Consider the following 56,461-nt stretch of genomic DNA (forward strand, 5'->3'; position numbering starts at 1 on the left):
CCGTAACACCATCCATGTGAGGGACGACCGCCCGCCTTCCAAGCAAGCCGCGCGAAGCGCGCATTCAACAGCGCCGTAGCAAGCGCGGCTTGCTTGGAGGGCAGACCGGGCCCGTTACCCCATCTACAGAGCTCTCGCAATGACGGAAGAGTCAACTGGCGAATACGGTCAATTCGCCTTACGCGGCTCAAGGGCCCTGAAAAGGAAATCGATCATCTGGTCGATCGTCGCGCTGGGCTTGTTGACGGCCTGCGCGATCATCTGCGGATGGAAGAAGCGGATCATGCCGGTGCAGGTGCAGAGCGCCGCCAACGGCAAGTCGGGGGCCTCGAACTCGCCGGACGCCACGCCCTGCGCGATCACCTCGCCGATGATGCCGGTACAGCATTCGATATGGGCGACGCAGACGTCCCAATCCTCCTCCATCGCGATCTCGACCATCTCGTGCAGCTTGGAATCGCCGACATAGCGCTCCGTGTTCATCCGATTGATGGTCTTGAGCAGCTCGCGCAGGCGAGGCTTCGCCGGGCCGGGTTGGGCCGCGATCCGTCGCGCCTCGATCTCCACCTCGCCCATCAGGGTTCGCGCCACACCCTCGTGGATCGCCTTCTTCGAATCGAAGAAGCGATAGACGTTGGCCGGGCTCATCCGCAGTTCCTTGGCGATGTCGGCGACCGTGGTCTTCTGGTAGCCGATCTGCCGGAACAGACGCTCCGCCACCACGAGAATCCTTTCCCGGGTATCGGTCTCGATGTGTTCCGAAATCAGCGTCATGTCAGCTCTCAATGTTCAATTATTCTGCAGCGTCGGCAAGCGGAATTGCGTGCGGCCCGCGAGCATGCTCCTTCGCCTGATGCTGCGGCGCAAGATCAGGCTGCTCGGCCTGGCCGCTCTCTTCCAGGCTCTTCCTGAACCACAGGGCATAAAGGCCCGGCAGGTAGAGCAAGGTCAGGAAGGTTGCAACGAACAAACCACCCATGATGGTGATCGCCATCGGTCCCCAGAAGGCGGAGCGCGACAGCGGAATCATGGCGAGGATCGCCGCCAGCGCCGTCAGCACCACCGGCCGGGCACGCCGGACGGTGGCCTCGACGATGGCCTCCTTGCGCGTCAGCCCCTGAGACACGTCGGCCTCGATCTGATCGACCAGGATCACGGCGTTACGCATGATCATACCGGCCAGCGCGATCAGTCCGAGCAGCGCCACGAAGCCGAACGGCTGGTTGGCAATATTGAGGCCGAGCGAGGCGCCGACGATGCCGAGCGGCGCGGTCAGGAACACCAGGATCAGGCGCGAGAAGCTCTGCAACTGGATCATCAGCAGGGTGAGCATCACCAGCGCCATTAGCGGAAACAGCAGGGCGATCGAGGCGTTGCCCTTTTCGGATTCCTCGAACGCGCCGCCGGGCTCGATCCGGTAGGCCGGCTCGAGATGATCGCGGATTTCCTTCAGCTTCGGCCAGATCTGGTTGGTGACGTCGGGCGCCTGCACGCCGTCGACGACGTCGGTCCGCACCGTGATCGCCATATCACGGTTGCGCCGCCACATGATCGGCTCCTCATGGGAATACTCGATCCTGGCAATCTGCTGCAGCGGCACGGCGACGCCGTTGCGCGAGGTCACGGTGAGATCGCCGACGCGGCCGAGGTCGAGCCGTTCGGACGGCACCGCGCGCGCGACCACGCCGACCTTCTCGATGCCGTCGCGGATGGTGGTGACCGGCGCGCCCGAGATCAGCATCGCAAGCGCCTGCGAGACGTCCTGCGGGGTCAGGCCGAGCGCGCGGGCGCGGTCCTGATCCACCACCAGCTTCAGGTAGGGCGACTGCTCGTTCCAATCGAGCTGCGGCTCAAGGACGTTGGGATTCTGCTTCATGACGTCGCGAACCCTGTAGGCGATGTCGCGCACGGTGTTGGGGTCGGGGCCGATCACGCGGAACTGGACCGGGAAACCGACCGGCGGACCGAAATTGAAGCGGTCGATGCGAACGCGCGCTTCGGACAGGTCGCCCTCGGCGACCGCCTTCTCCAGCCGCGCCTTGATCCTCTCGCGGGCCTCGACGTCCTTGGAGACGATCACGATCTCGGCAAAGGCCTCGTTGGGCAGTTGCGGATTGAGGCCGAGCCAGAAGCGTGGCGAGCCCTGACCGACATAGGCGGTGTAGGTCGCGATATCCTTGTCGTCCTTCAAGAGCGCTTCGGCCTTCTTGACGGACTTTTCCGTGACGTTGAAGGCGGTGCCTTCCGGCAGGCGCAGTTGCAGGAACAGCTCGGGTCGCTCCGACAGCGGAAAGAACTGCTGCTGCACATTGCCGAAGCCCACGATCGACAGCGCGAACACGCCGACCGTCGCCGCCACTACCTTGATACGGTGGTCGACGCACCACTGCACCATGCTGCGCAGGATGCGATAGACCCGCGTCTCATAGATCGCGTGCGGATCGTGATTGTGATGCACAACGATGTTGGGCAGCAGCTTGACGCCGATATAGGGCGTGAAAATCACCGCGACAAACCAGGAGGCGACCAGCGCAATCGCCACGATCCAGAAGATGCCGCCAGCATATTCGCCGACCGCCGAATTGGCAAAGCCGATGGGGAGGAAGCCAGCGGCCGTGACCAGCGTCCCCGTGAGCATCGGAAACGCAGTTGATTCCCAGGCAAAGGACGCCGCGCGGACGCGGTCCCAGCCCTGTTCCATTTTTACCACCATCATCTCCACCGCGATGATGGCGTCGTCGACCAACAGGCCGAGCGCGATGATCAGCGCGCCGAGCGTGATGCGGTGCAGGTCGATCGACATCGCGTTCATGACGATGAACACGATCGCGAGCACCAGCGGCACCGACATGGCGACCACGATTCCCGTGCGCCAGCCGAGCGCGACGAACGACACGAACAGCACGATCGCCAGCGCCTCGATGAAGGAATGAACGAACTCGCCGACCGCGCGCTCGACCACCTTTGGCTGGTCAGCGATTTGCTCGACCTCGATGCCCTGCGGCACAGCCTTCATGAAATCGTTTGTCGCCTTCTCGACTTCCTTGCCGAGCTCGAGGATGTTGGCGCCCTTGGTGGTGACGACGCCGATGCCGATCGCAGGCTTGCCTTCCTGGCGGGCGACGAAGGTCGGGGGATCGACGAAGCCGTGGGTGACGGTCGCGATGTCGCCGAGCCGGAACACGCGGCCGTTGCTTTCGACCGGGGTTTCCGCGACTGCCTTGGCGCCATCAAGTGCGCCGGTGACGCGCAGCGGCACGCGCTGCGAGGAAGTTTCCACCGTGCCAGCGGGCGTGACGTTGTTCTGCTTGGCGAGCGAATCGAATAGCGCCTGCGGCGTGATGCCGAGCGTTGCGAGCTTGGCGTGGGAGAATTCAACGAAAATGCGCTCGTCCTGGGTGCCGTAGAGATTGACCTTGGTGACGCCGGAAACCTTCAACAGGCGCTGACGCATGCCTTCGGCGGCCTTCTTCAATTGCGCGTAGTCGGCGCCGTCGCCGGTCATCATGTAGAGAATGGAATCGACGTCGGAAAATTCGTCGTTGACGTTCGGCCCGAGCAGGCCCGCGGGCAACTGGCCCTGCACATCGGCGAGCTTCTTGCGCAACAGATAAAACAGATAGGGCACGTCCTTCGGCGGCGTCGAATCCTTGAAGGTGACCTGCAGCGCCGTGAACGCCGGCTTGGAATAGGTCTGCACCTTCTCGAAGAACGGCAATTCCTGCAGCTTCTTCTCGATGGGGTCGGCCACCTGGGTCTGCATTTCCTGCGCGGTCGCGCCCGGCCAGATCGCAGAAACGTTCACCACCTTCACGGTGAAGAACGGGTCCTCGGCGCGGCCGAGCCGCTGATAGGAGAAGAAGCCGGCGACGCCCAGCGCGATCATCAGGAACAGGATCAGGGTCGGATGGCTCACCGCCCAGCCCGAAAGATTGAAGCGCTTCATGTCACTCTCCAACTTCGAAATCTATTTGGCGCTAGAACGACAGCGACGAGACCACCCGGACCTTCTGGGCCGGATCGAGCTTCTGCACGCCGAGCGCAACCACCTTGGCGCCCTCGTTGACGCCGCCTGCGATGACGACGGAGTTACTGTCGTAGGATTTCACGATGACCGGCTTCAGCGTTACCGCGCCGGAATCGTCGACGATATAGAGCGAGGGATTGCTGCCCTGGCTGAACAGCGCCGACAGCGGCAGTTTTGCCACGCGCTCGCTGGCCCCATCGGCAAGTGTCAGTGTGGCGGTCATTCCAAGCGAGACCTTGTCGTCGGCTTCCGGCAGCGAAAATTTGGCCAGATAGGTCCGCGTCGCCGGATCGGCGGAAGGCGCGATCTCGCGCAGCTTCGCGGTGTATTTCCTCTCCGAATCCGACCACAGCGTCACGGTCGCGGAGCCCGACTTGGCGCGGCCGACCAGCGTTTCAGGGATCGCGACCACGGCCTCCTTTTCGCCAAAGCGTGCGACGCGGACCGCAGTCTGGCCGGAGGCGACGACCTGGCCGGGATCGATCAGGGTCGCGGTGACGACGCCGCGGCTGTCGGCCAGCAGCGTCGCATAAGACAGAGAATTCTTGGTGAGTTCGACTTGCCGCTCGGCGCGATTAAGGCGTGCGCGCGCTTCATCGGCGGCGGCGCGGCTCTGATCCATCTGCGCATCGGTGGTCCAGCCCTTGGCGCGCAGATCCTTGGCGCGCTGCTCGGCGGCGCCAGCCTGCGCCAGCACGCCGGTGGCGGCGCGGAATTCGGCCTCTGCCTGCTCGGCCTGCAGTTTCAGATCGACCTCGTCGAGGGTGGCGAGCGGCTGGCCGACATCCACCGTCTGGCCGACCTCGACCAGGCGCCGGGCGACCTTGCCGGGGACCCGAAAGCCCATGTCAGTCTCGATCCGGGGCCGAATGGTGCCGACAAAGCTGCGCTCAGGCGTCTCAGCCGAATAATGCACGGTGGCGACCAGAACCGGGCGTCCGGGAGCCGGTGCCTCGGCGGCCTTTTCATTGCAGCCGGCCAGGACGAACACCGCCAATGCCAGCGACGCTCCCGTCAAGAGCTTGTAATAGCTAGCGAAAATTGAGCGGGCGAACATCAGACTCTCCATCGCAGATCTGATGAAGAGTATTGAATGGCGAATGACGAATGTCAATATTCGTCAGTGATCATGAATTCGTGAAGGGAACTGAGGTTAAGGGGTAATTGCCTTCTGGAGAGAGAATTGGCATCCGCCGACGACTGGGCATTCCAGGCACGCGCAGCAATCCGGGGACAGCCTCGGCGCAGAGCGGACCTCCGCAGGTTACGCTCGGCTCATCCGGCCATGCGGCTACCTCCGGTCCGCCGTCGAAGCCCGCCATCGCGGATCAGCCGCGTCGAGCCTTCTTGCGAGCCCTCTTTGGGCTGCTGGTCTTCTTTGCGCTTCTCGCCACCTTGCTCGCAGACATTAACTTCGTACCGCTCGATTTCCCTGCGACCGACCTCTTCGCCGTCTTTTTTGCGGTTGGCGCCTTTCCAGTTCGAGCCGTGACAGTTCGAGCCTTGACAGTTCGAGCCTTGGCAGTGCGAGCCTTGGCAGTGCGAGCTTTGGCGGCTCCGGCTTTCTTGGCCTTGGCTGCCGGCGCGCTGCGCCGCTTCTTCGCTGCGCGCTTCCGCCGTTCAGGCGCGGCTGCAGCCGGCGGCACCATCAGAGGATCGGAAACGAGGCCATCGGCGGCGAGCGGTATGTAGGCCGCCGCGCGTTCGTCGGCCCTCAAGGCCGGCTCGTCCGTCTTCAGCGCCTGGCTCGCGGCATCTGTCGCAGTGCTGGCAATGTCCTTCACCGTATCGGTGAATTTTTCCAGAATCGATTTGTTCTTGCCCATGGCCGCCTCCCAGTCGTTGTCCACCATGGAACTAACAAACCCGGCGGCGTCGGGTTCCCGGACGGAACCTCTTACTCCGCCAACTGAAAAAGCTGGAAACGATGCAGCTCTTCCTCAATAAGGCGCTTGTATTCCTTGCGCGCCGTCCTCGCCGTGCCCTTGCCGACCCAGCTCCATTTCTGCATCAGGAGTCTTTTGTTCTGGCGGTCGGTCTTCAGGTCGATGGCGGCGACGATGTCTTCGCCGACCAGGACCGGGAGCGCGAAATAGCCGAACAGGCGCTTCTCCTTGGGCACATAGGCCTCGAAGCGGTGACCGTAGTCGAAGAACAGTTCGGTGCGCTTGCGCTGGATAACAAGCGGATCGAACGGCGAGAGGATGTGCACCAGGCCCTCGCTCACGCCGGCCGGCGGATTCGCTTCCAGCACTTCCGGCCGGACCCAATGCTCCTGCTTGCCGGCGCCTTCGACCGTCACCGGCACCAGTTCCTTGCGCCGCACCCGCGCCTCGATCAGGCGCCGCACTGCAGGCTTGCTCGGCGCGTCGAGATGGCAGATGGAATCGAGGCTGACGACGCCCTGCGAACGCAGCGCGCGATCAAGCAGATAGGCGGTGATTTCCACTGAGGTTGCTGGCTTCGGCGGCTTGTCCCAGCCGAAATGCCGCGTCATCAACTCATAGGTCTTGAGCATGCCGGTGCGTTCGGAGATCGTCACCTCGCCGGTGTAGAAGGCGAGCTGCAGCGCCCGCTTCGAGGGTTTGCGGCTCTGCCAGAGATGTTCCTTCTCGGTCAGCACGTCGTCCTCGATATCGCGGATAGTCAGCGCGCCGTCGCGCCGCAGCAGCCGCATCACCTTGCGGGTGTCCTCCGGCTTGACGGAAGCAAACCATCGGTGGCCGTCGCGCCGGTGCTCCCTCATCGCCGGAACGAAGAAGCGAAAATCCTTCGCCGGCACATAGGACAGCGCATGCGTCCAGTATTCGAACACGCTCTTGTCGACGCTCTGCGCCTGCCGCAGGTCCGCGCGGGCGTAGGCCGGGATGCGGCTATAGAGAATGTGATGATGGCAGCGCTCGACGACGTGGATGGTGTCGATCTGCACATAGCCGAGATGTTCCACCGCCGCCGCAACCGCCTGCGGTCCGGCGCCGAACGGCTCGCTGGTATCGAGCCGTTGGGCCTGCAGCCAGATTCGCCGGGCCTCGATCTTGGTCAGGGGACGGGGGTCAGTCGCGCGGGGCATCGCACCGCAATGTATCGGGATTCGCGCGCCTTGGGAGTCCTTAAGGTTCCGCGCTAGCAGCTTCGGCGCGAACTCGCCTCACCGCTTCTGCCGCTCTCCCACGCTGCCGGTTGCGATTTCGGCCTCGCAGGAGGCGCGGCCGGGCTGCGGCGCATGGCATTTGTAGACGTGGCCGGTAAGGCGATCGACCAGCCACGCGCTCTCCTCTGTCGGGCTTTCGAACCCGACATAGCGGCTGCCGAGCGAGTTGATCAGCGTCGACAGCAAAATTGCAGCGGCGATCATCGCCGCGCCGATGAGTGTTGGCATTGAATTTCCGGAACCGGAAGGCTCCGATGCGCTGGTGCGATAACCCAGATAATCACGCTGACGTTTGACTGACTGTAACACTGCCCCGCCCGTTTGGTTGCCCCGAACGATTTCTTCTTCAGATTTTTTTGTGAGCAGTTTTGCTAGAGACGCATCTGGCCGTTTTGTTGTCCACAGATCGGCGCTTGCGCGACGGACTCGCTTTTTTTGTGAGTGAGCATATCAGCGGCGGAAGCGATGCTCCGGTCCGTTGCTCTGCGAGGCGTTGGTGCCACGCCGCCTGCAGCGTGCCATCACGGCAGTACCTTGTGCTGCCGAGCGCCAAGCTAGGTACACTTCGGATAGCCGCGCAGCGCGAGCGGCTCCGTCGAACTTGCCGGAGACTTGATGTCGGGCAGCTCAGGCCAGCGTCCGTGGAAAGCCGGCCTTTACCAATGTGATTTGAATCACATTGCCCGCTTTGAACCCGTCCTATGGTCGCAGCATCAAGACGTCATACGCGCCAGTTTGGCAGGCGTTAACAGTAAGGATCCAAGACAATGACCCGCTTTCATGCACTTTCGATCATGACTATCGGCGCCGCGCTGTCGATGACAGCGGGCCTGGCTGTGGCCGGCGACGCCGTCTCGGCCGACAAAATCCTGGACGCCCTGAAGCCGAAGCCGGGCGTGACCCGCGGCCTCTCGTCCGGCCCGCAGCAGCCGGTGGATGCCGCCGCAAAGGCCAAGGAAATCGGCTTCGTCGACTCGCTCCGCAACCGCAAGACCCGGTCGTTGTCGCTCGGCGAGCGCCAGGAAATTGCGGAACTTGCCGCGAGCAAGCCGAAGATCGATCTCGAAATCCAGTTCGACTACAATTCAGCGGACATCAGCAAGAACTCGGTTTCCGCTGTGCAGGAGCTCGGTAAGGCGCTCTCGGATTCGAGCCTGAAAGGTTCGACCTTCGTGGTCGCCGGTCATACCGACGCGATCGGCAGCGAGCCGTATAACCAGGAACTTTCCGAACGCCGCGCCGATACGATCAAGAGGTACCTGACCGAGAAGTACGGCATCGCAGGCTCGAACCTCGTCACCGTCGGTTATGGCGAGACCAAGCCGAAGGATCCGAATGTGCCGACGGACCCGACCAACCGCCGCGTTCAGGTCGTCAACATGGACACCAAGACCGCCTCGAAGTGAGATCTTGAAGTGAGGTCTTGAAAATCGAACCGCCTGCCCCTTCGGCAGGCGGTTTTCTAATGACGATTCGGGAGGAGGTGGTTGAACCCGTCGTAGTCTACGCCTTGTCGAGAATCTCCCTGATCCTTGCCGCCAGCAGGGGCGGTCGACGCGATGGCCGCCTCAAATCCAGTTTTGGAAGATCATCAGGCGGCTGAACGTCGCCATCGAAGTGCCTATGAACGCGGCCGATATCGGCAACATTGCGGCGAAGCCCGCAAAACCGACCGCAACATAGGCCCATAGCAGCCAACCGGGCATGCTGCCGCGTTTCAATGCATAGACCAGCGCAAAGCTCGCAGTGGTCGCCGCCGGCAAGTAGTAATAGATGAAGCCGAGCGTTCGCGGCAGCAATGCCCATGCGAGGTATGGGCCGAAATAGAACGCCAGAACCAGGAAGGCATCGACCCGCCGCGTCACGATCCAATCGCGCAGGCAGATCGCGACCGCAATCAGCGCGGGCCACAGGATCAGCGGATTGCCGAGAAACACCATGGCGGCGATCCGGTCGTCGTCGATCTTGTCGAAGAGGTACCAGACCGGGCGCACCAGGAACGGCCAGGACGGCCATGAGCTCATATAGGTGTGCCCCGCGATCGCGGTCGTGGTGTTATCGCTGAAGATCCGCCGTTGCGCCTCCAGAATCTCCCGGACCGAAAATCCGTAGAGTGGAATGAACGTCGCAAGATAGACGGCCGCAGGGATCAGCACGAAGCAGGCGGCGAATTGCCACCGTCCGAAGCCGGGCCAGAGATCGGGCCGGTACCAATCATCAGGCCGCGCATCGGCGAATTGGGTGCGCCAGCTTTGCATCAGTCGGATCAGGGCGACAATGACGATGCAAACCGCGAGCGCGAACAGCCCGCTCCATTTGCAGCCGATCGACAGGCCGAAGCCGACCCCGGCAAGCGCGAACCACAGATGCGGCCGCTGTCTTCGAAAGCCATGCATGAACGCTGCGATGGCGAACAGACCGAAGGCGAGTACGAAAATATCCAGCATCGCGATCCGCGATTGCACGAACAGCATCTGGTTGAAAAAGGCGAGCAGGCTCGCCGCGATGGCCGGCCCCTGCGCTGCGAACAATGCCAGGCCGCACAGATACACCGCGACGATGGCGAGCGATCCGAACAATACGCCCGGATAGCGCCAGCCCAGCGGCCCGTCACCGAACGAGTGGATCGACAGCGCGATGATCTGCTTGGCGAGGGGCGGATGCATCGGGTTGAGCTTGGGCTCAGGCATCACCGGCTCGAGCATCTGCCGTGCCGCCGGGACGTAATGCACCTCATCGAAATAGAATTTCTCCGGCGTGGTGACGCCGATCAGCATGGCGAAATGCGCGAGAACGAAAAGGACTGCCGCGACGATGCCCGTGCGCATCATCGAATCGGGCAGAACAGAAACTGATCGGGCTGCTGGCTTCACGGACAATCTGGCACTGAATCAGGGACGAGATGATATTGCGGCAAAATTGAGTGTGATGGCTCCAGATTTTTATGTCCATCGCACTGAACGCATCTGGATTTCGCAATCACCAACCGACGGGCGAGTACGCCACGCGAGTGATAATTCTGCCACATCGCACGCGCGCGATCCGGCACGATATCGGGATAAATCGATCGGCTTTGAAATGAATTTCTACTTTCGTTTGCTATCTGCAATCGGCCTGGTAACAGCATTGATCACGTCTTCCGCGCATGCGCAAAAGCGCGTCGGAGAAGCTGCCGTCGTCAAGAATGAAGTGCTCCGCGTTGCCGGACCTTCGACCATACAGATCAAAGTTGGCGACGGAGTGGTTCGCGACGAAACCGTGCGTACCGGGATCGACAGTGCAGCGCGGCTGGTGATGGCCGACAGCACCAACCTCTCGCTCGGACCCAACGCGACGCTCAAGCTCGACCGCACCGTCTTCGACGACGAGCATCATTATCGCGACGTCGCGGTGCGCATGACGTCGGGCGCGTTTCGTTTCGTCACCGGCCATTCGGACAAGGCCGCCTACAGGATCACGACGCCGCTGGCGACCATCGGCGTGCGCGGCACCACGCTCGACATCCTGTCGCAGAGAGGCCAGACCATCGTCAATCTGCAGGACGGCGCGGCCTCGGTCTGCACGGTCACGTTTGAATGCATCCAACTCACCCGTCCCGGCGACACCGCCATCATCACGTTGGGCGGCTCCGGCAAATCGACGATCAAGAAAACCAACAATCCGCCATGGACGTTTGCCGCGACCTGCAGCGTCGCGGCAGGGCTTTGCAGCAAATCGCAACATGCGGATGCGGCACCCGTCATTATCGATGACGGCAGCGAGCCCACGGGCATGCTGTGCGGGCGCTGACGATGGCAAGACAGATTCGCAGCCTCGCTTTATCGGCTGTGCTTGCGGCCGTCGCCTTGCTTTCGCTTTTGCAGTCGTCGTGGGCGCAGTCTCCCTCGCCGACGCCTTCCCCGACACCGCTGGACGATTGTATCGAGTGCTATCCGCCGACGCCAACGCCTAGCCCATCACCTACGCCAACACCCTCGGCTTCCCCTAGCCCGACGCCCAGCCCCACATCGACGCCAAGCACCAATGCACCGCCGGTGGCGGGAGCTGGTTCAAACGCAGCATCGATCAACGATCTGGCCGGACAACGCTTCAACCAGATGATCACCAACCGCGTGCTCGGCAACGTGCTGCTGGGGATCAACGAGCAAGTCAATTGCAGCGATTGCGTCAGCGCATTCGGTTCGGCGGGGTCGTTCTCGGCCGGCATTCACGGCCGCAAGAACCTGACGCCCAATCTGTCGCTGCTCGCCGGCATCGCCTACGCCCAGTTCAATGAAGGCGGCTACCATGTCACCAGCGCGCCGATCGGCGCGTTTGCACTGCGCTACGATTTCGTCGACTGGGGATCGTCGCGGCCGTTCTTCGATATCGGCACCATCCTGTCGCCCTTCCAGAAGGTGCGTTACACGCGCAGCTACCCGACAAGCCTCGGCGCGGTATCGCTCGAAAGCTCGACGACGAGCGGAAATTACGCCGTCTACGGCCGCGCCGGCTGGATGAGCCGGCTGTCGCCGCGCGACGAGGTCGCGGCTTCCGTCGAGGTCTGGCAGCTATGGCAGCGGGTGAAAGGCTACACGGACCCCGCCGCCGCCTTCAATCCGTTCGACACCTCGATCGCCGATGGCACCGACCGCACCAATCTCGTCAAGATCGGCGGACAATGGACGCATCTGTTCGGCTCAAGCGTCGAAGCCAATATCAACGGCGGATGGGTGCAATCGTTCGGGACGCGGTCCGGTATCGTCGCCACCGTCACCGGCGAGGGCACCATCGTGCCGACAATCGGCAATCAAGGCTGGTTCGAGTATGGCGGCCGGCTTGGCTTGCGCATCACCAAGGGCTGGATCGCAGACCTCTTCGTCAACGGCACCGCCGGTCCGCAGCCGGTCGGCAACACGATTCACGGCGGCGTGGGGCTGAGGGTTAGTTATTAGAGACTGAGGTTTAGTCTACCGTACGCCACCGTCGTCATGCCCCGCTTCAGGCGGGGCATCCAGTACTCCGCGGCGCTAGTTCCTTCGCAACAATGGGCAGCACGGCGTACTGGATCGCCCGGTCAAGTGTGATCAAGCCGGGCGATGACAGACTGGGGCAAGCTACGCTGCGCTCTTTCCTTCATACGCGCGCTTCAGCCTTCGATATCGAGCTTGACCATGCCCATCATCGCCTGCATTGCGCGCTGCGCGCCGGCACGATCTGCTGCGCCGGGGGGAATCTTGGACATGGACAAAACTCCGCTTGTCGATCCGTTCGAATGGTCAGCCGGTCGCGCGCTGTGCAGCGGTTGCTGCCGCGACATCCATGTACATCACTTCCCAATGGTGACCGTCCGGATCTTCAAAGCTGCGGCCATACATGAAGCCGTAATCCTGCTTCGGGCCTGGATCGGCGCCGCCGCCCGCGCCTTGCGCCTTGGTGACCATGTCATCCACAGCGTCGCGGCTGTCGGCGGAAAGGCAGAGCAGGACCTGGCTCGTGGCCTTTGCATCAGCGATCTTCTTCGAGGTGAACTGGCGATATTTGTCGTGAGTCAGCAGCATTACGTAGATGGTGTCGGAAAACACCATGCAGGACGCCGTGTCATCGGAGAATTGCGGGTTCTTTTCGCCGCCGACTGCCTGATAGAAGGCGGTCGAACGGGCAAGGTCACTGACGGGCAGGTTGACGAAAATCATTTTGGCCATAACGGGCTCCTTTTTTGCGGCTTCGTGCCAAGGACGAGCGGACGGCGGCTGATCCGACATCCAGATTCAAATTATTTTATGGGCGCGTAGAAGGCTCGCGATCGCAGGGATCCGGAGGAACCCGGCGATGCTACCGGCCCTTGAAGTCAGGCTTGCGCTTTTCGGCGAACGCATTGACGCCTTCCTTGAGGTCTTCGCTGTCCCTGATGACATCGAGCAACCGGCGCACCTCGGCGACCGTTTCCAGGGGGCCCTTCGGCATGGCGTCGCGGGCGAGCTTTTTCAGCGCCCGGACCACCAGGGGCGCATTGGCGGCAATTTTCGCCGCCATCTCCTGGGCGAGTGCGACATGCTGCCCCTTCGGCGCGACCTTGTTCACGAAGCCGATCTGGTAGGCGCGCTCCGCCGACATTTCCTCACCGACCAGCAAAAACTCCATGGCGATCTTGTGCGGCATTCGCGCCATCACCGAGGAAACGCCGCCGGCGGTGGTGCCGATCTTCCCCTCGGGGTAGATGAAGCGCGTCGTCTCCGACGCCACGCACATGTCCGCCATCTGCACCAGCACGAAGGCGCCGCCGACCACCCATCCTGACGTCGCGGCAATCACCGGCTTGTCGAGTTCGACGCCCAATCCCGGCACCGCGTGCCACATGTTGACGGGGAGATCCCTGACGTCGGCACCGACTGAAAAATATTTCTCTTCGGACGACGCAAGCACCGCAACGCGGTCGTCGCTTTCGTGAAAGCGGAGCCAGGCTGCGCGCAGCTCATCGCACAAGGCATTGTTGAGCGCATTGTGCGCCGACGTGCGATCCATCGTAATCGTGGCGATGTGGCCTGCGCTCTCGTAGCGAACAAGCTTCATGGTATTCCCCGCGACATCCGCACGACGGCGGTGTTCGTCGTTACTTACTTCTTCTCGGCGGGATCGCGGTGCACCGGATCGACCCACAGCACCGTTTCCGGCTTTTCCACCGGCTCGATGTCGAGATTGATCGCAACGGCCTCACCGTCGCTGCGCACCAGCACACATTCCAGCACCTCGTCACGGCTGGCGTTGATTTCCTGATGCGGCACGTAGGGCGGCACGAAGATGAAATCGCCGGGACCGGCTTCTGCGGTAAACTGCAGATGTTCGCCCCAGCGCATCCGCGCCTTGCCCTTGACGACATAGATGATGCTTTCGAGATGGCCGTGATGGTGCGCGCCGGTCTTGGCGTCAGGCCGGATCGTCACGGTGCCCGCCCATAATTTCTGGGCGCCGACCCGGGCGAAATTAATCGCGGCCTTACGGTCCATGCCGGCAGTCGACGGCACATTGGGATCGAGCTGGTTGCCGGGAATGACGCGAACGCCGTCATGCTTCCAGCGCTCGGCATCGCCGTGCGAATGGTCGTGATCGTGGGAATGGCTGTGGTCGTGCGTTCCGGTCATTGGGCGCCTTCTCAAAATATCGTTCCTCCGAACGGTATCGAAAACCGGGGCTGCAAACCAGAAGATTAAGGGAGCCGGCGGCGCATAGGCGCCCCGGTTTTCGTCATGGCCGGGCTCGCCGATCCAATCCCGGGCGCTTGCTGTGCATCAGCGCCGTCTGGACATCACATCCGGATTGACGACGTTGGTCGGCGTGCCCGCGGCATAGGCCACGATCTGGTCGAAGATGTCCGTGAACTGAAGTTCGTACTCGTCATGCGAGACGTAGCCGAGATGCGGCGTGCAGACCACGTTGTCCATGGTCAGCAGGGGATCGTTGACGTCGCGGAGCGGTTCCTTTTCATAAACATCGATCGCCGCCATGCCGGGCCTCCCGGCGCGCAGCGCATTGACCAGCGCGTTCGGCTCGATCAGCGGCGCACGGCTGGTGTTGACCAGGAGCGCCGAGGGCTTCATCCGCGCGAGATCTTCCGCCTTGACGATGCCTCGCGTGGCATCGACCAGGCGCATGTGCAGCGAAAGCACGTCGCATCGTTCGAAAAAATCGGCCTTGCTTGCTGCGGTCGCGTAGCCATCGGCACGGGCTTTCGCCAGGGCCGGTTCACGCGCCCATACCAGCACGTTCATGCCGAACGCCCTGCCGTAGCCGGCAACGACGGCGCCGATACGCCCATAGCCATAAATGCCGAGCGTCTTGCCGCGGAGCGTGTGGCCGACGCCGATCTGCCATTTGCCGGCTTTGAGCGCCGCCATCTGCTGCGGAATGGCGCGCATCGCCGCCAGGATCAGGCCCCAGGTGAATTCGGCGGTCGCATAGGACGGCGTATCGGCGTGCTGGCTCGACGACACGACGATGCCGAGCCGGGTGCAGGTATCGATGTCGATATGCGGATAGACGCTGCGCTGGCTGATCAGCTTCAGTTTCGGCAGCCGCTCCAGGAGCGGCTTTCGAATCTGCGTGCGCTCGCGGATCAGCACCAGCGCTTCGGTATCGCGCAGGCGTTCCGCCAGCACGTCGACATCCTGGACATGATCGTTCCAGATGGTGACGTCGTGTCCGGCCAGCTTGCCGAAACAGTCGAGGGTGCGCAGCGTGTCGAAATAATCGTCGAGGATAGAGACCTTCACGATGCGCCTCCTCCGCTTGCGCGCGTTACTTCACCGCCAGCAATTCGACGTCGAACATCAGCGTCGCGTTGGGTGGAATGACGCCGCCGGCGCCACGCGCGCCGTAGCCGAGCGCGGGCGGAATGATCAGCGTGCGCTTGCCGCCGACGTTCATCGATCCAACGCCCTCGTCCCAGCCGGCGATTACCTGACGCTGACCGATCTTGAACTCGAACGGCTCGTTGCGGTCCACGGAGGAATCGAACTTCTTGCCCTTCTGGCCATTCTCGTAGAGCCAACCAGTATAATGCATGACGCAAGTCTGGCCGGCCTTGGGCGATGCGCCAGTGCCGACCTTGCTGTCGATGATCTGCAAGCCTGAAGCTGTGGTCATGGGTTTTCCTGTGGTCTGGGCCGAAGCCATCCTGATGGCAACGGGCGTGGAAACAGCGGCCGCCACGGCGGCAAATGCTGTCCGGATGATCGTGCGTCGGGAGAAGCGCATCAGTTGAACCTCTTCTTGGAGAGACGGAGCTTCTAGACGCTCAGTAGCCGAGCGCGCAACCGTCCTTGCGGGGATCGGAACCGCCGGTCAGCGTGCCCTTTTCCCAATCGATCCAGATCGCCTGGCCGCCGCCGAGCGGGCCGACCACACTGGCGGTCTTGTGCCCGATCTTCTTCAGGCCCTCGACGATCTCGGCCGGTACGCTGTCCTCGAGCTGATAGACGCCCTCGTAATGCAGGCCGCGCGGCATATCGATAGCTTCCTGCACGTCGCAGCCATAGTCGAGGATGTTGGTCAGCACGTGGCTCTGTCCTACCGGCTGATACTGGCCGCCCATCACGCCGAACGGCATCACTGCCCGGCCGTTCCTGGTCGCAAGGCTCGGAATGATCGTGTGCAGCGGCCGCTTGCCCGGCGCGATGCAATTGGGATGGCCGGGCTGGATCCGGAAGCCGCCGGCGCGGTTCTGCAGCAGGATGCCGGTCTTGTTGGAGACGATCGCCGAGCCGAAGGAATGCGCGATCGAATTGATGAACGAACAGACGTTGCGGTCCTTGTCGACCACGGTGATGTAGACGGTGGACGGATTCATCGGCGGCGCAACGTTCGGCAAATCGAGCAGCCGGTCCATCCTGATGTTCTTGATGTGCTCCTCGGCGAATTCCTTGGCGAGGATCCCGGCGACATCGACATGAACCTGCTTCGGATCGCCGATGTACTGCTCACGCATCATATAGGCGATGCGGGCGGCTTCCGCCTCGAGATGGAAGCGCTCGATGCTGAGCGGCGCGAATTTCGTCAGGTCGAAGCGAGAAAGGATGTTCAGCATCACCAGCATGGTGATGCCGGGGCCGTTCGGCGGGCACTGCCAGACGTCGTGGTCCTTGTACATGGTGCCGATCGGCGACGTCGTTTCGGTCGAGTGCGCAGCGAAATCTTCCAGCGTGTGCAGGCCGCCGATGCCGCGCAGGGTCTCCACCATGTCGGCGGCGATCTCGCCGGTATAGAACGCGTCGCGGCCGCCCTTGGCGATGGCGCGTAGCGTCTTGCCCAATTCCGGCTGGTGGATCACGTCGCCGGCCACCGCCGGCTTGCCGTGCGGCAAAAGATAGCGCTCGGTGTTGGTGCCGGCCTTCAGCTTCTCGAACTGGTTCTTCCAGTCAAAGGCGATGCGCGGCGCGACGACATAGCCTTCTTCCGCAGCCTTGATCGCGGGCTGCAGCAGGGTGTCGAGCCCCATCTTGCCGTGGTCGCGCAGAATCGTGTCCCAGGCGTCGATCGCGCCGGGAATGCTCACCGCATGCGCCGAGGTCAGCGGCACCGAGTGGATCTTGCGCTCCAGGTACCACTCGGCCTTGGCCGCCATCGGCGCGCGGCCGGAGCCGTTATAGGCGACGATCTTGCCCTCGCCCCTTGGCTGGATCAGCGCGAAGCAGTCGCCGCCGATGCCGGTCGATTGCGGCTCAATGACGCCGAGCAGCGCGCAGGCCGCCACCGCGGCGTCCGCCGCCGTGCCGCCCGCCCGCATCACGTCGATCGCGGTCAATGCGGCCGCCGGGTGCGAGGTCGCCACCATGGCGTTCTGGGCATGGACCGTGGAGCGGCCGGCGAAATGGAAATTCCTCATCGCGAGTGCTTTCTTTCAGCGTTTCTTGCAGGGTTTCTTGCAGGCTTTCTTGGGCAACCCGCGGGTGATGTCGGGCGGGGTCTACAGACGGTTTCTTTGGCATATTCATCCCCGGCTGGGCAATGGCTGGCATGCCAAGGATGCGTCCGGGGCAGTGCGCGGAATACGCAGGGCTTTGCGGGGTTTCCCCTGCCCTGCCCGCCTGATAAACGATCGCCATGCCGTTCAAGGTCGCCGCCCTCTACCAATTCGCTGCGCTGCCGGATTTCCGGGAGCTGCGTGAACCGTTGCGGGCGGTGTGCACCGATCTCGGGCTGAAAGGCAGCGTGCTGCTGGCCCATGAAGGCATCAACGGCACCGTTGCAGGCAGCCCCGAGGGCATCGATACGTTCGTCGGTGAGTTGCAGCACGGCGCGCTCTTCGATGGCCGGCTCGACGGTCTCGAACTCAAGTTTTCGCGCGCTTCCGAGATGCCGTTCCAGCGGCTGAAGGTCCGCCTGAAGAAGGAAATCGTTACGCTCGGAGATGCCGCCGTCGATCCGACGCGGCAGGTCGGCACCTATGTCGAGCCGTCAGACTGGAACGCGCTGATATCAGCACCCGACACGCTGGTGATCGATACCCGCAACGCCTTCGAGGTGGCGATGGGCACGTTCGAAGGGGCGATTGATCCCGGTCTCAAGAGTTTTGGGCAGTTCAAGGATTTCGCCGCGCAGATACTCGACCCGGCGAAGCACAGGAAGATCGCGATGTTCTGCACCGGCGGTATCCGGTGCGAGAAGGCCAGCGCCTATCTGTTGGCCCGTGGATTTGACGAGGTCTATCACCTCAAGGGCGGCATCCTGCGGTATCTGGAAGGCATCCCGGAGAAAGAAAGCCGCTGGCGCGGCGAATGTTTCGTATTCGACGAGCGCCTGGCGCTGGGACACGGCCTGCGGGAGCACAAGTTGAACGGCGGCTCCGATGATTGATGTCAACGGCTTAAGCGAACGCATCGACACGCTGGAAATGCGGCTGGCCTATCAGGACGTGACCATCGAGACGCTGAACCAGACGATCACGGCGCAATGGACCGAGATCGACAGATTGACGCGTCAGGTCGCTGAATTGAAGCAGCGCGTGCGGGAGGCCGAAAGCAACGTGCCGGGCCCAGCGAACGAGCCGCCGCCGCATTATTGAGGTTTGCGTCAGCGGGAGGCGGCGCGGACCTTGCTCCACAGTGTTTCGTTTGCGTGATCGCCGTCAGCTTTCGACGGCGCCGGCTGTGCGGCGCTTACGGGGTCGGACGCCGGGAACGTGTCAACCAGCCCGGCCTCGAGCTTTTCGTGGATTTCCCGATCGGCGTTCAGCGCCTCACGGGGATCTTCAGCGTGTTTATCATGTGCCGCGGGATTGAATTTCTTAGGCATAGGATGCCTCCGTATCTTGAGGTAACGCCGCGGATTTCGGCCAGTTCCATATCTCGCCTTGGCCAAGTCGGAACCTGCGTGTATCAGAGGCCCGGAAATCAGCAGCTCGTGCAGGAACTTTTCGATTGCCCCAGAAATCCGCCGTGAAACCTTTTATCGAAGTGCTGTCCGGCCGCAGGCAGACGGTGCCGCCGGCATGGATGATGCGCCAGGCCGGCCGCTATCTCCCTGAATATCGCCAGCTGCGCGCCAAGGCGGGGAGTTTTCTCGACCTCTGCTTTACGCCGGAATATGCCGCCGAGGTGACGCTGCAGCCGGTCCGCCGCTTCAATTTCGACGCCGCGATCATCTTTTCCGACATTCTCGTTATCCCCTACGCGCTCGGTCGTTCCGTGCGCTTCGAGGCCGGCGAAGGTCCGCGGCTCGACCCGCTGGACACGCCGGAGCAGGTGACGACGCTGGCACGTGCGGCCGATTTCGCCAAGCTCGAACCGGTCTACGAAGCGCTGCGCCGCGTGCGCCGCGAACTCGCACCCGACATCGCGCTGATCGGCTTCTGTGGCGCGCCATGGACGGTCGCGACCTACATGGTTGCGGGACAGGGCACACCGGATCAGGCGCCGGCGCGGATGATGGCCTATCGCCATCCCGAAGCCTTTGCCAAAATCATCGATGTGCTGGTGGAGAATTCGATTCAGTATCTGCTCGGCCAGCTCAAGGCTGGCGCGGACGCGTTGCAGATCTTCGATACCTGGGCCGGCGTGCTGCCGCCGCGCGAATTCCAGCGCTGGTCGATCGAGCCCGCGCAACGCATCGTCGCCGGCGTGCGCGCGAAAGTGCCTGATGCGAAGATCATCGGCTTTCCGCGCGGCGCGGGCGCGCTGCTGCCGGCCTATGTGGAAGCAACAAACGTCAACGCCGTCAGCATCGACTGGGCGGCCGAGCCGTCATTGATCCGCGAGCGCGTGCAGAACCAAGTCGCGGTGCAGGGTAACCTCGATCCGCTGGCGCTGATCGCGGGCGGCGCCGCGCTCGACCGCGCCGTCGACGACGTGCTGGCGAACTACGCGCAAGGACGGTTGATCTTCAACCTCGGCCACGGCATCCAGCCGGAAACTCCGATCGCCCATGTCGAGCAGATGCTGAAGCGGGTGCGGGCGTATAGAGGTTGAGGTCTGCTTCCTCGGCCCGCTCTTTGCGGGGACGGGGTTGGGGTGAGGGGCTGTCTCCACCAGGTGGTGCGAGTTGATAGACCTGCACCCCCTCACCCGGCGCTTCGCGCCGACCTCTCCCCGCAAGCGGGGTGAGGTTAAGAACCTACCTTGCGTCCTCCAAAATCATATCCGACGCCTTCTCCGCAATCATGATGGTCGGCGCGTTGGTATTGCCGGACATCAGGTCCGGCATGATCGAGGCATCGACCACGCGCAGACCTTCGATGCCGCGGACGCGGAGCCGCTGGTCGACGACGGCGAGCGCATCGCTGCCCATGCGGCAGGTCGAGGTCGGGTGATAGACCGTGCTGCCGGTGCGGCGGCAGAAGTCCAGCAATTCGTCGTCGCTCTGCACTTTCGGCCCGGGATCGACCTCGGCGACCGCGTAAGCCTTCAGTGCAGGGGCTGCGAGGATGTTGCGCAGGATGCGGATGCCGTCGATGAAGGCGCGGCGATCGGTTTCGGTCGCCAGATAGTTGATGCGGATTTCCGGCGGTTGGGAAGGATCGGCGCTCCTGATGCGCAGCGAGCCGCGGCTTTCGGGACGCAACTGGCAGACCGACGCCGTGAAGCCGGAAAGCGCGTGCAGCTTCTCACCCATCTTGTCGGTCGAGAACGGCAGGAAGTGAATCTGGATATCGGGCGACGCCAGCCGCGGGCTGGTCTTGAAGAAGGCGCCCGAGGTGCCGGCCGCGATCGTCAGCGGCCCCTTGCGCAACGCTGCGTACTGGATGCCCGCCATCACCCGGCGTACCGGATTGTTGATGACGTCGTTGAGCGTCACCTTTTGCGCGCAGCGCGTGATCAAGCGTACCTGCATGTGGTCCTGCAGATCATTGCCGACGCCGGGTGCGTCGAGCACGATCTCGATACCATGCTGCTTCAGAAGGTCCGCAGGTCCTACGCCGGAGAGCTGCAGCAATTGCGGCGAATTATACGCGCCGCTGGAGACGAGGATTTCCTTACGCGCCCGCGCGGCGCGCACGCGCCCTTCCTGCTTGTATTCGACTGCCTTCGCACGGCGGCCTTCGAACAGGATGCGCTGCGCCAGCGCGGAAGTCTCGATATGCAGGTTACTGCGGTTTTTCGCCGGGCGCAGATAGGAGAACGCCGTGCTGGCGCGGCGGCCGCGACTTGTCGTGGTCTGGAAAAATCCCGCGCCCTCCTGGGTCGCGCCGTTGAAATCGGGATTGGTCGGAATCCCGGTCTCGGCGGCAGCGACCACAAAGGCTTCCGACAATGGATCGTGATGGCGCCAGTCCGACACCGGCAGCGGACCGCCGGTGCCGTGATATTTGCCGGCGCCGCGCTGCTGGTTCTCGGCCTTCTTGAAATAGGGCAGCACGTCATCATAGCCCCAGCCGGCATTGCCGCGCTGGCGCCAGCGATCGTAGTCCTCGTGCTGCCCGCGCACATAGAGCAACCCGTTGATCGAGCTGGAGCCGCCGAGCACCTTGCCGCGCGGCTGGAACACCTGCCGGCCGTTCAATCCCGGTTCCGGCTCGGTCTGGTACATCCAGTTGACGGACTTTTCCTTGAACAGTTTTCCGTAGCCGAGCGGCACGTGGATCCAGAGATTGGTATCCTTCGGTCCGGCCTCCAATAGCAAGACGGAATGTTTGCCGTCGGCGCTCAGGCGATTGGCGAGCACGCATCCGGCAGAGCCGGCGCCGACGATGACGTAATCGAATTCGGAAGCTTCATTCTTTTTGTTCATTTGTTTCCCCCGCAGGCAACCCGAAAGAGGTAGCGGGGCCGCCACGGGCGGTCAATTGCCTCCTGGTCGCGAGCGGGGAGAAAGCTATTACGCCGGCTGTTTGGCGAGCTTCAAGAAATCCGGCGGCCGGCGTTCGGCGAACGCAACGAAAGCCTCGCGCGCCTCGGCGGTAGTCAGGCGTTCCGCGAAGCGCTCGCTTTCCGCCTTGATCTGGGCGAGGAGCAGCTCCGGATTGCGCATCAGCCGCTTCGTCGTGCTGACGGCGCCCGCCGGTTGTTTCGCCAGCCGCGAGGCGAGCGTCTTCGCCTCGGCATCGAGCTTATCGAGCGGCACCAAGCGATTGGCGAGCCCCCACGCGAGCGCCGATTTGGCATCCACGGCATCGCCGAGCGCGAACATCTCATAGGCGCGTGCGTAACCGATGCGAAGCGGCATCAACAGGCTGGAAGCGGCTTCCGGCACCAGCGCGAGATTAACGAACGGCGTCGACAGCAGCGCATTCTCGGCCAGCACGACCAGATCGCAATGCAGCAGCATCGTGGTGCCGATGCCGACGGCACGTCCCTGCACGGCGGCGACCAGCGGGCGGCTCGATTTTGCAAGCGCCTGCAGGAAACGGCCGACATGCCGCTCACCCTGAAACGCACCTGTCGCCATCGCGGCGAATTCGCCGACGTCGTTACCGGCGGTGAACATATCGCCCTCGCCCCGGATCAGCAGGACGCGAACGGTGGGATCGGTCTCGGCCGCCTCCATGGCGTCGGCCAGCGCGCCGTACATCGCATTCGTCAGCGCGTTCTTCTTGTCGGGCCGCGCCATCGTCAGGCTGAGAATCCCGTCACTCTTCTCGATCTTGATATGCTCGGTCATTCGTCTTCTCCTTTGGGAAATTTACTCTGCAGGCTGGTGAGCCAGCGCGCGACGACATCGATCTCGGCTTCGCTGAATCCTGCGGTGAGGCGCGCATTGACCTCGGCGAGCCCTGCCTTCGACTGCGCCAGCGCGGCGCGCCCAGCTGGTGTCAGCCAAAGCCGCCACGCCCGCCCGTCGTCCGGATCGGCGCGCCGCTTGATCAGGTTCGCCGCCGTCATCCGGTCGACCAATCCACTGATACCGGGCGGCCCAAGATCGAGCGCCGCGCCCGCCTCGCCCATCAGCACGCCGTCGCGCTGGCCCAGAACGAACAGCAACCCCGACTGCGCGGCCGTGACGCCGCTCTGCTGGGTTTGCGCCGCGATCCAGCGCTGCAGCCGACGATGCGCGACATTGAGCAGGAAAACCAGGCGATGCTCGCGGCGGGCGCTCATCCAAAAATCGGGGTCGGACATTTATTTCGCATGCGAACTATCTACATTGGCATTGGATGATTGTCACCTTGATTTCTGAACCCGGTCTTTGGAGAAATGGCGATCGGCGCCTCGCTCGGATTTGAAAATCGCAGTAAAGCCAATGCGCTAGAAAGAAAATCGATTTTCGATTGACGCCTTCAGGTTCACTCGCCAATCTGCGCCGCCATGAGCAGTATCGGGTTGAGTTTTGGTGAGAACCCTGCCGGCGAACGGCCCCGAAGCCTGACGTCCGCCGTTCAGGAGCGGCTACGCGCGGATATTCTCTCGACCCGGCTATTGCCCGGCCAAAAGCTGCATATCGCCGGGCTCGCCAAGCAGTTTTCGGTCAGTCTCGCCGCGGTGCGCGAAGCGCTGTCGCGGCTGGTCGCCGATGGGCTGGTACAGGCTTCCGACCAGCGCGGCTTTCGCGTCAGCCCGGTATCATCAGCCGATCTCAGAGACGTGACGCAAACCCGCGTCGATATCGAAGGGCTGGCGCTGCGGCGTTCGATCGAACGCGGCGATGCGGCCTGGCTTGCCTCGGTGGAGAAATCTTTTACGGCGCTCTGTGCCGTTCCCCATACCTATCCTGACGATCCAACGCATCACTATGAGGAATGGGTGGTGCGGCACCACGTCTTTCACCGCACGCTGGTGAATGCCTGCGGCTCTCAATGGCTGCTCGGCTTCCGCGATGTGCTGCACGAGCAGAGCGAGCGCTACCGGAGGCTCTCGATCCGGCGCAACACCGAAAACTCCCGCGATGTCGAAGCCGAACACGCCGCCATTGTGCATGCCGTGCTCAGGCGCGATGCCGATGCCGCAGTCGCGGCGCTTTCGAAGCATTTCATGACGACCATGCATCTCGTCGAACTCGCCACAGCGAAAGCTTCCGGGGGTGGCGACGTCGGCTGATCGTTCGCTCGAAGACCAAATCAAGAAAAAAGCAAAGGGAAACGTCACAATGAAAATCACGCGACGCCACATCCTGGCAACGATCACGGCAGCGACCGTGCTTGGCGCATCAGCCACTGCACAGGCCGCCGACACCGTCCGCATCGGGCTTCCGACAAAAACCTATTGGCCGACCACGATCGCGGAAACCGCGGTGCGCCAAAAACTGTTCGAGAAGGAAGGTATCACGGCCGAGCTGACGATCTATCGCGGCGGCGCCGAGACGTTCGAGGCGATGGCGGCGGGCGCTGCCGACGTCATTCTCGACGCCACCTCGCTGGTATCGGCCGGGCGTAAGAAGGGCGTGAACTACAAAGTGCTCGCCAGTGCCGCTACGGGCTACTACGGCTGGCAGTTGATGACGCTTTCGAAATCGACGCTCGGCGTCAAGGATTTGGCCGGCAAGAAGGTTGCGATCACCTCGGCGGGCTCCGGCTCCGACCTCTTGGCGCTGTGGACCCAGCAGGACAAGAAGATCGAATTCACCCGCGTTCCCGTCGGCGGCGGCGGCCTGGTGCCGAACCTGCTCGCCAGCAATGTCGACGCGGCCGTGGTCTATTCGCCGCTGAGCTTCCAGATCTCCAAATCGGGCGAAGCGCGCACCATCCTCGACTTCTCCAAGGAAGTGCCGCCGAACCTCGCCGCAGGCTGGATCGCACTCGACAAGTACGTGCAGGAAAAGCCGCAGCTGGTGCAGAAGACGCTGAATGCGCTCTACGGCGCGCTGACGTTCATGCGCGCCAACAAGGACGCTTCCGTCAAGCTGATCACCGAGCTCTATGAAATTCCTGCCGAGATCGCGGCACTGGAATACGAGAACACCATCATGAAGCTGGAAACCGACGGCAGCATGGAGGGTGCGAAGATTCCGGAGCAGCTTCAGCTCGCGCTCGACATGGCCAAGGCCGGCGGCATGAAGGATCTAGGCCCGGCATCGGAGATCATCTCGACGCAGTTCAAGCCGGTTCCAACCAAATTCTGAGGCCTACGCGATGCAAAGCGGGCCAGGCGTAAAGGCTGCGCGGGTCGCCATTTTGGTGGCGCTGTTTGCGATATGGGAAATCCTGTCGCGGACCGGCATCGTCAATCCGCGCCTGCTTCCTTCTGCCTCTGACACGCTGATGACGCTCAGCGACCTCCTGCAGCGCGCCAGCGTGCGCAAGGACCTTGCCGTCACCGCGACCGAAGTGGTGACCGCATTCGCGCTCGCCGTTCCCGTCGGCGCGCTGATCGGCTTCCTGATCGCGGAGAACCGCTATTTTGCCGACGTGGCAAAACCCCTGCTGTTCTTCGCCTTCAGCATTCCGAAATCGATCTTCCTGCCGATGTTCATCCTGGTGTTCGGCGTCGGCTTTGCCCAGAAGGTCGGCTTCGGTTTCTTCTCGACCATATTCATCGTGATCATGTCGACCACGACGGCGGTGGAGTCGGTCAAGGTCGAGCATCTGACCGTCGCACGCTCCTATGGCGCGACGCCGATGCAGACCGCGTTCCGCGTTTATCTGCCGAGCATGCTTCCAGTGCTTCTGGAGGCGCTGCGGATCTCGATGATCTTCAATCTCACCGGCATCATCCTCGCCGAAATGTACGCCTCGCGCGATGGCATCGGGCACCAGATCGCGACTTGGGGTGAGAATTTCCAGATGAAGCAATTGCTGGCCGGCGTAGTGATGATCGCCGCCATCGCGATTGCCTTCAACGAACTGGTCAGATGGGTGGAAACACGATGCAGCCATTGGCGAACATAACCCTGCTAAAGCCGGCAGGCGCGATCGAGGTCCGCAATGTCGGGCAGGTCTTCAAGACCACGACGCAGGACGTTGTCGCGCTTGAGGACGTTTCGCTCGACGTCAAGCCCGGCCGCTTCGTCGTGCTGGTCGGCCCGAGCGGCTGCGGCAAGTCCACGCTTCTGATGATGATGGCCGGCCTGCGCCAGCAGACCTCAGGCACCATCACCATCAGCGGCGCGCCGATCCCCGAGCCCGATCCGAACCGGGTCGGCGTCGTCTTTCAGGAAGCGAGTCTCTTTCCCTGGCTGACGGCGGAAGAAAACGTCGAGTTTCCGCTGGCGCTACGCGGCATTACCAAGAGCGATCGCCGCGCCAGGGCGCAAGACGCCCTGAAGCTGGTCGGCCTCGACGGCTTCGGCAAGCGTCATCCGCATGAATTGTCCGGCGGCATGAAGCAGCGCGTCTCGATCGCGCGCGGGCTGGTGCAGGACCCGCCGGTACTGCTGATGGACGAACCGTTCGCAGCGCTCGACGAACAGACCCGTATGACCATGGGCGACGAATTGCTACGCATCTGGGCCGCGACCGGCAAAACCGTAGTGTTCGTCACCCACAGCCTGACCGAAGCCGTCTATCTCGCCGACGAAGTGATCGTGATGTCGCCGCGGCCCGGCCGGATCGTCGATCACCTTCAAGTCTCGCTGCCGCGTCCTCGCACCTACGAGATGCTGAGCGGCGACACGTTCGGAAGCCTGCGCGACCGCATCTGGCGGCATATCCGCAAATCGGCGTGAGGCTGACATGAGCGCCGCAACGCTTCGAAGACTAATCGTGATCAGCCTCATCGCTCTGTGGGAGATCCTGCCGCGCGCCGGCTTCATTCCCGAGCTGTTCCTGCCGTCGCTGTCGTCGACGCTCGCCGCCGGCTGGAACGAGGCAGGCGAATACGGCCATGCGCTTGCGGTCACGCTCTACGAGGTCGCGATCTCGATGGCGTTCGCCTGCGGCGGCGGCATCCTGCTCGGCGCCATCGTCGGCAGCCTGCCGCGGCCGCGCATCCTGATCATGCCGATGGTATCGAGTCTCTACGCGGTGCCGCTGGTCATCCTCTATCCGGTCTTCACGATCTGGCTCGGTATCGGCTCGGAATCCAAGATCGCATTCGCCTCGATCTACGGCTTCCTGCCGACAATGCTGGCCACCGCCGCCGGCATCCAGACCATCGATCCGCAGTTGCTGCTGGCCGCCCGCAGCATGGGCGCGACGCTGAGCCAGCGGCTGGTTCGCGTAATCATTCCGGCGGCGATCCCGACCGTGCTGTCCGGCCTGCGCGTCGGCGGTGCGCTCGTGATCGTCGGCGTTGTCGTGTCGGAGATGCTGATTTCGTCCGCCGGTATCGGCTATCTGATCTCCCGCTACCGCACCATCCTCGACAGCCCGCATGTATTCGCCGGCGTGCTGCTGGTGCTGGCGATGGCGATTGCCTTCAACGCCGCCATCAAATGGATCGAGCGCAAGGCCGCAATCTGGCAGACCGGCACCCGCGCAGGGCAAAGCGCGGAAGAAATCGCGCCCGCGGCCCTGCAGCCTGCTACCTGACGGAGTGTTCGCGTGTTCGACCTGACGCTGACATTCGACAACGGTCCCGAACCCGGCGTGACGCCGCTCGTGCTCGATATCTTGCGCGGACGCGGCATCAAAGCGACCTTTTTCGTGATCGGCGAGAAGCTTGGCGACCCCGAACGCCGCCGGCTTGCGGCCCGGGCCCATGATGAAGGCCACTGGATCGGCAATCACACTTTTACGCATTCGGTACCGCTCGGGCAGCAGCGCGGCGCGGAGACGGCGCAAAACGAGATCGGGCGGACGCAGGATGCGATCGGCGACCTCGCGCACCCACAGCGATGGTTTCGTCCGTTCGGCGGCGGCGGCAATCTCGACGAGCGCCTGTTGAAGCCTTCCGTCGTCGATTACCTCACCCGCAACAAGCATAGCTGCGTGCTCTGGAACGCGATCCCGCGCGACTGGGACGATCCCGACGGCTGGCCCGACCGGGCTCTGGAGCTGTGCCGGTCGCAGCCGTGGAGTCTCATGGTTCTGCACGACCTGCCGAGCGGCGCGATGGACCATCTCGAAGGCTTCATCGATTGCGCCGGGAAAGCCGGCGCGCGTTTCCGTCAGGATTTTCCGCCCGAATGCGTCCCGATCCGCTCCGGCGGAATCGTACGCCCCATCGACTCCTATGTTTCCTCCATCGAAGAAAGTGCCAAACAATGAAGATCGCGAGTTTCAAGGCCAGTCAGACCGCAACCTACGGCCTGGTGACAAACGCCGGCATCATCGACGCCGGCAAGCGGCTGAAGCAGTGGCCAAGCCTGAAGGCGTTGCTCGCGAACGGATCGCTCGACGCGCTGAAGGCGCTGCAAAGCGAACCTCCCGACTACGCGCTGGCCGAAATCGAATTGCTGCCGACCGTTCCCGATCCGGACAAGATCTTCTGTATCGGCGTCAACTATGCCACGCACCTCGCCGAAAGCGGCCATCCCACGCCGCCGCATCCGATGATTTTCACCCGCTTTGCCAACAGCCAGGTCGGCGGCGGCCAGCCGATGATCCGGCCACTCGAATCCGAGCGCTTCGACTATGAGGGTGAGATGGCCGTCATCATCGGCAAGGCGGGCCGCCGCATCTTGCGCGAGGCGGCACTCGCGCATGTCGCGGGCTATGCCTGCTACAATGACGGCAGCATCCGCGACTGGCAGCGCCACACCTCGCAATTCGCGCCGGGCAAGAATTTCGTCGGCACCGGCGGGTTCGGGCCATGGATGGTCACCACAGACGAAATTCCTGATATCAGCAAGCAGACGATTGCGACCCGCCTCAACGGCGTCGAGGTGCAGGCAGCACCCATCTCGGACCTCGTGTTCGACGTCCCTGCCCTGATCGCCTATTGCTCGACCTTCACCGAGCTCGTCCCCGGCGATGTCATCGTCACCGGCACCACCGGCGGCGTCGGCGCCTATCGCACACCGCCGCTCTGGATGAAGGATGGTGACGTGGTCGAGGTCGAGGTCTCCGGCATCGGCGTACTGCGCAATCCGGTCAAGGATGAGGTTGCGGCCACGGCGACGCGTGCGGCTTGAGCATTGAGAAAGCAAGGAAGACACTCATGAACCTGCCAAAGCACTTGCTGCCGACCACGGTCGTGGGCAGCTATCCGCAGCCGGAATGGCTGGTCGATCGCGCGATGCTGTCGAAGGTGGTGCCGCGCACGCGCATGCATGCGATGTGGCGGCTTCCGGCCGAGCATCTGGAGGAAGCTCAGGACGACGCCACCATTGTTGCGATCAGGGACATGGAACGCGCCGGGATCGACATCGTGACCGACGGCGAAATCCGCCGCGAAAGCTATTCCAACCGCTTTGCAACCGCGCTTGACGGCATCGACGACGAAAATCCAGCGATGATCACCTCGCGCAGTGGACACGAAACGCCGGTGCCGCGTGTGGTCGGCCCGGTAAAACGTCGCGGCCCGGTCGAGCTGCACGACATGGAATTTCTTCGGGAGAACACCGATCGCGCGGCCAAGATCACCCTGCCTGGCCCGTTCACGATGAGCCAGCAGGCGAAGAACGAGTACTACAAGGATGACGAAGAGCTGGCGATGGCCTTCGCCGCCGCCGTCAACGCCGAAGCGCTCGACCTGCAGAAAGCGGGGGCCGACGTGATCCAGCTCGACGAGCCCTGGGTCCGCAACAACCCGGACCTCGCCCGCCGCTACGCCGTCAAGGCCATCAACCGCGCGCTCGAGGGCATCACCGTGCCGACGGTGGTGCATCTGTGCTTCGGCTATGCTGCCGTCGTGCCCGGCTCGACCAAGCCGGCCGGCTATTCCTTCCTCGCCGAACTCGCCGACACCAATGCCGAGCAAATCTCCATCGAGGCGGCGCAGCCGAAGCTCGATCTCGGTGTGCTCAAGGATCTGTCGTCGAAGAAGATCATGCTCGGCGTGCTCGACCTCGGTAATCCCGAGATCGAATCCACCGATGTGGTGGCCGGCCGGATCCGCAACGGGCTGAAGCACGTCGCGGCGGATCGCCTCGTCGTCGCTCCCGACTGCGGCATGAAGTACATGCCGCGGCACGTTGCGTTCGGAAAACTGAAGGCGATGTGCGACGCGGCGGCGATCGTCCGCAAGGAGATCAGCTAAGCGGCTCGCCCCGCAGCCACGCGGCGCCACGCGCATACAATGCCTCGACTTCGGGCCCTTTCAGCCCCGGCATGTCGCGCTTCACCGTGTAGCCGATACGGGTCTGCAAATATGCGAGGTGCCGGTAGCCCGGCGGAAACTGCTCGAGCAGCGCCTTGTCGAGAACGGGTACCGCACCGGGCGCGACGGGGTCCATCCGATCCTTCTCATAGATCGGCTGGCGCAGCACGATGCCCCACCGCCCTGCACGCTTTTCCAGAAAATCGTAGAACCTGCCGGTGCAGAGCACGTCGCACAGCACGCCCTCGACCTCGGCGCGCTGCGAGATCGTCATCTTGGCCTGCGAGATCGCGCGGTGTCCTGCGAGATCGACCGAGATGCCGCCGAGGAAATGCAGGATGCTGACGCCCTTGGCCCAGGCCTGCTTGCTGATCTCGATGAACTCGTCGCCGGTGCCCTGCGTCCAGGTCGCCATCATGCGGCCGTCCGGATGCCAGACCGTGCGGAAGCGCTCCCAGTCTCCGGCATCGCGCCAGATCGCCCAGTTCTGCAGCAACTCCCGGATCAGGCGGTCGTCTTCGATTTCGCTTGCGGCCATGGGACTCACAGTAGTTTCGCGCGGACGAACAGCGCACGCAGCGCATTGGTCGCCTGTACGGTCAGCATCGCGTTATCAGCGGCGCCCTGCAGCGCGTGCACGGCATCGGCGTGCAGCGCGCGGAATTCGATCCATTCGACCGAGCTGAGATTGGTGATGAAGCGATAGGCCTGGCCGACGGTGCCGATCGACACCGTCTTGCCGTTCAGGTTGATCTTGAAAACCGCACGCAGCGGCGTGTCGGAAGCGGCGGTATCGCCTGCGACTGCGCTCATGACGGGGACGGTGAACGCCGCGCCGCAGTGAGGCCTTCGCGCATGCTCGGCACCACGACGAGGCGCTTGACCTCGCCGTTCCGATACGCCACCAGGAACCTATCATAGTCCTTGATCGAGACGCAGCCGTTGGAGTCGCCGTTGGGGCCGAGCAAATAGCTGTGCACGAGCAGCCCCGTTCGCCCGTGCATTTCGTTTTCGCCCACGGGAGTCATGCGCAGCGCCGCGACACCATGAAACAGCTTTTCACGCGGCTTAAGGTCGTAGATGTTCGGCGGCGTCGCGCCGACCATGCGCTGGTCGACATACGCCGGATTGTCCATCAGGCCGCCCAGCCCTGAGTGTGCCTCGAGCTTGGTGCCGTTCGGCAGGTAAACGGCGCGGGCCGAAATGTCGTAGACCGCCGTCTGACTGTCGTAGCCGAGCGCCGTCAGATCCTTGCGTTCGCCGAGCAGCCCGTCCCCCGGCGTCAGCGACGCCAGCGAGAAGCGCATCGGCACCAGATCGGCGATCTTCTCGAACATGGTGCGGTTATCCGACGACGACGGCGGCGGCGGATCGCTTCTCGCCGACTGAAGGTTGGCCAGGACCGGCCGAGACCTCGGGAGCGGGATGGCTGCCTCGACCGTCGGGGCGGGCGGCGGGGGCTGCACGTTCTCCTCACGCGATTGCTCCTCGCGCGATTGTCCGCCCAACAGGATTTCGATGTAGGCGAACTCCGCATCGAAGTCCGCGCGCTGGGGGCGGGCGGCGGCACGCCAGGGGTAGTTGATGGCGAGCGAACGGCGCACCGAGGCGTGGCCGAAGCGCTCGTCGAACGAGGATGTGCTGCCGACATTCGCGGATGCGGGCTTGACCAAGCCGACCACATCGAAATCGGTTACCCAGACCGCCAGCCCCAACGCCATGGCAAGCGCCGCGACGCCGAATGCCGCTTCACGCAACAATCGACTACCGCGGCTTGACGTAAGCCTGGCTGCGCTGGTCGCCCTTTTATCCATCCGTCCCCGGCTCGGCGCGGCTTTCGGAATCTCGTCTGATTCCGAGAGGGATTCACCGAATAATTCCCAACATAATGCAAGCCAAAGTAAGGCATAATCGAGACAGGCTGCAACAGCCGTCCTGCCCGGGCCGGCCAAATCCCCAGCCCTGCACGGGCGCCGTGGTGGTAAAATGCGCACGCGGCTTGCGGGGGGAGGCTGCAATCAGGGCCGGAGAGTCGGGCTGGTATTCGGTACCGGCGCCTGCTCCATCTCCGCGTGCTCCGGCAGCTTGTCGGCATGCACGGAGAGCGCTGGCCCGATCCAGATCGGATCGGCGAGATGGTCCCTGCGCGGGTTGGTGGTGTTGGGATGCACCAGAACGCTTAGATTGCCGTGATTGAGCATCAGCCACGGGACCAATTCGGGAAATATCTCCCGGGCAAAGGCCACCTGGTACATGGCCTGGTCGTGCGGACCGACCTTGACGTCGTGCCACCGCCCGAGCGTGACCGAGAAGCGCTCGCCGATCCAGGTGCGCAACCGCTCGGCTTCGCCCCGTGTCGTCGCCGGGTCGTAGTAGACATGGGCGTGATAGCTGGCGATCTCCCGCAATGGTCGCGGACCGCCCGACCCCTGATCACCCGTCATTGCACGCTCCGCGCCATGGTTGCTCTTGGACCGCCCGATGATCGCCGCAAGCCGCGGCGTGGTCAATGCGTAGCGTCAGCCCGATCGCTTCCGGCTGCTCTCGAAGACGGTCATACCGGCGGCCGGGTCGAGATCAACCTCGGTCGCTTCCGTCAGGCGCGCCATCGTCATGTAGAAGCCGATTGCGAGGATCGATTCGACGATCTCCTGCTCGCTGAACTGCTGGCGCATCGCGGCGAACACCGGCTCGGCGACGCGCACATTCTCGATCACTTCCCGGCCAAACGCCAGCAGCGCCTTTTCCGCAGCATTGAACGCGGCATCCTCGTACTTGCCTTGTTCGATGCAGTCGATCTGCCGCTGCGTGACACCCACGCCGAGCGCGATCGGAACATGCTGCCGCCACTCATAGGCACCATGCTCCCACTGCGCGACCTGAAGGATCAGCAATTCGCGGTTGACGTGGCTGAGCTTCTGGCGATGCAGGATCGAATTGGCAAAACGCATCGCCGGAATGAAATTGGCCTCGGCATGCGCCATCATCCGGAAGATGTTCAGCACGACCGGCATCCTGTCAAAGGACGCCCGCACGTCGCCGCTGGTCGCCGCCGGATCGATCAGGGGAAGTCTTGCCATCCTCTTGTTTCCTTATGTTTGCCGTTGCTTTTACCGCTGAAGACCCGAAGACCTGCGGCTGTCGCTCGAACCTTACCAACACGAGCTACGCACCGTTCAGCGTCCGCCGACTTCGCGGATAGGATCGGAGCCGTCCCACCCGGCAGCGACCCGACGGATGTGCTCGAAGAAGCTGCCCTTGCTGCCGCTGATGTCTGAAATCTCCACTACGGTGCCGGGATGGGCCTGGGTATCGAAATAGGCGAAGCGACCCTGCTCGCCACCGATCTGGCCCTCGTGTCCCACCTTGTAGCCAAGCGACAGCGCGCGGTCGTAGAGGGCCTGATAGTCCCGGGTCCAATACGACATGTGCTGCAGCCCTTCGCAGCCGGAGTCGAGAAACTCCTTGTACATCGAGGGCGCGTCGTTGCGCTGCTGGATCAATTCGATCTGGAGATCGCCGGAATTGGCCAACGCCACGCTCATCTCCATGGCGGAGTCCTGACCGCGATGGCGAAAGTAGTCGGTTTTGACCCGATCGATATAGTACCAGGGCCCGACCCCCATCACATTGACCCAGTGGTCCATGGCGGCGCGGATATCCCGCACTACATAGCCGTTCTGGCAGACTGCACCAAAGATACGACTCATGACGACCTCCCGTCTGCTTGGCGGCGGCACATCTTTCCCGCCTTTCATTCTTCCTGAGCCCTGACGCTCAGCCGATCGACCTGCCGCCGTCGATGACGAGCTCGGTACCGGTGACGTAGCGGCTCTCGTCGCTGGCGAGCCACAGAATGCCGTTGGCGATATCTTCAGGTGCGGCTTTGTACCCAAGCGGGACGGCACGTTCGGTGAGCTTATCCAGCGTCGGCCCACGTTCCCGTCCGCCATTCGAGCCATCTTCGACGGTGCCGATCAACGTGTCCCAGATGGCGGTTTCGGTGATGCCGGGGTGCAGCGAGTTGACGCGGACACCGTCCTTGGCGGCCGCGCATTCCAGCGCGACCGATTTCGTGAACAGCCGCACGCCACCCTTGGTCGCGCAATAGCCGGAGACGTTCGGCGATGCCTTGATGCCCGCAATCGAGGAAACGTTGATGATGCTTCCCCCTCCGCCCTCGCGCATCAGCGGGAGCGAATGCTTCACGCCGAGGAAGACGCCGTCCAGATTGACAGCCACCTGCCGCTTCCAGTCGGCGAAGGCCATATCGACCACGGGGCCCGAGAGGCCTATCCCGGCATTGTTGACGAGAATGTCGAGCCTGCCGAACCTTGCCCGGGTCTGGGCCACGACCGACTGCCAGTCTTCCTCGCTTGTCACATCGTGGTGGTAGTACTCGCACTCATATCCGGCGACACGCAATTCGCGCAGCAGGCTGACGCCCTTCTCGTCCTGCAGGTCTGTTGCGATGATCTTTGCGCCCTCGCGTGCCAGCACCAGGGCTGCGCTGCGCCCGATGCCGTTGGCCGCGCCGGTCACAAGGGCCACTTTTCCTTCGACACGCCGTGTCATGGCTTAATCCGCTTCCCACCTGCGGCCGTTCGGCCGTCTTGTTATCAATCGGGCGCACAGCGCGTTTGCCGGTGTTCCTCCCGGCATTTCCTGGAAACGTTTCCATACTTTGTCTTAAGCTGTTCTGCAAGGCAGGTATTTTATAGCCATGCTGCTTGAATATCGTTTCCAGAATGCGTTAGGCTTCCGTCACTTGCGCCGATTGGTGATGCTCAAGGGAGTTCTGTAATGTCGTTGCGCCAGGCTCAGCCTGCACGACCGACGATCCGCGACGTCGCCGCCCAGGCTGGCGTATCGGTCAGCAGCGTCAGCCGGGTCCTGAACGGCGAGCCGCACACCAGCCCGGAATTGCATGCGCGGATCATGCGGGCGGTCACCCGCCTGCGCTTCGAGCCGCATTCCGCGGCGCAGGCCTTGCGTTCGCGTGAGAGCAAGACAATCGGCTGCATGGTCTCCGACCTCTCCAACCCGCTCTACAGCGAGATGATCAATGGCGCGGAGGAAGAATTCCAGCGCGCCGGCTATGTCCTGATGCTCGCCGCAACCCGGCACGAGGAAGACCGCGAGACGGCGTTCGTATCAGCGGTGCGCCGGCGGCGCATGGACGGATTGCTGCTGTTCGCCGGCGACAACGCCCACACGGATTTCACCGGTGCGCTCGCAAACCTGGAGCTGCCCTGCGTGGCGATCGATCGCGAGGTGCCGGGCGTCCCATCGGTGCGAGCGGACCATCGCGGCGGCGGCCTAGAAATCACGCGCTATCTCATCGGGCTCGGCCATCGCCGTATCGCGCTCCTCACCGCACGCGCGGCGTTGCTGCCGAGTTCGGAGCGGCTTGCCGGCTATCGCCAGGCGCATGCCGAAGCAAAGCTCGAGGTCGACCCCGATTTGATCCGGCCGCAAACCCAAGGGTCGAGCATTGCGTTCAGCGACGTCTGCCAGTTGCTGCGAGGCCCCAACCGTCCGACCGCGATTATTACGCTGGGGACGCACATGCTGGCCGGCGTGATGGACGCACTCTCCAGCACCGGCCTGCGCTATCCTGACGACGTCTCGCTGGTGTGCATCGGCGACACTGATCTCGCCCGGCATGCAACGCCGGGCATCTCTGCGTTGACCTGGGACCTGGACCAGATGGGCCGGGTCGCCGCCAACATCCTGCTGGAGCGCATCCGCGGCGGCGACGAGGCGCGGAAGATACGGCCGGTCTATCTGCCGACACGATTCATCCTTCGGCACTCTGGCGCCAAGCCGCGCGCGCCCTGATCGCGCGACGGCATTACCGATTTCCACGACCGGCGAAGAACGCTGGCGACGAACGACCAAAACAAAAAATGGGAAACCCAGGGAGTAGAGTAAATGAAATTACGCGCAATAATGCTTTCGCTGCTTACGTTCGCGTCAGTGGCATGTCCGGCCCGCGCCGAGGACGCGGCCGACTACCCCTCCAAGAAGATCAAGATGCTGTTGCCGTTCGGGGCCGGTGGCGGCGGCGACGTGCTCGGCCGGCTGCTTGCCGACCGGATGGCCAAACGTCTCGGGCAAACCATCTACGTCGAAAACCGCACCGGCGCCGCAGGCACCATCGGCGCGCAGCAGGCGGCAACCTCTCCGGCCGATGGTTACACCATCACGATCGGAGGCATGACCACCCACGTACTCGCGCCGGCGGTCTATCCGAACCTGCCCTACGATCCGATCAAGGATTTTACGACCATCGGTCGTATCGGAACATCATCCATCCTGCTCATCGCGACGAAGGATTTTGCCGCCAACGATCTGCGCGGCCTGACCGAGCTATCGAAGAAGGGCGAGCCGATCCAGTATGGAAGCTGGGGCGTCGGCTCGACTGGACATTTCTGCGGCGAAATCCTCTCTCAGAAAGCGGGCGTCCGTCTACAGCATGTCCCGTTCAGCGGCGCGGCCAAACTGGCCAACGATCTCATGGGCGGGCACGTCTCGGTGGGACTGGTCGACATGGCGACCGGGACGCCGCTGGTGAAGGATGGAAAACTGAAGGCGCTTGCGGTCTGCGGGGGACGATCTCCGAGCCTGCCGGAGGTTGCAAGCTACAAGGAGCAAGGCGTCGACTTCGAACGAAGCCTGTCCTGGGTAATGTATGCGCCCTCGGGCGTTCCCGCTCCGATCGCGCAAAAAATTTCTACCGCGTTGAAGGAGTCGCTAGCCGAGACCGACATCACCGAGAAGCTGCTGGCGCTCGGCATCTCGGCGGACTTCATCGCAGGAGACCAGCAGCGCGACATCAACGCCCGCGATATCGAGGCTTGGAAGAAAGTCGCGAGCGACGCAAAGATCGAGGTCAAGTAGCGGCAAAAAAGAGGGTCGAGAAAAATCGACCCTCCCTACCTCATCTGTGGAGCGCTCAATTCGCCTTGCCGAACAGCATGGGCAATTGGCGCGGGCCGCGCACGGTACCTTCCGACCAGGTGACCTTGCCAGCCGGGTCTAGCCTGAAATCCGGAATCCGCTTCAGCCATTCCTCGATCGCAACTGTCATTTCCATGCGCGCAAGGTTGGAGCCGACGCAGCGGTGAATGCCGAGGCCGAACGCCGCGTGGCGGTTCTCCTTGCGGTCGATCACCACCTTGTCGGCATTGGGGAACATCGACGGATCGCGGTTGGCGGCCGGGAACGACAGCAGCACCATGTTGCCGGGCTTGACCGGGCAGCCGCTGACAGTCGTCTCCTTCATCACTTCGCGCGCCATCGTCACCGGCGAATAAGCGCGCAGCAGCTCTTCGACCGCGAGTGGCATCAGCTCCGGCTCCTTGACCAGGCGCTCGCGGTCCGCCGGCGTCTTCGCCAGATGCCAGAGCGAGGAGCCGATCGCGCTCCAGGTGGTGTCAATGCCGGCGATCAGCAGCAGCCGCAGCGAACCCAGCACATGCTCGTCCGCCAGCGGATTTCCATCCTTGTCCCTCGCATTCATCAGCGTCGAGATCAGGTCGTCTGTCGGATTCTGTTTGCGATGCTCGATGTGGCCGGCGAAATAGCCGGTCATCTCCTTCACCGCCTCCATCAGCGCGTTGTCGTCCTTGATGCCGAGTTCGAGGATGCCGTGAATCCACTTGATGAAGAGATCGCCATCCTTCTCGGGGATCCCAAGCATATGCGCGATGGCGCGGACCGGAACGTGCTTGGTGTATCGCGCGGCAGCGTCGCATTTGCCATCGGCGATGAACTCGTCGATCAGCTCGTTGCAGATGGCGCGCACCCGCGGCTCGAGCTTCTTCATTGCGTCCGGCGTGAACGGCGGCAACAGCAATTGCTTGGCAGGCTTGTGCTCGGGCGGATCGGAGGTGATCGGCGGCGCTCTCGCCGTGATCTCCGGCCGCACATCACGCACGATGACACGCCGGGAAGAAAAGTGGTCGGTATCGTAGGCGATTTCCTTCACCGCCTGGTAGGTGGTCGGCATGTAGCAGCCGAGGAACCGCTCGGTGTGAACGACCGGCGAAGCCGCACGCAGCTTTTCCCAGATCGGAAACGGGTTTTCCGTCCAGGTCGGATCGGTGTGATCGAAATCGTTGACCCAGTCGGTTACCGGCGGATGTTCGGGCATGATGCTGGCGGAATCGGACATCGGAGCAAATCCTCTGCTTGGTTCGTTCAGATCGTGGTGGATTAATAGTCGCGCGACCGGGCTACTCTTCGGTCACTTCGATCGCGATCTCGGGGCAGTTGCTCTGGGCGAGCCAGGCCTTGTCTTCAAGCCCCGCGGGCACGGCGCCATCGCCGACTTCGTGCGCGTTGCCGAATTCGTCGAGGTCGAACAGTTCGGGCGCTAGTGATTTGCAGCGCGCGTGCCCCTGGCATTTGTCCTGGTCGACGCGGATTTTCAGCTTTCCAGCCATCGCAGCGTTTCCCTTTTTGTGGCGCGCATTGTCTCGCACGGCCTTCTCTCGGCGCGACGGCGCAGACCCGCCGGCTCACCGCGAAGTTATATCGTATTACATTCGCGTTGCCGTTGTGCTGTCAAGGCAAAAGTTATAGATCATGGAACTGAATGCCGCCTCGACCCGCACGCAAAGCAGTGAACGCGTATCACCATGGGGATCTTCGTGATGCCCTGGTTCAGGCCGCGTTGCACGAGGTCGAGCTCGGCGGCCCCGAAGCGATCAGCATCAGCGCGCTTGCCAAGAAACTCGGCGTCTCGCAGCCCGCGCCCTACAAGCACTTTGCCGATCGCGAGACGCTGCTGACGGCCGTCACGGCCGAAGCGTTTCGCCAGTTCAGCGCCATGATGCGAACGGCGATCAAAAAGCCGTCGAAGCAGTCGAAGCTGTCGCGCTTCGCGCAGCTCACGCTTGATTTCGGACTGCGCCGCAACGGCATCTATCGCCTGATGTTCGCGTCGCGAACCATGGCATGCGCGCCGAAAGGCAGCGAGCTGCACAGCGCGGCAATGGAAACCTTCGAACTCCTGGTGGAAGCGCTGGAGGCCCCCGCCGTCGGGCTGTTGCGCGAGCGTAGCGCCCTGAAGGTCTGGGCCTCGCTGCACGGCGTGGTGATGCTGGCCGAACAAGGATTGCTCACCGGTCAGGTTGCCCATGTCAGCCGGGAGGAACTGGTCGAGGACATCGTGCACGAGACCAAGCTCGCGTTGTCGGTCGCCATCGAAGCGGCCGGCAAGGCCGCCTCATAATGGCCAAGGCTCCAGTAGACTCCCGTTACGCCGCCGACAATACAGACCTCTACGGCGGCATCGCGCTCGGCGTCGCTGCGGCTGCAGCTCTCATCGTCGCAAACTCGCCGCTCGGGCCGCAATACGAAGCGCTGTTGCACACGAACGGAGAGGTGCGGATCGGATCGATCGGGCTGACCAAGACGCTCGAACACTGGATCAACGACGGCTTGATGGCGGTGTTCTTTCTGCTGGTCGGCCTCGAGATCAAGCGCGAGGCGATTGAGGGTGCACTGGCGAGCCCGAAGAAAGCGGCACTGCCCGTGATCGCCGCGTTCGGCGGCTTCGTCACACCGGCCGCGATCTTTGCCGCGGTGAACTGGGGCGACGCTCAGGCGCTGCGCGGCTGGGCCATACCGGCAGCCACCGACATCGCCTTTGCGCTCGGCGTCTGCGCGATGCTGGGACGCAAGGTGCCGGCTTCGCTGAAAACTTTTCTATTGGCGCTCGCAATCATCGACGACCTGATGGCCATCATCGTCATCGCGATCTTCTATGCCGCCGACCTTTCGGTTCTGGCATTGGCGCTCGGCGGGCTCGGTGTCACGGCGCTCATAGTCCTCAACCTGCTCGATGTTCGCAGGCCGGCGTTCTATCTGATCGCAGGCCTGTTCACCTGGGTCTGCGTACTCAAATCCGGGGTGCACGCGACGCTCGCCGGCGTCGCCGTCGGCTTCGCGATGCCGCTGACACGGCACGACGGCCACAGCCTGCTCGAGGATACCGAACACGCGCTCAAGCCGTGGGTTAATTTCGCCATCGTTCCGATCTTTGCCTTCGCCAATGCCGGCGTGTCACTTCATGGCCTGACCTTTTCAAATCTGGTAGCGCCGATACCGCTTGGCATCATCGCCGGACTTTTCATCGGTAAACAGGTCGGTGTTTTCGCCTCTTCGCTGCTCGCAATCAGGTTGGGCGTGGCTGCGATGCCGGAAGGAGCAACGCCGGCGAAGCTCTACGCCATAGCCATCCTGACCGGCATCGGCTTCACCATGAGCCTCTTCATCGGAACGCTGGCCTTCGATGACGAGATTGTCCTGAAGCAAATCCGGCTCGGCGTCCTCTCGGCCTCGCTACTGTCCGGTATCGTAGCCGCGCTGATATTCTCGGTGATCGAGCGATCGAGCCGGATTTCACCTTCCTGACAAGGAGGCAGCCGACGAAACGACCACGAATCCGCGGCGACGCAAACGCGCCACACCTGCCGCAAGATCGAATGCCCGCGCGACGACCGCTGCTTGTATTCGCCGCGGCCAAATGGTCATGTTGGCTAGACAGAGGCGGCGTCGATTGAACACGAATTTTACCCGATCCACTGCACCGCGCGGTCTGCCATTCGCCCCAGCGCGATCCGCAAGAGCCGTAGCGGTGGGCGTGCTGGTGTCGTTATGTCTTTCCACCCTTGCTCTTGGACAAGACAAAGACGACGATGAGGAAGACGCGACCACAAACAAACCGGCCCTGCCGAACTTCTATCTCGATATAAGAACCATCTACTCGACGCTGCCCGCCGGCTCGCTCTCGATCGGGTTTAGCGCACCTCCGTTGCTGTCGAGGCTGGAAAATCTTTCCTCGCTCCGAACCCTGACTTCGCCGTCGAGCCAAAGCCTCTCGGTCGACCTGCCCTTGACCGTCGATGTCAACGACCGGCTCTCGGTTTATGGCGGCGTCAGCGGAGCCACGTCGCAGTCCGGTACCGATCCCTGGACGGCGTTCACGATCTTCAGCTTTACCGTCGGCTTCCAGGCCGATATCTATCAGCAGAACGGCGGAATGTTTCCGACCATCACCGTCCAATCCAACGCGTCGCGTTCGACTTCAGATGCCCCGCTGGCCTCCACCACCTACAACACGATCGTCGAGGCGGACTACGCACTGAATGCGGATGAAACGCGCGGGCTGCTCGCAGGGATGCAATACGCCAAGGTCCTGGTCGATACCCCGTTCGCCCGCGTCAGCCCCGATATCATGGGTTATGTCGGCGGCTATTATCAGTGGGACAACAACTGGAAGTTCACCGGCCGCTTCGGCGTGCAATCCTTCGGCGGCGCGCAGCTTCTGAACCTGACGCCGTTTCCCGCGTTCACGCAGCCGATCGTGCGGTTCGACCTCGATCGTATGGACGATGACGACAATCGGCTGTTCGGTATCACCGCACAGATCGCATGGACGCCGAAACCGTCCTACCAGCTCACGCTTCGAACCCCGCTTTACGCGATCAAGAACTAGCAACGAAGCTGGAAGAGCCCCGGCCGATCGCTCAGGAGCGGGTGCTGGACTGATCAGAACCGGCCGCGCCGCTCCGGCCGCTCTCATGCCGCGTGCGGATCCCGCAGGGATGCGCCGCGCAACAGCTTGCCGATCTCCGGCTTGCAGGCACCGCAATTGGTGCCCGCCTTCAAAAGCCGGCCGACGGCCTCGACGCTGGCTGCCCCTTTTTGGATCTGGGCCGAGATCTGGTGCTGCCCGACGCCGAAGCACGAGCAGACGATCGGCCCGACATCCTGGGCCGCATCCAGCGGCTGCCCTGTCAGCAGCGACATCCGCGCATTCGGCGATAATGCCTGCTCGGCGAATAGCCCTGATAGCCACGACCGCGAGACCAGCTTGTGATCGGGAGCGATAAACACGCAACCTTCCAGCCGGCCGTCGCGAACGGCCGCGTAGCGGAAACGGCCGGCCTTCGGATCGCGATAGGCAATCCACTCGATATCGTCATATCCGACGCGGAGCTTCGCCCGCGCCCAATCGCGCCAGCTCGGCGGCCGCTCGTCGCCGGCGAGCTCCATCCGCCAGCACGTGCCCGAAAGCCCACCGACCCAGTAACCCGCGGCGGGACGCTCGATCTCCTGGCGACTGAGGATGAAGGCATGCCATTTCGGCAAGTAAGCGGCCGCCTTGACCGGCGTGTGCTTTGACTCAGGCTGTCCGGAGATCGGATCGATGGCCGGATTGACCAGCGCGTTGACCCGACCGTCGCCAGCATATTCGCCGTTCCAGTGCATCGGCACGAACACGCAGCCGCGCCGCTGCTCGGCAGTGACGACGACGCGCGCCACCATCTCGCCCCAGGGGCTCGTCAGTCGCGCGAGTCCGCCATTCTCGACGCCGGTCATACGCGCATCGTCGGGATGGAATTCAGCATAAGGCTCGAACGCGTGTGCCAGCAGCCGCGGCGATTTTCCGGTCCGCGTCATGGTGTGCCATTGATCGCGGACCCGCCCGGTATTGAGCACCAGCGGGTAGTCGCGATTGGTTGCATTCACGGCAGCACGCGGCGTTACCGGCACGAAACGGGCCTTGCGGTCGGCGGTGAAGAATTCACCCGTCTCGAACATCCGCGGCGTGCCGGTCGGATATTCCCGCGTCACCGGCCACTGAATCGGGGTAAGCGCATCGTAGGCGCGATCGTCGAGCGTATTCAGGGCGGACAGATCGAAATCGCGTGTCCCCTCATTCTCGAAACTGGAAAGCCTGGCGTGCTCGCGGAAGATCGCGGCAACGTTCGGATAGTCGAATCCCGAAAAACCCATCCGCCGGGCGACGTCGCAGACGGCCTGCCAATCGGCCCTTGCGGCGCCGGGCGCCGGCAGGAACCGCCGTTGCCGGGAAATGCGGCGCTCGGAATTGGTGACGGTGCCGTCCTTTTCGCCCCAGGTAAGCGCCGGGAGCAATACGTGGGCATGACGCGTGGTGTCGGTATGCCGCATGCAATCGGAGACGACGACAAGGTCGCAAGCATCGAGCGCTGCGCGAACGCGATCGGCATCCGGCAGGCTGACCAGCGGATTGGTGGACATGATCCAGACCGCTTTGATGCGCCGGTCCGCGATCGCATCGAACATGTCGACGGCCTTCAGGCCCTGCTTGTCCGCGATAACTGGCGAACCCCAGAACCGTTGCACGATATCGCGGTGTTGCGGTTTCTCGAGCTCCATATGGGCGGCAAGTTGATTGGCCAGCCCGCCGACTTCCCGGCCGCCCATGGCGTTGGGTTGTCCGGTCAGCGAGAACGGGCCCATGCCGGGCCGCCCGATACGGCCGGTCAACAAATGACAGTTGATGATCGAATTGACCTTGTCGACGCCGCTGCTCGACTGGTTGACGCCCTGCGAATAAAGGGTGACGACCCGTTCAGTTTTGGCAAACCAGTCGAAGAACAACGCCACTGCGCCCTCTGCCAGACCGCAGATGGCGGCGGTCTGTGCGACCGTCTGGCCGGCAACCTGCCGCAGCGCGGCTTCGGCGCCCGTGGTGAATCCATCCACGAACGCGCTGTCGATGGCATTGCGCGATGCAAGATGCGCGAGCAAGCCGTTGAACAGCACCGAATCGCTGCCCGAGCGAAGCGGCAAATGCAGATCGGCGCCGTCGCACGTCGCGGTCCGCCGCGGATCGATGACGACAATGCGGCATGCGGGATTGTTGGCCTTGGCGGCCGTCATTCGCTGGTAAAGGATCGGATGGCACCAGGCCGCGTTGGAGCCGACGAGGACCAGAAGATCGGCGGTTTCGAGATCCTCATAACAGCCCGGAACGGTGTCGCTGCCGAACGCACGCTTGTGGCCCGCCACGCTCGACGCCATGCATAGCCGCGAATTGGTGTCGATGTTGGCGGTGCCGATGAAGCCCTTGGCGAGCTTGTTGATGACGTAATAGTCCTCGGTGAGAATCTGGCCGGACACGTAGAAGGCGATCGAATCCGGTCCATGCTCGCGGACGGTTCTGCCAAATCCGTCCGCGATATGGTCGAGCGCCGTATCCCAGCTCGTTTCCTGGCCGTTGATCACAGGCGCGAGCAACCGCCCCTCGAGGCCGATGGTCTCGGCAAGCGCCGAGCCTTTCCCACACAGCCGTCCGAAATTGGCGGGATGAAGCGGATCGCCCCGGACGGTCACTGTGCCAGCGGCATCCCTGTCAGCGACAACGCCGCAGCCGACGCCGCAATACGGACAGGTTGTCTTCACTGGCACGGGCGATCACCTCACTCAGCGGGCACGGCCGCCGCCGTCTGAACGCAAAGCCAAACGATGTCGTTCTCCACCTTGGTCGGATGTGCGCGCGTACATCCCTCATCGGGCGCGACCGCCGTGCCGCTCCTGAGCTCGATGACGAAATTGTGCAGCGGACAGGTGACGCGCTTGTTGTGGACGATGCCTTGCGACAACGGTCCGCCCTTGTGCGGACAGCGATCGTCGAGCGCGAACACCTCGTCATCGGCAGTTCGAAATACCGCGATGTCTCCGGACGCCGTCCGCACGACGCGCGAGCCGAGAACGGGAATATCGTTCAGCGCCCCGATTTCGATCCATTTCGTCATGCGAGTTCCAGCTCCGCCAGCGGGGTGAATTCGTTGCGGTCGACGCCGCGTTGGGCGCGCGCCGCCCACGGATCGCTCTGCGAGAATTGCTGCGAATAGGCGAAGCGGCCGAACAGCGCCTTGCGATTGGCGACATCGTCGACCACCTGCTTGCGGATGGCATCGAGACCGATCCGATCGCACCACTTGTACATGCGCTCCAGATACCAGCCCTGCTCACGATAGAGCTGGGTCAGCGCGGCGATGATTTCGAGCGTCTCCTCCTCGGTCGAAACCTTGGTCAGGAATTCGGTCCCCTTGATGTGAAGACCGGCGGCACCGGCGAAATGGATCTCAAAACCGGAATCGACGCAGACGACGCCGACATCCTTGCAGGTCGCCTCCGCGCAGTTGCGCGGACAACCTGACACCGCAAGCTTCACCTTGGCCGGCGTCCATGAGCCCCACATGAATTTCTCGATCTTGATGCCGAGACCGGTCGAATCCTGCGTACCGAAACGGCACCATTCCGAACCGACACAGGTCTTCACCGTGCGCAGTCCCTTGGCATAGGCGTGGCCCGATACCATCCCCGCCTCATTGAGGTCGGCCCAGACCGCGGGCAAATCCTCCTTCTTCACGCCCAGAAGATCGATGCGCTGTCCGCCGGTTACCTTGACAGTCGGAATCTTGAATTTGTCCGCAACATCGGCGATGGCTCGCAATTCATCCGGCGTCGTGACGCCGCCCCACATCCGCGGCACGACCGAATACGTGCCGTCCTTCTGGATGTTGGCGTGAACGCGCTCGTTGATGTAGCGCGACTGCTGATCGTCGCGATACTCGCCGGGCCAGGTGGCGAGCAGATAATAGTTCAAGGCGGGCCGGCAGGAGTGGCAGCCGTTCGGCGTCTTCCAGTCCATGAACCTCATCACATCGGGGATGGTCTTCAAGCCGTTCTCGATGATGACGCGGCGCGCGTCATCATGGCTGTGATCGGTGCACGCGCACATCGGCTTGACCTTCGGCGCCGCCGAATAGTCGCCGCCGAGCGTGAAGGCGAGAACCTGCTCGACCAGGCCGGTACATGAGCCGCACGACGAGGATGCCTTGGTGTGGGCCCGCACGTCGTCGATCGTGAAGAGTTTCTTTTCGCTGATCGCCTTGACGATCGTACCCTTGCAGACGCCGTTGCATCCGCAGATTTCCGCTTCGTCGCTCATGGCGGCGACCGAGTTCTTGCCGCTATGGCCACCATCGCCGAGATTGGCGGCGCCGAACACCAGCCGCTCGCGCATTTGCGAAACGTCGGTGCCGTCGCGCAGATGCTGGAAGTACCACGGGCCGTCGATGGTATCGCCATAGAGCACGGCGCCGATGATCTTCTTGTCGCGCAGAATGATCCGCTTGTAGACGCCGCGGGAAGCGTCCTGCATGACGATCTCTTCCTTGTCCGCACCCGGCGCGAAATCGCCGGCGGAGAACAGGTCGATCCCGGTCACCTTCAATTTGGTCGAAACCACCGAACCGTCATAGGTGGCGAAGCCCTTCATGGCGAGATGGTTGGCGCAAACCTTGGCCTGATCGAACAAGGGAGCCACGAGGCCGTAGGTCTGGCGGCGGTGCTGCACGCATTCACCGACGGCATAGATCCGCCCGTCGTAGGTCTGCATGGTGTCGGAGACGACGATGCCGCGCTCACAATACAGACCTGCCTTGCGCGCCAGTTCGACATTCGGGCGGATGCCGACCGCCATCACGACCAGATCGGCCGGGATCTCCTCGCCGTCGGCAAAGCGCACGCCGGTCACGCGATCCTCACCAAGGATCGCCTGCGTCTGCGCGGGCATCTTGAACACCATGCCGCGCTCTTCCAGCGACTTGCGCAGCAATCCACCCGCGACCTGATCGAGCTGGCGCTCCATCAGCGTGTCGAGCAGATGCACGACAGTGACGTTCATGCCGCGCTTCATCAAGCCGTTGGCGGCTTCGAGGCCGAGCAGACCGCCGCCGATCACGACGGCATTCTTGTAGCTCGTCGAGGCATGAACCATGTGCTCGACGTCCTGAATGTCGCGAAAGCCGATGACGCCCGGCAAGTCCTTGCCCGGGAGGGGCAACATGATCGGGTTCGAGCCGGTGGCGATCAGCAGGCGATCGTAGGGTACCCGCGCGCCTTCCATGGTGACGACTTCGCAGGTTCGGCGATCGATCATCTCGATCATTTCGCCCTTGCGCAGCGTGATCCCGTTATCCTCGTACCACTGCTCGGTGTTGAGCATGATGTCGTCGACGGTCTTCTCGCCGGCGAGCACAGGCGACAACAAGATTCGATTGTAGTTGCCGTACGGCTCGGAGCCGAAGACGGTGATGTCGTAGAGATCGGGCGCACGGTCCAGCAACACTTCGACCGTGCGGATGCCGGCCATACCGTTGCCGATCACCACCAACTTTTGCTTGTTTATTTTCTCGAGCATGCTCTGCCTTCTATCCAGGTTCCGATGGTCCCTCTCAGCGACGCAGCCCTGCATCGTCGATCGGCAAAAAGTATTGATTGATTGGGAATGCCCATCGGCGGGCAGCGGACCGTCGACTCTGACGATCGATATTTTACGTATTCAAGAGGCGTGCCAACGCCGGATCCGTAGTTTTTCGGGCGCAGCGCGCGGCTTCAGTCGATGAATCGTTAGTTGGCGGCCCGTTCGCGTGCACGAATGCCCAAAAAATCACCCATGCGGGTTATGCATTGTGCACAATGCGAATATTCGCCAATAAACCGGCGTCAGCTCGCCCCCGCAAATGGCATCCGCGGAACAGCGGCTTTTCAGCCTCGCCTTTCCGTTAATATTTGGCTCAGCATAATAAAACACCACACTGCACGTTCGAGCGGCTGTTCTTGCCGACAAACAGAGCAGTGGCCGGATTCGCGGCAGTTTCTCGGCGCCCGGCAAGGCACTGCAAATAAACGCTAAGTAGGGCGCTCGCTGCTTCTGGCACACGAATTGCTGACGTTGAGACCAGTAGTGCGTCTCAACGACGAGACGACTCGCTTCCCAACATTCCGTTCCTTTGTGCCGAGATCACTGCGCGCCTGCGCGGTATCACGCGCCGATGTTCGAGGCTGCTCGATGAAGTTTGCTGAATTCAAGAAGGCCGGCCACTGGCCCACGCTGCTCGCCGCCTTTCTCTATTTCGACATAAGCTTCATGGCTTGGGTCGCGCTCGGTCCGTTGATCGTCTACATCGTGCACGACATGAATCTCGCCGTCGACGAGAAGTTCACGCTCGTCGCCATTCCGGTTCTGGCCGGCGCGTTGCTGCGGGTGCCGATGGGCATTTTCGCCGATCTGTTCGGCGCCAAACGGACCGGAATTGTCGCGCAACTCGTCGTCATCGCCGCGACCGGCTGGGTTTGCTACTTCGGACTTCCGAGCAAGCTGTCGGTGGAGTTATTCGGCCTTGCGCTCGGCATCGGTGGCGCTTCGTTCGCGGTAGCGCTGCCGCAGGCAAGCCGCTGGTACCCGCCGCAATATCAGGGCGTGGTGATGGGGATCGCCGGCGCCGGCAACATGGGTGTCGTGCTCGACACGATGTTCGCACCGACGATCGCAGAATACTGGGGTTGGCAAGCCGTATTCGGCGTGCTGCTCGTCCCGATGCTGCTGATCCTCGCCTACTATGCCTATGCCGCCAAGGATGCGCCCGGAGAGCGGAAGCCGATTTCGCTGAAGGCTTATGGTGCGTTGCTGCGCGATCCCGACAGCCGCTGGTTCATGTTCTTCTACTTCATCACCTTCGGCGGCTTCGTCGGACTGGCCAACGCGTTGCCGCTGTATTTCACCGTGCAATATCATGTATCAGGCGTGGCCGCAGGCCTGCTGGTGTCCTTGATCGTCGCTTTCGGTTCGGGTTTCCGTCCCGTCGGCGGCCTGATCGCCGACCGCATCGGCGGCATCCGTTCATTGTCGATGCTGTTTGGAGTCGTCGTGGCGGCGTATGTCGCCATCGCCTTCATGCCGGAAGGACCGGCCGCGCCGACGCCTGCGGGCTGGGCGCTCACCCAGATGCCGCGGATCGCCTGGATGTCGGTGTTGCTGTTCTCCATCGGAGTCCTCGCGCTCGGCATGGGCAATGGCGCCGTGTTTCAGCTCATTCCACTCCGCTTCCGTCAGGAGATCGGCCTAATGACCGGCATGGTCGGCTGCGCCGGCGGCATCGGCGGCTTCTTCCTTGCCAAGGCGCTCGGCGTCGCCAAGGGAATGACCGGCGGATTCGGCGCAGGCTTCCTGTTTTTCGGCCTGCTGGCGTTGCTTGGTTTCCTGGGACTTGCCATGGTCAAGGTCCGCTGGCGCACCACATGGGGCGCCGCATCGGGAGCGCGGGTCTGACGACCAGCGCTGCAAACTCGGCAGGCTTCGCGGGTGACGATCGGTTCGCAACGAAATCTCGGGGTTCGCGTCGGCTTCGTCAGCGAGACCGGCAAGCGCTCCGCCAATGAGGATTACGTCGGGACCTGCGTTGGCCGCGCGGGCGCGACCAACCGCGATATTGTCGCCGCCGTCGCCGACGGCGTCGGCGGGTATAAAGGCGGACGCGAAGCTGCCGAGCTAGCGGTTCGCTGCTTCATCGATGCCTATTATTCCCTCCCAGAAACGCTCGGCGTGCGCCGCCGGGCCTCGCGCTCGCTGGAAGCCGCCAATAGCTGGATCTACACGCAGGGCCGCACCGACCCCCTGCTCAGCGGCATGAGTTGCGCCTTCTCGTCGATCATCCTGTCGCGGCGGCTTTGCCACGTCATTCACATCGGCGATACCCGCGCCTACCGCCTGAGCGAAGGGCGCCTGGAGCGCCTGACCACGGATCACATCGCCGGACGCGGCGATCTGGCCCATCTGCTCAACCGCGCCATCGGTTTCGAGGACTTTGCCCGCTTCGATTATGCGACCGTCGGACTGCGCCAGCACGACAGGCTTCTGATCTGCAGCGACGGCGTTCATGGCGTGCTGGCCGACCACCGGCTGCAGGTGCTGTTGAGCGAACGAACATCGCCGGAAGAATCCGCGCGCGCACTGGTCGACGCGGCGCTGGATGCCGGCTCCAGCGACAACATGACCGCGCTGGTGCTCGACGTCGTCGACCTGCCGCCCGCGGACCGCGACGAGCTCACCCACTCGATCGCGACGCTTCCTATCCTGGATCTGCCCGAAACAGGCGACGTCATCGACGATTTCACGCTCGGCGAAATATTGTCGGATGGCCGCTACAGCCGGCTGTTCAAGGCGATCGACAAGCGGCAGGGCCGCGAACTCGTGCTGAAATTTCCTCATCCGCGCGTGGCCAGCGAGGGCTCCTATCGCCTCGCCTTTGTTCGCGAGGCGTGGGTCGCGGCTCGCGTTCGAAGCCTGTGGATCGGCGAGATCATCGAACTGCCCGCCGAACGCCAGACCCGGCTCTATTCGGTGATGCCGCTTTACGAAGGCGAGACGCTGGAACAGCGGCTTAATCGGTCGCCGCAGCTTTCGCTCGCCGAAGGCATCGGGATCGCGACCAAGCTGGCGCGCGCGGTCGCGACCCTGCACCGGGCCGGCATCATCCATCGCGACATCAAGCCTGATAACGTGATCCTGTTGAAGGCCGGCGGATTGCGGCTGGTCGACCTCGGCGTCGCGCGCGTGCCGCTGCTCGAGGATTTCCCGGCCGAGGATATTCCGGGCACACCGAGCTACATGGCGCCCGAGCTGTTCGGCGGGCGGCCCGGCGACGAGTTTTCGGATCTCTATGCGCTCGGCGTCACCGTGTACCGGATGTTCACCGCCGCCTATCCCTATGGCGAGATCGAGCCGTTCTCGCGGCCCCGCTTCGGCAAGCCCGCCTACCTCTCGCGCTACCGCCCCGACCTGCCGGCCTGGCTGGACGCAGTGGTCGGCAAGGCGCTCAACGTCGATCCGGCGCAGCGCTACGGCGACGTCATCGAGTTCTCGCACGAGCTCGAAAACGGCGCGATGTGGGCGAAGCCCGCCGTCGCGGCGCGACGCTCGCTCTACGAGCGCGATCCGCTCGTGTTCTGGAAAAGCCTGTCGGCAGGGCTGATCGTGCTGGTCGTTTTGCTTCTTGCATGGATAGTAAGAAATTAGCCCGACGCTCCGGAGGAGCGTCGGGCCATATCACGTGGGCGAAGCAAACCGCGTTGGCTTCGTGGCCTGGTTCACACCCCGGTCTGGGTAATGAACTTGGTGTTGAAGTAGCCTTCCATGGCCTCGGTGCCGCCCTCCGAGCCGTAGCCGGAATCCTTCACGCCACCGAACGGCACTTCGGGCAGCGCCAGGCCAAAGCTGTTGATCGAGACCATGCCGGCTTCGATAGCAGCGCCGATCGCGGTCGCCGTTTTGGTCGAACTGGTGAAGGCGTACGACGCCAGACCGAACGGCAAGCGGTTGGCTTCCTCGGCCACCTCGTCGAAGGTGGAGAAGCGGGAGATCAGCGCCAGCGGCCCGAACGGCTCCTCGTTCATGGCACGCGCATCCTTCGGCACGTCGCTGACCACGGTCGGTTCGTAGAAGTATCCCTTGTTGCCGACGCGGTGGCCGCCGGTCTCGAGCTTGGCGCCCTTGCCCACGGCATCCTGCACCATGCCTTCGATGGCGGTGACGCGGCGCGGGTTGGCGAGCGAACCCATCTTCGAGTCCGGGTCCAGGCCGTTGCCGACCTTCATCGACTTGGCGCCCTCAACGAACTTGTCAACAAATTCGCGGAACACGTCGTCCTGCACCAGCATGCGCGTCGGGGAAATGCAGACCTGGCCGGCATTGCGGTACTTCGCCGCCGCCAGAATTTTCGCGGCTGATGACACATCGGCGTCCTTGAACACGATTGCCGGCGCGTGGCCGCCCAGTTCCATGGTGGCGCGCTTCATGTGCAGGCCCGCCAATGCGGAGAGCTGCTTGCCCACGACAGTCGATCCGGTGAACGAGATCTTGCGGATCACCGGATGCGGAATGAGATATTCCGAAATCTCTGACGGCACGCCATAGACCAGGTTGATGACGCCATCAGGCACGCCCGCATCGACGAACGCCTTGATCAGTTGCGCTGGCGAAGCCGGCGTTTCCTCGGGGGCCTTGACGATGATCGAGCAGCCGGCCGCAAGCCCTGCGGAAAGCTTGCGAACGACCTGGTTGATCGGAAAATTCCACGGCGTAAAGGCCGCGACCGGGCCGACCGGCTCCTTGACCGCGATCTGGTAGATGCCGGGGCCGCGCGCCGGAATCACCCTTCCATAGGCGCGCTTGGCTTCTTCGGCGAACCACTCGATGACGTCGGCTGCCGCCATCGCTTCCATCTTGGCTTCCGCCAGCGTCTTGCCCTGCTCCATTGTCAACAGCGGCGCGATCTCGTCATTGCGCTCGCGCATGATCGCCGCCGCCTTGCGCATGATCCTGCAGCGCTCGAACGGCGCCACCGCCCGCCAGACCTTGAAACCCTTGGCGGCCGCTTCCAGCGCCTCGTCGAGATCGGCGCGATCGGCATGGGCCACGGTGCCGATGGTTTCCTCGGTCGCCGGGTTGAGCACGGCGATGGTCCTGCCCGACTGGCTCGGCCGCCATTTGCCGTTGATGAACAATTGAGTATTGGAATATGCCACGAGACTTGCTCCCTCTTTTATTGTCGCCGGACGGCGAATGGGCCGGCTGAAGATCCGGCGCCTTTATGATCGAAGCCCGGCCGGATTGCAAAGCCGATTCAACTGGGTACGGCCCTGCGACCGGCGCAGAGCGCGTCCGCCGCCCGCGTCATTTCCGCCCCCAGATAATTGCGGAACCGTGCCTGATTGGTGAGCGCCGCGAAATCGGGGTGTCGCGTCACGCCGCCATCGACCACCAGCAGATATTGCTCGGCGATTTCGGCCAGGACCTCCAGATGCCAGGTCGCGGTCGGATGCAGGCACAACACCACCAGACGACCCTCGGCCCGCAGTTTGCGGAAGAAGTCGAGCATGAAGCCGATATAGCCGTCCTGGAGGTTGAACTGCGGCTCGTCGAACAGATGCACCATCGGCGCCGATGTCGGCGACTTCTCGAGCAGCACAGACGGGACCAGCTTGCGGAAGCGGCGGACCTGATAGGACTGATGATAATGGATCGCCAGCCGGTCACGCTCGCGATATTTGACCCGGTGAATGTCGGTACCGGCGACGTAGACGTGGCCAGAAGACGGCGTATTCGAACCCGTCATCATCTCGAACAGCGTGGTCTTGCCGGCGCCGTTCGGGCCGACCACGCCGATAATCGAGGGTTGGTCGATCTCAAGATCGGCTTTGAGCGTAAACGTCGGATGTCGCACCAAGCGCCCGCGCGTATAGACCTTGCGGACGTGATCGAGGACAAGCAGCGGCGAAGCCATCATTGAACTCCGAGCAGGCGTTGGCGGAGCGCGCCGTCGTCGCGGAGCGCAGCCGCTTCTCCGGTCCAGGCGATCCGGCCACGGTCGATGACCGCGGCATGATCGGCGACCGATAGCGCGATCTCGGCGTTCTGCTCGACCACCAGCGAGGCGACGCCCTCCTCCCGCAGCCTACGGATGGTTGCCAGCACGTCGCTGACGATCTTCGGCGCCAGCCCCTGGCTCGGTTCGTCGAACAGGATGAGCCCGGGCGCGCCGACGAGGGCACGCGCGATCGCCACCATCTGCATTTCACCACCCGACAGGTTTTCGCATTCGCGCTCCATCAAATATTCGAGCGGCGAAAAGATTTCGCAAGTCTCCTTGACGGTCCAGCTCCGGAACCGAGTGCGCTTCTGCGCGATGCCGAGATTGCGCGCCACGGAAAGCGTCGGACACAGCCGCCGGTCGTCGGGCACCCAGCCGACGCCGCCGCGCGCGATTTCGTGCGTCGGGCTATGGGTAACCTCGCGGCCATCGAATCGGATCGCCCCACGCCTCGGACGCGTGAGCCCCAGGATCGAACGCAGCATCGTGGTCTTGCCGGCTCCGTTGGGGCCGAGCAGCGCAAACACCTTTCCGTGCTCCACCGCCAGCGACGCGCCGAACAGCGCCTGGGTTTCGCCGTAAAACGTATCGACCGCCTCGACTTCGAGAATCATGCGAACCGCCCGAGGTTGGAGCGCTTGACCCATTCATTCTGCTGTAGCTCGTGCGGCGCGCCGCGCGCGACCACCTGACCCCAGTGGATCACCGAAATGCGATCGGCCAGCGAGAACAGGAATTCCATGTCGTGTTCGATGGCCACGATCGTGAGCTTGCCCTTGAGACGCCCGACCAGCGCCGCCAGCCGCCGCACGCCATCGGAGCCAAGCCCGGAAGTCGGCTCGTCCAAGCACAGCACCCGTGGGTTCTGCCCGAGTGCGACCGCGATCTCGAGCGCGCGGCGGTCGCCATAGGAAAGATCCTTGGCGCGCACATCGCCCTTGTCGGCAAGCCCGACGGTTGTGAGCACCTCTGAAGCTTCCTTTGCAAAACCGTGATCGCCGTCCGCCGCGTGGCGCATATCAAAGCCGCGGGCGCGAAAACCCGGCAGGCCGACCATGACGTTTTCGCGCGCGGTGAAATCGTCGAACAGCGTCATGATCTGAAATGAGCGCGCGACGCCCTTGGCGGCGATGCGGTGCGAGCCAAGCCCCGTTACATCTTCGCCGTCGAGCCGGATCGAGCCGCGGCTCGGTCTCACACGGCCGGTGAGCACGTTGAAGAAGGTGGTCTTGCCGGCGCCATTGGGGCCCATCAGACCGTGGAATTCGCCCTCCGGCACCGCAAGGTCGATGCTTTCCAGCACGACGCGGTCGCCGAACCGGACGTGAATGCCTGCGACTTCGATTAGCGCCATCGCTCGCCTCCGAACAACAGACGTAGTGCCGAGCCGCCCTGCTGCCGCATCGAATGCAGCGAACGGTTTTGCCAGGCCGCAGTAATGGCGCCGGCAACGCCCTCGGGCCGGAACAGCACCACGGCCATGAATAGCAGGCCAAAATACAGCATCCAGGCATTGGTCAGTGCGCCGATCACGTCGCGCGCGATCAGGAACAGGAACACGCCGACCACGGGTCCCCAGAAGCTAACGAGGCCGCCGCCGACCAGCGTCATCATGACGACGTAACCGGATTGATGCAGGCTCATCACATCAGGAAATGCCGCGAGCTGCGCCATCGCGAACAGGCCGCCGGCAAAGCCCGAAACCGCCGCGGACAGCGTAAAGATCGACGCCTTGTAGAGCCAGACATTGTAGCCGAGATGCGCGGCGCGGGTTTCGCTCTGCTTGATGGCCGCGATCACGCGCCCATAGGGCGAGTGCACCAGCCGCCACAATGCGATGACAGCGAGGGCGAAGACGATGAGAACGAAATAGTAGAACGCCACATTGCCGGCGAGATCGAACGAGGCGAATCCAAGATCGGCCGGCAGCCGCGCGATCTTCAATAGCCCGTCCTCGCCGCCGGTGACCTTGTGCGACTTGATCGCGAGCGTCCAGAAGATCTGGCCGAAGGCGATGGTCATGAAGGCATAGTAGATGCCGCGCCGGTGCGAGATGAACAGCGCGACCAGCGCTCCGGCCAATCCCGCGATAACGAACGCAGCCGCCAGGCATATCCAGAGATTGGCGACGATATTGAACTGGCAGAGACCGAACGCGTAGGCGCCGATGCCGAAATAGGCGCCGTGACCGAACGATGGCAGTCCGGCCGTGCCGAGCACGAGATTGAACGCCAGCGCATAGAGCGACCAGATCAGGATTTCGATGCCGAGATAAGGATAGAGGCCGACGCGCGCGATCCACAGCGGCACCGTCGCCAGCACCAGAAACAGCACCAGCATGGTGGGCGTTATCAGCCGCTCGGAATCGGATTTTTGCGTTGGGATCATCTTTAGGCCTCGAGCACGCTTTTCTTGCCCCAGAGGCCGCGCGCCCGGACGGTCACGACCGCCACCAGCAGCACGTACATCGACAGCAAAGACCATTCGGAGGCATAGGCGCCGGTGAGGCCGACGGCGAGGCCAACCAGCAGGCCGGCCACGACCGCGCCCCAGAAACTGCCGACGCCGCCGAGCACGATCACCAGGAATGCCGGAATGACGGCATCGACGCCCATATGCGGGCGGATGCCCCAGATCGGCGCCACGATGATTCCGGCGATTGCCGCCAGCATGGTGCCGAATACGAAGACCAGGAGCCGCAGTCGCGTCAAATTGATGCCGAGCGCGCGCACGATCTCGCTATCATGGGCGCCGGCCTTGACGGTGGCGCCGAACGACGTCTTTTCGATCAGGAGCCAGACCAGTCCGATGATCGCGACCGCAATGCCCGCGGCATAGAAGCGATAGGTCGACCAGATCAAATCGCCGAACAGGAATCCGCCACTGACGCCTTGCGGCACCTGCAACACGTAATCGCGCGTGCCCCAGGTCAGGCGGATCGTCTCCTCGATCACCATCGCCGCGCCAAAGGTGAGCAGAAGGCCGTAGAGCGGATCCTTGCCGTAGGTGCGACGCATGCAGAATTCGATGGCGATGCCGACGACGCCGACCGCCGCCGGCGCCAGGATCAGCGTCGCGACGTAGCGCCAGCCGAGCGGCATCGCGAGCCAGGCGTGCGCGAGGTCGGGCGGGAACGGCGGGCGCGGTCCCATCAGTTGCATGGCGAAGTAGGCGCCGAGTGCGAACAACGAACCATGCGCCAGGTTGATCTGCTCCATCAACCCGACGATCAGCA

At 63.1% G+C, this 56,461-nt stretch carries 56 protein-coding genes (1 of these 56 cut by a window edge); 21 read left to right on the forward strand and 35 right to left on the reverse strand.

Annotation, left to right across the window (positions count from 1 at the left end; translation table 11 throughout):
- Window positions 1-168 precede the first annotated feature (168 nt).
- From GWE18_RS30850 to GWE18_RS30875, 6 genes are all read right to left on the reverse strand, one after another.
- Window positions 169-774: a TetR/AcrR family transcriptional regulator gene (locus GWE18_RS30850; protein WP_275189493.1), complete on the reverse strand. Its 606-nt coding sequence runs from the start codon at window positions 772-774 to the stop codon at window positions 169-171.
- A gap of 19 nt (window positions 775-793) precedes the next feature.
- On the reverse strand, window positions 794-3,946 hold the full coding sequence (locus GWE18_RS30855) for an efflux RND transporter permease subunit (RefSeq protein WP_275189494.1): 3,153 nt from the start codon (window positions 3,944-3,946) through the stop codon (window positions 794-796).
- A 31-nt stretch (window positions 3,947-3,977) separates the two neighbouring features.
- Window positions 3,978-5,084, reverse strand: a complete 1,107-nt coding sequence (locus tag GWE18_RS30860) for an efflux RND transporter periplasmic adaptor subunit (RefSeq protein WP_275189495.1) — start codon at window positions 5,082-5,084, stop codon at window positions 3,978-3,980.
- Between the two features lie 271 nt (window positions 5,085-5,355).
- The gene (locus GWE18_RS30865; RefSeq protein WP_275189496.1) at window positions 5,356-5,853 is read right to left on the reverse strand and encodes a hypothetical protein; all 498 of its coding nucleotides are present in this window, start codon (window positions 5,851-5,853) and stop codon (window positions 5,356-5,358) included.
- Window positions 5,854-5,924: 71 nt separating this feature from the next.
- A complete protein-coding gene (locus GWE18_RS30870) occupies window positions 5,925-7,097 on the reverse strand; it encodes a crosslink repair DNA glycosylase YcaQ family protein (protein ID WP_275189497.1) in 1,173 nt (390 codons plus the stop codon).
- Between the two features lie 78 nt (window positions 7,098-7,175).
- Entirely contained in the window at window positions 7,176-7,406 is a 231-nt protein-coding gene (locus GWE18_RS30875) for a hypothetical protein (RefSeq protein WP_275189498.1), read from the reverse strand.
- A gap of 539 nt (window positions 7,407-7,945) precedes the next feature.
- On the opposite strand from GWE18_RS30875, the gene GWE18_RS30880 reads away from it, so the two are divergent.
- Window positions 7,946-8,584 (forward strand): OmpA family protein, encoded by a 639-nt coding sequence (locus GWE18_RS30880; protein WP_275189499.1) that lies wholly within the window; start codon window positions 7,946-7,948, stop codon window positions 8,582-8,584.
- 162 nt (window positions 8,585-8,746) lie between these two features.
- Here the strand turns inward: GWE18_RS30880 and GWE18_RS30885 are convergent, their stop codons facing one another.
- Window positions 8,747-10,009 (reverse strand): phospholipid carrier-dependent glycosyltransferase, encoded by a 1,263-nt coding sequence (locus GWE18_RS30885; RefSeq protein WP_275189500.1) that lies wholly within the window; start codon window positions 10,007-10,009, stop codon window positions 8,747-8,749.
- Window positions 10,010-10,304: 295 nt separating this feature from the next.
- On the opposite strand from GWE18_RS30885, the gene GWE18_RS30890 reads away from it, so the two are divergent.
- Window positions 10,305-10,967, forward strand: a complete 663-nt coding sequence (locus GWE18_RS30890; protein WP_275189501.1) for a FecR family protein — start codon at window positions 10,305-10,307, stop codon at window positions 10,965-10,967.
- Between the two features lie 2 nt (window positions 10,968-10,969).
- Window positions 10,970-12,112: a hypothetical protein gene (locus GWE18_RS30895; protein ID WP_275189502.1), complete on the forward strand. Its 1,143-nt coding sequence runs from the start codon at window positions 10,970-10,972 to the stop codon at window positions 12,110-12,112.
- 324 nt (window positions 12,113-12,436) lie between these two features.
- Here the strand turns inward: GWE18_RS30895 and GWE18_RS30900 are convergent, their stop codons facing one another.
- From GWE18_RS30900 to ggt, 6 genes are all read right to left on the reverse strand, one after another.
- On the reverse strand, window positions 12,437-12,862 hold the full coding sequence (locus tag GWE18_RS30900; protein ID WP_275189503.1) for a VOC family protein: 426 nt from the start codon (window positions 12,860-12,862) through the stop codon (window positions 12,437-12,439).
- 130 nt (window positions 12,863-12,992) lie between these two features.
- Window positions 12,993-13,730 (reverse strand): enoyl-CoA hydratase-related protein, encoded by a 738-nt coding sequence (locus GWE18_RS30905; RefSeq protein WP_275189504.1) that lies wholly within the window; start codon window positions 13,728-13,730, stop codon window positions 12,993-12,995.
- A gap of 44 nt (window positions 13,731-13,774) precedes the next feature.
- On the reverse strand, window positions 13,775-14,299 hold the full coding sequence (locus tag GWE18_RS30910; protein ID WP_275189505.1) for a cupin domain-containing protein: 525 nt from the start codon (window positions 14,297-14,299) through the stop codon (window positions 13,775-13,777).
- 147 nt (window positions 14,300-14,446) lie between these two features.
- The gene (locus GWE18_RS30915) at window positions 14,447-15,427 is read right to left on the reverse strand and encodes a D-2-hydroxyacid dehydrogenase family protein (RefSeq protein ID WP_275189506.1); all 981 of its coding nucleotides are present in this window, start codon (window positions 15,425-15,427) and stop codon (window positions 14,447-14,449) included.
- 25 nt (window positions 15,428-15,452) lie between these two features.
- Entirely contained in the window at window positions 15,453-15,914 is a 462-nt protein-coding gene (locus GWE18_RS30920) for an FKBP-type peptidyl-prolyl cis-trans isomerase (RefSeq protein WP_275189592.1), read from the reverse strand.
- 37 nt (window positions 15,915-15,951) lie between these two features.
- The gene (gene ggt, locus GWE18_RS30925) at window positions 15,952-17,538 is read right to left on the reverse strand and encodes a gamma-glutamyltransferase (RefSeq protein WP_275189507.1); all 1,587 of its coding nucleotides are present in this window, start codon (window positions 17,536-17,538) and stop codon (window positions 15,952-15,954) included.
- A gap of 218 nt (window positions 17,539-17,756) precedes the next feature.
- Here ggt and GWE18_RS30930 point away from each other — a divergent pair, with 218 nt between their 5' ends.
- Both GWE18_RS30930 and GWE18_RS30935 read left to right on the forward strand, forming a co-directional pair.
- The gene (locus tag GWE18_RS30930; RefSeq protein WP_275189508.1) at window positions 17,757-18,509 is read left to right on the forward strand and encodes a rhodanese-related sulfurtransferase; all 753 of its coding nucleotides are present in this window, start codon (window positions 17,757-17,759) and stop codon (window positions 18,507-18,509) included.
- The gene (locus GWE18_RS30935) at window positions 18,502-18,717 is read left to right on the forward strand and encodes a SlyX family protein (protein ID WP_275189509.1); all 216 of its coding nucleotides are present in this window, start codon (window positions 18,502-18,504) and stop codon (window positions 18,715-18,717) included. Before GWE18_RS30930 ends, GWE18_RS30935 begins: the two co-directional genes overlap by 8 nt.
- Window positions 18,718-18,725: 8 nt before the next feature.
- On the opposite strand, the gene GWE18_RS30940 is transcribed toward GWE18_RS30935, so the two are convergent.
- Entirely contained in the window at window positions 18,726-18,947 is a 222-nt protein-coding gene (locus tag GWE18_RS30940; protein ID WP_275189510.1) for a hypothetical protein, read from the reverse strand.
- Between the two features lie 125 nt (window positions 18,948-19,072).
- Here GWE18_RS30940 and hemE point away from each other — a divergent pair, with 125 nt between their 5' ends.
- Window positions 19,073-20,119, forward strand: a complete 1,047-nt coding sequence (gene hemE / locus GWE18_RS30945; protein WP_275189511.1) for a uroporphyrinogen decarboxylase — start codon at window positions 19,073-19,075, stop codon at window positions 20,117-20,119.
- A 145-nt stretch (window positions 20,120-20,264) separates the two neighbouring features.
- Here hemE and GWE18_RS30950 read toward each other — a convergent pair whose 3' ends face one another.
- From GWE18_RS30950 to GWE18_RS30960, 3 genes are all read right to left on the reverse strand, one after another.
- Window positions 20,265-21,878: a choline dehydrogenase gene (locus GWE18_RS30950; protein ID WP_275189512.1), complete on the reverse strand. Its 1,614-nt coding sequence runs from the start codon at window positions 21,876-21,878 to the stop codon at window positions 20,265-20,267.
- 87 nt (window positions 21,879-21,965) lie between these two features.
- Window positions 21,966-22,748: an enoyl-CoA hydratase gene (locus GWE18_RS30955; protein ID WP_275189513.1), complete on the reverse strand. Its 783-nt coding sequence runs from the start codon at window positions 22,746-22,748 to the stop codon at window positions 21,966-21,968.
- Window positions 22,745-23,206: a MarR family winged helix-turn-helix transcriptional regulator gene (locus GWE18_RS30960; RefSeq protein WP_275189514.1), complete on the reverse strand. Its 462-nt coding sequence runs from the start codon at window positions 23,204-23,206 to the stop codon at window positions 22,745-22,747. Before GWE18_RS30960 ends, GWE18_RS30955 begins: the two co-directional genes overlap by 4 nt.
- 186 nt (window positions 23,207-23,392) lie before the next feature.
- Here GWE18_RS30960 and GWE18_RS30965 point away from each other — a divergent pair, with 186 nt between their 5' ends.
- From GWE18_RS30965 to GWE18_RS31000, 8 genes are read left to right on the forward strand one after another with little or no spacing between them, the layout of a single operon-like run.
- Complete coding sequence (locus GWE18_RS30965) at window positions 23,393-24,121, forward strand: FCD domain-containing protein (RefSeq protein ID WP_275189515.1); 729 nt, start codon at window positions 23,393-23,395, stop codon at window positions 24,119-24,121.
- Between the two features lie 49 nt (window positions 24,122-24,170).
- Window positions 24,171-25,142 (forward strand): ABC transporter substrate-binding protein, encoded by a 972-nt coding sequence (locus GWE18_RS30970; RefSeq protein ID WP_275189516.1) that lies wholly within the window; start codon window positions 24,171-24,173, stop codon window positions 25,140-25,142.
- A gap of 10 nt (window positions 25,143-25,152) precedes the next feature.
- On the forward strand, window positions 25,153-25,908 hold the full coding sequence (locus GWE18_RS30975) for an ABC transporter permease (RefSeq protein WP_275189517.1): 756 nt from the start codon (window positions 25,153-25,155) through the stop codon (window positions 25,906-25,908).
- Window positions 25,887-26,684, forward strand: coding sequence for an ABC transporter ATP-binding protein (locus GWE18_RS30980; protein WP_275189518.1), 798 nt, complete (start codon window positions 25,887-25,889; stop codon window positions 26,682-26,684). Before GWE18_RS30975 ends, GWE18_RS30980 begins: the two co-directional genes overlap by 22 nt.
- 7 nt (window positions 26,685-26,691) lie before the next feature.
- The gene (locus GWE18_RS30985) at window positions 26,692-27,489 is read left to right on the forward strand and encodes an ABC transporter permease (RefSeq protein WP_275189519.1); all 798 of its coding nucleotides are present in this window, start codon (window positions 26,692-26,694) and stop codon (window positions 27,487-27,489) included.
- Between the two features lie 12 nt (window positions 27,490-27,501).
- A complete protein-coding gene (locus GWE18_RS30990; RefSeq protein ID WP_275189520.1) occupies window positions 27,502-28,167 on the forward strand; it encodes a polysaccharide deacetylase family protein in 666 nt (221 codons plus the stop codon).
- Window positions 28,164-29,033, forward strand: coding sequence for a fumarylacetoacetate hydrolase family protein (locus GWE18_RS30995; protein ID WP_275189521.1), 870 nt, complete (start codon window positions 28,164-28,166; stop codon window positions 29,031-29,033). The genes GWE18_RS30990 and GWE18_RS30995 overlap by 4 nt, the downstream gene beginning before the upstream one ends.
- Before the next feature lie 26 nt (window positions 29,034-29,059).
- Window positions 29,060-30,100 (forward strand): uroporphyrinogen decarboxylase family protein, encoded by a 1,041-nt coding sequence (locus GWE18_RS31000; protein WP_275189522.1) that lies wholly within the window; start codon window positions 29,060-29,062, stop codon window positions 30,098-30,100.
- Here the strand turns inward: GWE18_RS31000 and GWE18_RS31005 are convergent.
- The 7 genes from GWE18_RS31005 to GWE18_RS31035 all read right to left on the reverse strand — a co-directional run bounded on the left by GWE18_RS31005 (window position 30,093) and on the right by GWE18_RS31035 (window position 34,735).
- Window positions 30,093-30,698 (reverse strand): nuclear transport factor 2 family protein, encoded by a 606-nt coding sequence (locus GWE18_RS31005; protein ID WP_275189523.1) that lies wholly within the window; start codon window positions 30,696-30,698, stop codon window positions 30,093-30,095. The two genes, GWE18_RS31000 and GWE18_RS31005, sit on opposite strands and share 8 nt — an antisense overlap.
- Window positions 30,699-30,703: 5 nt before the next feature.
- Entirely contained in the window at window positions 30,704-30,973 is a 270-nt protein-coding gene (locus GWE18_RS31010) for a hypothetical protein (protein ID WP_057853794.1), read from the reverse strand.
- Window positions 30,970-32,112 (reverse strand): DUF2778 domain-containing protein, encoded by a 1,143-nt coding sequence (locus GWE18_RS31015; RefSeq protein ID WP_275189524.1) that lies wholly within the window; start codon window positions 32,110-32,112, stop codon window positions 30,970-30,972. The genes GWE18_RS31010 and GWE18_RS31015 overlap by 4 nt, the downstream gene beginning before the upstream one ends.
- Before the next feature lie 66 nt (window positions 32,113-32,178).
- Window positions 32,179-32,604 carry a DOPA 4,5-dioxygenase family protein gene (locus GWE18_RS31020; protein ID WP_275189525.1) on the reverse strand — a complete coding sequence of 142 codons (426 nt, stop codon included), beginning with the start codon at window positions 32,602-32,604 and terminating at the stop codon, window positions 32,179-32,181.
- Window positions 32,605-32,679: 75 nt separating this feature from the next.
- A complete protein-coding gene (locus tag GWE18_RS31025; RefSeq protein ID WP_275189526.1) occupies window positions 32,680-33,240 on the reverse strand; it encodes a carboxymuconolactone decarboxylase family protein in 561 nt (186 codons plus the stop codon).
- 96 nt (window positions 33,241-33,336) lie between these two features.
- Window positions 33,337-33,870 carry a VOC family protein gene (locus GWE18_RS31030; protein ID WP_275189527.1) on the reverse strand — a complete coding sequence of 178 codons (534 nt, stop codon included), beginning with the start codon at window positions 33,868-33,870 and terminating at the stop codon, window positions 33,337-33,339.
- A 67-nt stretch (window positions 33,871-33,937) separates the two neighbouring features.
- Entirely contained in the window at window positions 33,938-34,735 is a 798-nt protein-coding gene (locus GWE18_RS31035) for a glucose 1-dehydrogenase (RefSeq protein ID WP_275189528.1), read from the reverse strand.
- A gap of 228 nt (window positions 34,736-34,963) precedes the next feature.
- Here GWE18_RS31035 and GWE18_RS31040 point away from each other — a divergent pair, with 228 nt between their 5' ends.
- Window positions 34,964-36,001 carry a LacI family DNA-binding transcriptional regulator gene (locus tag GWE18_RS31040; RefSeq protein ID WP_275189529.1) on the forward strand — a complete coding sequence of 346 codons (1,038 nt, stop codon included), beginning with the start codon at window positions 34,964-34,966 and terminating at the stop codon, window positions 35,999-36,001.
- A 93-nt stretch (window positions 36,002-36,094) separates the two neighbouring features.
- Window positions 36,095-37,063 (forward strand): tripartite tricarboxylate transporter substrate binding protein, encoded by a 969-nt coding sequence (locus tag GWE18_RS31045; RefSeq protein WP_275189530.1) that lies wholly within the window; start codon window positions 36,095-36,097, stop codon window positions 37,061-37,063.
- A gap of 55 nt (window positions 37,064-37,118) precedes the next feature.
- On the opposite strand, the gene GWE18_RS31050 is transcribed toward GWE18_RS31045, so the two are convergent.
- Both GWE18_RS31050 and GWE18_RS31055 read right to left on the reverse strand, forming a co-directional pair.
- Window positions 37,119-38,339: a cytochrome P450 gene (locus GWE18_RS31050; RefSeq protein WP_275189531.1), complete on the reverse strand. Its 1,221-nt coding sequence runs from the start codon at window positions 38,337-38,339 to the stop codon at window positions 37,119-37,121.
- A 61-nt stretch (window positions 38,340-38,400) separates the two neighbouring features.
- Window positions 38,401-38,610: a ferredoxin gene (locus tag GWE18_RS31055; RefSeq protein WP_275189532.1), complete on the reverse strand. Its 210-nt coding sequence runs from the start codon at window positions 38,608-38,610 to the stop codon at window positions 38,401-38,403.
- Window positions 38,611-38,762: 152 nt separating this feature from the next.
- Between GWE18_RS31055 and GWE18_RS31060 the strand changes: the two genes are divergently transcribed.
- The 3 genes from GWE18_RS31060 to GWE18_RS31070 all read left to right on the forward strand — a co-directional run bounded on the left by GWE18_RS31060 (window position 38,763) and on the right by GWE18_RS31070 (window position 41,669).
- Entirely contained in the window at window positions 38,763-39,401 is a 639-nt protein-coding gene (locus GWE18_RS31060; RefSeq protein ID WP_275189533.1) for a TetR/AcrR family transcriptional regulator, read from the forward strand.
- The gene (nhaA, locus tag GWE18_RS31065; protein WP_275189534.1) at window positions 39,401-40,585 is read left to right on the forward strand and encodes a Na+/H+ antiporter NhaA; all 1,185 of its coding nucleotides are present in this window, start codon (window positions 39,401-39,403) and stop codon (window positions 40,583-40,585) included. Before GWE18_RS31060 ends, nhaA begins: the two co-directional genes overlap by 1 nt.
- 223 nt (window positions 40,586-40,808) lie before the next feature.
- Entirely contained in the window at window positions 40,809-41,669 is an 861-nt protein-coding gene (locus GWE18_RS31070) for a hypothetical protein (protein WP_275189535.1), read from the forward strand.
- Window positions 41,670-41,752: 83 nt separating this feature from the next.
- On the opposite strand, the gene GWE18_RS31075 is transcribed toward GWE18_RS31070, so the two are convergent.
- The 3 genes from GWE18_RS31075 to nirB are packed head-to-tail and all read right to left on the reverse strand — an operon-like array spanning window position 41,753 to window position 47,216.
- On the reverse strand, window positions 41,753-44,413 hold the full coding sequence (locus tag GWE18_RS31075) for a nitrate reductase (RefSeq protein ID WP_275189536.1): 2,661 nt from the start codon (window positions 44,411-44,413) through the stop codon (window positions 41,753-41,755).
- A gap of 11 nt (window positions 44,414-44,424) precedes the next feature.
- Window positions 44,425-44,760, reverse strand: a complete 336-nt coding sequence (gene nirD / locus GWE18_RS31080; protein ID WP_275189537.1) for a nitrite reductase small subunit NirD — start codon at window positions 44,758-44,760, stop codon at window positions 44,425-44,427.
- A complete protein-coding gene (nirB, locus tag GWE18_RS31085; RefSeq protein WP_275189538.1) occupies window positions 44,757-47,216 on the reverse strand; it encodes a nitrite reductase large subunit NirB in 2,460 nt (819 codons plus the stop codon). Before nirB ends, nirD begins: the two co-directional genes overlap by 4 nt.
- A 651-nt stretch (window positions 47,217-47,867) precedes the next feature.
- On the opposite strand from nirB, the gene GWE18_RS31090 reads away from it, so the two are divergent.
- On the forward strand, window positions 47,868-49,127 hold the full coding sequence (locus GWE18_RS31090) for an MFS transporter (protein WP_275189539.1): 1,260 nt from the start codon (window positions 47,868-47,870) through the stop codon (window positions 49,125-49,127).
- 33 nt (window positions 49,128-49,160) lie between these two features.
- Window positions 49,161-50,873: a bifunctional protein-serine/threonine kinase/phosphatase gene (locus GWE18_RS31095; protein ID WP_275189540.1), complete on the forward strand. Its 1,713-nt coding sequence runs from the start codon at window positions 49,161-49,163 to the stop codon at window positions 50,871-50,873.
- A 71-nt stretch (window positions 50,874-50,944) separates the two neighbouring features.
- Here GWE18_RS31095 and GWE18_RS31100 read toward each other — a convergent pair whose 3' ends face one another.
- From GWE18_RS31100 to GWE18_RS31125, 6 genes are all read right to left on the reverse strand, one after another.
- Window positions 50,945-52,381, reverse strand: coding sequence for an NAD-dependent succinate-semialdehyde dehydrogenase (locus tag GWE18_RS31100; protein WP_275189541.1), 1,437 nt, complete (start codon window positions 52,379-52,381; stop codon window positions 50,945-50,947).
- Between the two features lie 98 nt (window positions 52,382-52,479).
- Window positions 52,480-53,139, reverse strand: a complete 660-nt coding sequence (locus GWE18_RS31105) for an ATP-binding cassette domain-containing protein (protein WP_275189542.1) — start codon at window positions 53,137-53,139, stop codon at window positions 52,480-52,482.
- Window positions 53,139-53,840, reverse strand: a complete 702-nt coding sequence (locus GWE18_RS31110; protein WP_275189543.1) for an ABC transporter ATP-binding protein — start codon at window positions 53,838-53,840, stop codon at window positions 53,139-53,141. Before GWE18_RS31110 ends, GWE18_RS31105 begins: the two co-directional genes overlap by 1 nt.
- Entirely contained in the window at window positions 53,837-54,580 is a 744-nt protein-coding gene (locus GWE18_RS31115; RefSeq protein ID WP_275189544.1) for an ABC transporter ATP-binding protein, read from the reverse strand. Before GWE18_RS31115 ends, GWE18_RS31110 begins: the two co-directional genes overlap by 4 nt.
- Window positions 54,571-55,614: a branched-chain amino acid ABC transporter permease gene (locus tag GWE18_RS31120; protein ID WP_275189545.1), complete on the reverse strand. Its 1,044-nt coding sequence runs from the start codon at window positions 55,612-55,614 to the stop codon at window positions 54,571-54,573. The genes GWE18_RS31115 and GWE18_RS31120 overlap by 10 nt, the downstream gene beginning before the upstream one ends.
- A 2-nt stretch (window positions 55,615-55,616) precedes the next feature.
- Window positions 55,617-56,461 carry the 3' portion of a branched-chain amino acid ABC transporter permease gene (locus tag GWE18_RS31125; protein WP_275189546.1) on the reverse strand. Its footprint extends 76 nt past the window's final position, so the window shows 845 of its 921 coding nt (coding positions 77-921); its start codon lies off the right edge, out of view; the stop codon is at window positions 55,617-55,619.

The sequence above is a fragment of the Bradyrhizobium sp. CSA112 genome, from assembly GCF_029051645.1.
GTDB lineage: Bacteria > Pseudomonadota > Alphaproteobacteria > Rhizobiales > Xanthobacteraceae > Bradyrhizobium.

Excerpts from the sequence above, each read along its gene's own strand:
- GWE18_RS30850 (WP_275189493.1), bottom strand. The coding sequence starts at position 774 with ATGACGCTGATTTCGGAACACATCGAGACCGATACCCGGGAAAGGATT.
- GWE18_RS30855 (WP_275189494.1), bottom strand. The coding sequence starts at position 3,946 with ATGAAGCGCTTCAATCTTTCGGGCTGGGCGGTGAGCCATCCGACCCTG.
- GWE18_RS30860 (WP_275189495.1), bottom strand. The coding sequence starts at position 5,084 with ATGTTCGCCCGCTCAATTTTCGCTAGCTATTACAAGCTCTTGACGGGA.
- GWE18_RS30865 (WP_275189496.1), bottom strand. The coding sequence starts at position 5,853 with ATGGGCAAGAACAAATCGATTCTGGAAAAATTCACCGATACGGTGAAG.
- GWE18_RS30870 (WP_275189497.1), bottom strand. The coding sequence starts at position 7,097 with ATGCCCCGCGCGACTGACCCCCGTCCCCTGACCAAGATCGAGGCCCGG.
- GWE18_RS30875 (WP_275189498.1), bottom strand. The coding sequence starts at position 7,406 with ATGCCAACACTCATCGGCGCGGCGATGATCGCCGCTGCAATTTTGCTG.
- GWE18_RS30880 (WP_275189499.1), top strand. The coding sequence starts at position 7,946 with ATGACCCGCTTTCATGCACTTTCGATCATGACTATCGGCGCCGCGCTG.
- GWE18_RS30885 (WP_275189500.1), bottom strand. The coding sequence starts at position 10,009 with ATGATGCGCACGGGCATCGTCGCGGCAGTCCTTTTCGTTCTCGCGCAT.
- GWE18_RS30895 (WP_275189502.1), top strand. The coding sequence starts at position 10,970 with ATGGCAAGACAGATTCGCAGCCTCGCTTTATCGGCTGTGCTTGCGGCC.
- GWE18_RS30900 (WP_275189503.1), bottom strand. The coding sequence starts at position 12,862 with ATGGCCAAAATGATTTTCGTCAACCTGCCCGTCAGTGACCTTGCCCGT.
- GWE18_RS30905 (WP_275189504.1), bottom strand. The coding sequence starts at position 13,730 with ATGAAGCTTGTTCGCTACGAGAGCGCAGGCCACATCGCCACGATTACG.
- GWE18_RS30910 (WP_275189505.1), bottom strand. The coding sequence starts at position 14,299 with ATGACCGGAACGCACGACCACAGCCATTCCCACGATCACGACCATTCG.
- ggt (WP_275189507.1), bottom strand. The coding sequence starts at position 17,538 with ATGAGGAATTTCCATTTCGCCGGCCGCTCCACGGTCCATGCCCAGAAC.
- GWE18_RS30930 (WP_275189508.1), top strand. The coding sequence starts at position 17,757 with ATGCCGTTCAAGGTCGCCGCCCTCTACCAATTCGCTGCGCTGCCGGAT.
- GWE18_RS30935 (WP_275189509.1), top strand. The coding sequence starts at position 18,502 with ATGATTGATGTCAACGGCTTAAGCGAACGCATCGACACGCTGGAAATG.
- GWE18_RS30940 (WP_275189510.1), bottom strand. The coding sequence starts at position 18,947 with ATGCCTAAGAAATTCAATCCCGCGGCACATGATAAACACGCTGAAGAT.
- GWE18_RS30950 (WP_275189512.1), bottom strand. The coding sequence starts at position 21,878 with ATGAACAAAAAGAATGAAGCTTCCGAATTCGATTACGTCATCGTCGGC.
- GWE18_RS30955 (WP_275189513.1), bottom strand. The coding sequence starts at position 22,748 with ATGACCGAGCATATCAAGATCGAGAAGAGTGACGGGATTCTCAGCCTG.
- GWE18_RS30960 (WP_275189514.1), bottom strand. The coding sequence starts at position 23,206 with ATGTCCGACCCCGATTTTTGGATGAGCGCCCGCCGCGAGCATCGCCTG.
- GWE18_RS30965 (WP_275189515.1), top strand. The coding sequence starts at position 23,393 with ATGAGCAGTATCGGGTTGAGTTTTGGTGAGAACCCTGCCGGCGAACGG.
- GWE18_RS30970 (WP_275189516.1), top strand. The coding sequence starts at position 24,171 with ATGAAAATCACGCGACGCCACATCCTGGCAACGATCACGGCAGCGACC.
- GWE18_RS30975 (WP_275189517.1), top strand. The coding sequence starts at position 25,153 with ATGCAAAGCGGGCCAGGCGTAAAGGCTGCGCGGGTCGCCATTTTGGTG.
- GWE18_RS30980 (WP_275189518.1), top strand. The coding sequence starts at position 25,887 with ATGCAGCCATTGGCGAACATAACCCTGCTAAAGCCGGCAGGCGCGATC.
- GWE18_RS30985 (WP_275189519.1), top strand. The coding sequence starts at position 26,692 with ATGAGCGCCGCAACGCTTCGAAGACTAATCGTGATCAGCCTCATCGCT.
- GWE18_RS30995 (WP_275189521.1), top strand. The coding sequence starts at position 28,164 with ATGAAGATCGCGAGTTTCAAGGCCAGTCAGACCGCAACCTACGGCCTG.
- GWE18_RS31000 (WP_275189522.1), top strand. The coding sequence starts at position 29,060 with ATGAACCTGCCAAAGCACTTGCTGCCGACCACGGTCGTGGGCAGCTAT.
- GWE18_RS31005 (WP_275189523.1), bottom strand. The coding sequence starts at position 30,698 with ATGGCCGCAAGCGAAATCGAAGACGACCGCCTGATCCGGGAGTTGCTG.
- GWE18_RS31010 (WP_057853794.1), bottom strand. The coding sequence starts at position 30,973 with ATGAGCGCAGTCGCAGGCGATACCGCCGCTTCCGACACGCCGCTGCGT.
- GWE18_RS31020 (WP_275189525.1), bottom strand. The coding sequence starts at position 32,604 with ATGACGGGTGATCAGGGGTCGGGCGGTCCGCGACCATTGCGGGAGATC.
- GWE18_RS31025 (WP_275189526.1), bottom strand. The coding sequence starts at position 33,240 with ATGGCAAGACTTCCCCTGATCGATCCGGCGGCGACCAGCGGCGACGTG.
- GWE18_RS31030 (WP_275189527.1), bottom strand. The coding sequence starts at position 33,870 with ATGAGTCGTATCTTTGGTGCAGTCTGCCAGAACGGCTATGTAGTGCGG.
- GWE18_RS31035 (WP_275189528.1), bottom strand. The coding sequence starts at position 34,735 with ATGACACGGCGTGTCGAAGGAAAAGTGGCCCTTGTGACCGGCGCGGCC.
- GWE18_RS31040 (WP_275189529.1), top strand. The coding sequence starts at position 34,964 with ATGTCGTTGCGCCAGGCTCAGCCTGCACGACCGACGATCCGCGACGTC.
- GWE18_RS31045 (WP_275189530.1), top strand. The coding sequence starts at position 36,095 with ATGAAATTACGCGCAATAATGCTTTCGCTGCTTACGTTCGCGTCAGTG.
- GWE18_RS31050 (WP_275189531.1), bottom strand. The coding sequence starts at position 38,339 with ATGTCCGATTCCGCCAGCATCATGCCCGAACATCCGCCGGTAACCGAC.
- GWE18_RS31055 (WP_275189532.1), bottom strand. The coding sequence starts at position 38,610 with ATGGCTGGAAAGCTGAAAATCCGCGTCGACCAGGACAAATGCCAGGGG.
- GWE18_RS31060 (WP_275189533.1), top strand. The coding sequence starts at position 38,763 with ATGCCGCCTCGACCCGCACGCAAAGCAGTGAACGCGTATCACCATGGG.
- nhaA (WP_275189534.1), top strand. The coding sequence starts at position 39,401 with ATGGCCAAGGCTCCAGTAGACTCCCGTTACGCCGCCGACAATACAGAC.
- nirD (WP_275189537.1), bottom strand. The coding sequence starts at position 44,760 with ATGACGAAATGGATCGAAATCGGGGCGCTGAACGATATTCCCGTTCTC.
- nirB (WP_275189538.1), bottom strand. The coding sequence starts at position 47,216 with ATGCTCGAGAAAATAAACAAGCAAAAGTTGGTGGTGATCGGCAACGGT.
- GWE18_RS31090 (WP_275189539.1), top strand. The coding sequence starts at position 47,868 with ATGAAGTTTGCTGAATTCAAGAAGGCCGGCCACTGGCCCACGCTGCTC.
- GWE18_RS31105 (WP_275189542.1), bottom strand. The coding sequence starts at position 53,139 with ATGGCTTCGCCGCTGCTTGTCCTCGATCACGTCCGCAAGGTCTATACG.
- GWE18_RS31110 (WP_275189543.1), bottom strand. The coding sequence starts at position 53,840 with ATGATTCTCGAAGTCGAGGCGGTCGATACGTTTTACGGCGAAACCCAG.
- GWE18_RS31115 (WP_275189544.1), bottom strand. The coding sequence starts at position 54,580 with ATGGCGCTAATCGAAGTCGCAGGCATTCACGTCCGGTTCGGCGACCGC.
- GWE18_RS31120 (WP_275189545.1), bottom strand. The coding sequence starts at position 55,614 with ATGATCCCAACGCAAAAATCCGATTCCGAGCGGCTGATAACGCCCACC.